Source organism: Curvibacter sp. GW821-FHT09D12 (assembly GCF_059416245.1).
The window spans coordinates 1-42,851 of sequence record NZ_JBWKOU010000034.1 but is presented as its reverse complement, the minus strand read 5'-3'; the positions used below and the strand labels follow the sequence as shown (position 1 = coordinate 42,851).

Below are 42,851 nucleotides of genomic sequence, written 5' to 3'. Positions count from 1 at the left end.
GTGAGGCCCGATCACCTGGGGCTGACGGCGGGGGTGGTGAATGCGCAGGGGCAGCTGGTGCTGCTGTCCAAGCAGGGGCTGGTGAAAGAGGTGGCCAAGCCCTGAGCCCGGTGCACCGCGAGTGCGGCGCCCGCGTGGCGCCCGTGCCCGTTTCCTGTTCCTGTTCCTGTTCCTGTTCCTGTTCTTGAGCGCATTGGCTTCAGTGGCCAGGGGCTCTGTGGCCCATATGGGACATGCGCCGCAAGCGCCGATTTTTTACGCTGGGGGCTCACCCAATCAACCGTGAGTCACCCACATGATGAAGCTTCAGACCTCTCAACTGCCTGCCTGTGCCAACCGCTGCCTGATGGGCTTTGCTCTGGCCACGCTGGGCCTGCAGGCGGCCCACGCCGTTGAAAACGGCTCACCGATCACGCCCCCGGGCGTGTTCGATTTCGGGGCCGGCCTGCTGCCCCCGCCGACCGAGTTCGGCACCGTGGGCGTGCGCGCCGCGGCCACACGGGCCAGCGATCTGCGCGACAACGCAGGCCAGCGCGCCGCGGCCACACCTGACCTGAAGGTGAACAGCTATTCGATGGCCTACATCCGCATGACCGAGCACAGGGTGGGTGGCGCCCGCTATGGCTGGGGTGGCGTGTTGCCGGTGCTGGACATGTCGATGAACCTCAGTGTGCCCACCCCGGCCGGCCCCGTGGGCCTGTCGGGCAAGAACCAGGCTGTGGGCGATGTGCAGCTGATTCCGGTGATTTTGCAGTGGGTGCACAACCCCGGCCTGTTCAGCAACTTCCAGCTGGCCGCCCAGTTGCCCACCGGCTCCTACGACAAGAACCGCCTGATCAATGCGGGCACCAACCACGCCACCTTGTCACCCTCGTGGGCCTTCACCTGGATCCAGCCCGGGGGCTTCGAGGTGTCGTCGTGGTTTCAGCTCAACTTCAACCAGCGCAACAAAGACACCAACTACCGCTCGGGCACCGAGTACGAGCACGACTTTGCCGTGGGCCAGCACTTTGGCCCCTGGACAGCGGGCCTGGGGGGTTATCTGTACCAGCAGATCAGTGACGATGTGGCACCAGGCCTGAGCAACGGCAACCGCTCGCGAGCGCTGGCCCTGGGCCCGGCGCTGACCTACTTCCAGCCCGGTTCGGGCCTGCCTCTGGTGTCGATGCACCTTTACCGCGAAACCCAGGTGCGCAACCGCACCCAGGGCACCAGTGCCGCCATCCGCCTGGGCTGGAGCTTCTGATCAGCCCAGCACCTGGGCCGCGGCCGAGCTGAGCGCCACGCGCACCAGGTCGGCCTGGCGTGAGGTGCCTGTCTTGGCCAGCGCCATCTTCAGCTGGTTGCGTGCCGTGCCCAGGGCGATGCCGCGCTGGGTTGCGTGCAGCTCCACGGTATCGCCCTGTGCCAGGGCGGCCACCAGTCGGGCCTCGGCCAGGGTCAGCCCCAGCAGCTTGGCCCAGATGTCGGGCGGTACATCCACTAGGTCTTGCGCGCTGGTGATGGCCAGCATCACCGAGCGCGCGCCCTGGGGGGTGCCCTGTGCCTCGACCGAGCTGGCACGCAGGGCGATGTGCAGTGTGCTGTGCCCGTGGTCGATCACGGTGTAGTGCACCGAGCGGCCTTCGTCGCCTGCGGCGGCGGCGATGCCCTCATGCAGGCGGGCCGACAGGCCGGGGCCGGTGGCCCGCAGCAGGCCGCCACGGTTTGACAGGCCACGCTCGGCGCTGGTCAGCAACAGGGCGCTGTGGTTCATCCATTGCACCCTGCCTTGCTCATCGCAGGCGATCAAGGCACAGCGCAGCATGTCGGCGTGCTGCTGCTGGCGATGCATCTCGGTGCGAGCCGACAGCAGCTGCTGCCCCAGCTCGCAGGCCTGGCTCAGGTGAGGGGCCAAGGCGGCCAGCCGGTGTTCGCTGTGCCGGTCAAAGGTCTCGGGGTCGCCCCAGGGGCGGTGCAGGGCGATGCCGAGCAGACGGCCATCAGGCAGGGCCTGCAAGGCCCCCATGAACTCACCCAGGCCGATGCGGGCCAGATCGGCCTGCAAGGTGGCCCACCCGGGGTCGTGCCGGTCAAACAGTTCGTCGTCGCGCACCACCCGGTTCAGCCCGCGGTTGATGCGGTGCGTCTGCAGGCGCGGGTTGTGGTCACCGGTGACCTGGGGGCAGTCGACGGGGCTGTTGCGCTGGGTGCGCGAGTCGCTGACCTGCCAGCCCAGCCGCACGCCCTCGGTGCCCAGTTCGAAGGTTTGCACCACAGCCGAGCAGGCACCGGTCTCTGTGCACAACTGGTCCAGAGCCAGCGACCACTGAGCTGGTTGGGCCGCACAGGCGTAGAGCTGAAGCAGGAGTTCGTCTTTGTTGTTCATGGCCTTCGGGGCTTCAAAGTGGTGCGGGGCGTTGCTGGGTGGCGCGTGATCCCGTTCGGGGGGACTCCGCATTTCTCACAAGCACCGACTGTGCCGACCCGGCTCGCCATCGGCCATAGAGAGATTCACCAATGCTGCGGCCCCGGCGCGGTGCGGGGTGGATGAGACCGGGGTTGCTTTGCCGGGCGGCTTGTACCAATTGGTACATGACCGGGGCCGATGGGGCCGGTAGCCTGGGCTCTGTCAGTTCGTGGGCCAGGTTGCTGGCTTGCGGGCGGCATCAACCTTTTGCACGACACAGCCATGAACCGATCCCACATCAACTCCTTCCGCCGCCGCTGGCCTGCCTTGTGCGCCTGGCTGGCCGGTGCCACCACGCTGCTGGCCCATGCCGCGACCCCTACGCCACCGGCCGATCTGGTGGTGCGCCACGCGGCGGTCTACACCGTTGACGCCCGCATGCCCTGGACCGATGCCTTCGCGGTGCGCGATGGCCGCTATGTGGCCCTGGGCGAGCACGAGGTGCGCCGCCACATCGGGCCGCAGACCCGCGTGCTGGACCTGGCCGGTGCCATGGTGATGCCGGGCATCAACGACGTGCACATCCACCCTCTGGACGGTGGCTGGGAAGATCGCTTTGGCTGCAACTTCTCGCCCGCGGCCACGCTGGAGCAGGTGCTGGCTCGGGTGCGTGACTGCGCCGGCAAGGCCGGGCCCGGCGACTGGATCGTGGGTGCCGCCTTCAACGGCGGCCTGCTGGCCCAGATGTCCAGCACCCAGGCGTTGGCTCTGCTGGACCAGGCCAGCGGTGATCACCCGGTCATCCTGCGTGACGACAGCTTTCACAACCGCTGGGTGAACAGCGAGGTGCTGCGCCGTGCCCAGCTGGACGCCAGCAGTACGCCGCCGCCTGGTGGCTTTTTTGTGAAAGATGCGGGTGATGGCCGCTTGACGGGGCTGATGAAGGAGTTTCCGGCCTTCCACGCCATCGAGCAACTGATCCCACCGCGCACGCCCGAACGCCAGATGGAGGCCGCACGGGGCGCAGTGCACACGCTCAACACCCTGGGCATCACCGGCATCCAGGACGCCTTTGCCTACGAGAGCAGCCTGCGCCTGTGGGGGCAGCTCGACGCCCAGCGGGGGCTGAGCCTGCACTACGTGGGTTCGCTGCCGTTTCTGCCATCGCCCCAGGCCGGTGACCGCAGTGGCCTGGCGCTGGTGCAGGCCCGTGAATCCTTGCGCAGCCCGCACGTGGCCCCCGATTTCGCCAAACTGTTTCTCGACGGCGTGCCCCCGGCACGCACCTCGAACATGATCGAGCCCTACCTGCCCGATGCCGAGCATGGTGCTCACTACCACGGCCCCAGCACCTACACCACCGAGCAACTGGTGGACATGCTGGCCGAGCTGGATCGGCAGGGTGTGCCGGTCAAGATGCACGCGGTGGGCGATGGCGCGGTGCGCCAGGCGCTGGACGCCGTGGCCGAGGTGCGCCGGCGCAACGGCCCAAAGGGGCCGCGGCACCAGGTGGCCCATGCCTCGCTGGTGGCCGATGCCGACGTGGCACGCTTCAAGGCGCTGAACGTGGTGGTCGATGTGTCGCCGATGCTGTGGTTTCCCACCGGGCTCAACCTGGCCTCGGCAGCGGCCATCGGCCCTGAGCGTGCAGACCGCATCAACCCGATCCGCAAGCTCGTGCGTGCCGGGGCTTTGGTGGCGGGCGGTTCGGACTGGCCCGCCGGCCAGCCCACGCCCAACCCCTGGATCGGCATCGAAGGCATGGTGACCCGGCGCAATCCGCTGGGTGAGCTGCCAGGCCAACTGGGTGCCGACCAGGCCGTCGATTTGCCCACTGCACTTCGTGTCTACACCCTCAACAGCGCGCAGGCCATGGGCCTCGGCGCGGTAACCGGTTCAATCGCAGCGGGCAAGTCGGCCGACTTCATTGTGCTCGACCGCCACCTGTTCAAGGTACCGATCACGCAGGTGCACCAGACCCAGGTGAAGCAGGTCTTCTTCGAGGGGCGCGAGCTGTCGCTGCAGCCCTGAGAGGGGGGGCACTGGAGGGCGGGGGCTTGCCCATCCGGTGCAACCCTGCCAAGGGGCAGGCGATTCGCGCTCGGATGCAGTGGGGTGCTGCGTGCTCTGAGCGTCGACAGTACCAACTTTCGTTACCAACGCGCTGACTGCTTCAAAAGCCCCTCTCCCCTTGGCCGGGCCTTGCCGGTGGTTCTGTGGCTTGCTGGCACCTAGGCCAGTGGTGACTCGCATCACATACTGAATGTGCGCAGGTCGATCTGTTTCGGTCGGCCTGTCTGCGAGAACCTGACGTCGGAGGGACCGCCAGCATGAACGTTGCCAAACCACCAGACAGCCTGCACGCGATGCATCGGCGACCTGCTGCGAACCACAGCAAGGCGGGGCAGCGGCGTTGCTCCGGTGAAGGGGATCCTCGACCGCGCTCTGGCGCTTGGGCAGCATGGTGACTGGCGACGGCAACCAAGCAGGGCGCCAGGCCTTGGGCCTGCCGTTTTCTCGCCTCATGGCCATCATCTTGTTTGCGGCGCTCGCGCCCAGCGTGCTCCTGATGGCCCCTGCCATTGCGGGGCAATTGATGCACCAATGGTCTTTCAGCACCGGGCAGGTCGGGCAACTTTTTTCGGCGGAGCTGGCGGCCATGAGCCTGGCAAGTTTGCCGGCGTTCTGGTGGCAATCACGTCTTGATTGGCGTCGGGTGGGCATCGCAGCCGTCCTGGTGTTTGTCGTTGCCAACCTGGCCTCGGTCTGGGCCGATGGGTATGCCTGGCTGCTGGCCTGCCGGGCAATCAGTGCATTGGGCGGCGGCACCTTGATGGTGCTGTGCATGGCCTGCGCGGCAGACAGTCCGCAGCGCGACAGGGTTTATGGCCTTTGGGTGGCCGGTCAATTGGTGCTGGGTGCCCTGGGCCTGTGGGTTCTGCCCGTCTTGTTCGCACGCTTTGGACTGAGCGCCCTGTACATCGGCCAAGGTCTGCTGATGGTGCTGTTTCTTCCCTTGGCGCGGGCCTTTCCACAACGACTGATGTCTTCATCGCAGCGACGCTCTGCGGTGTGGTCTCCTGCGGCGCGTTGGGCGGCAGGCCTGGGCATCGTTGCGGTCTTGCTTTTCTACGTAGGCCTCAGTGGTGTCTGGACCTTCATGGGCACTGTTGCCGAGAGAGCGGGCATGGCGGCACACAACGCAGCAGCGGTGTTGGCGCTGGCATCTTTGATGGGCATCGCAGGCTCGGTCATGGCCACTTTGATCGGCTCACGCTGGCCGCGTCGGCTGCTGCTGATCACGGGCTACTTGGCGATGGCGACATCGGTGCTGTTGTTGCTTGATCACCCTGGCACCGCGCGTTATGCGACTGCAGCGTTGTTGTTCAAGTTCACCTGGACTTTCGTGCTGCCGTACTTGCTTGCCGCCCTGTCGGATCGGGATCGTGGGGGTCAGTTGATGAGCATGGTGAACTTGACCATTGGTGGTGGCCTGGCTCTGGGGCCCGCCATCGCTGGGCCTTTGATGGAGAGCCGAAGCGGCTTGACCGCGATGCTGACCCTGAGCACGGGGTGCCTCGTTGTCTCGCTGGTCTTGGTGTTGCTCACCTTGCCAAAAGGCCGTGTTGCGCCTGGCTTTGGCCACGACAAGCCCTGACTCACGCGGTTAACCAGGCTGCTGGCATCAGATTGCCGACTGTTTTATTTCAGCCAACCCGGAGATGGAGATGACTCGCAAGACTGGATTTTTTTCTGATGAACTCTGCTTTTGGCACAGTGGTGGCGTTCACGCGTTGACGTTGCCGGTGGGGGGCTGGGTTCAGCCACCGTCAGGTGCGGGCTTTGCGGAGTCACCAGACAGCAAGCGCCGATTCAAGAGCCTGCTGGAGGTCAGCGGCCTGAGTCGCCATCTGCTGTAGCGCAGTGCCGATCCCGCCGGCGAGGAAGACCTTTTGCGTGTGCATACACCGCGTTATCTGAAGCGCTTCAAGGCGCTCAGCGATGTCGGCGGGGGTGAGTTGGGCGATCACGCGCCGATTGGTCCCGGTAGTTATGAGATCGCCTGCTTGTCCGCAGGCTTGGCCATGGCGGCCATTGAGGCTGTGTTGGCGGGGGAGGTCGACAACGCCTACGCTCTTTCACGTCCGCCAGGTCACCATTGCCTGGCCGACGCCCCCATGGGCTTCTGTTTTCTGGCCAATATCGCCATCGCCATTGAGGCCGCCAAGGCGCGAAGGCCATTGGGCAAGGTGGCGGTCATCGACTGGGACGTGCATCACGGCAACGGCACCCAATCCATTTTTGAGTCGCGATCCGATGTGTTGACTCTTTCGCTTCATCAGGACGGCTGCTTTCCGCCCGGCTATGGAGGCGTGGCCGATCGAGGTATCGGACCAGGACGTGGGGCCAATTTCAACTTACCGCTTCCGGCGGGCAGCGGGCATGATGTCTATATCCAGGCGATGGATGAGATCGTGGTGCCGGCCATCACGGCCTTTGAGCCCGAGTTGATCGTTGTGGCCTGCGGTTTCGATGCCAATGCGGTTGACCCTTTGGCTCGCATGCAGTTGCACAGCGACTCGTTTCGGGCCATGGCCGCCCGCGTGCGCCATCTTGCCGAGCGGGTGTGTGGAGGTCGTTTGGTTCTGGTCCATGAAGGGGGCTACGCCGAGTCTTACGTGCCTTTCTGCGGTCTGGCAGTGATCGAGGAGCTGACTGGCCGGCGCACAGTGGTCATTGACCCACTGCTTGAATTCGTCAAAGCGCAGCAGCCCAGTGGCGCATTTGCCGCGTTTTTGCACAGCCATGTCATGCAACTCAAGAGTCAGTTGCTGGCCTGATACAGATGGCCGAATGGGATTTTCCATCCGGTGCAACCCTGATTCGTTTTTGCGCAAATTGGATAACGGTCTCGGGCGGGCGTCCCTAGCATGGGGTGATCTTGCTGCCGGCTGGCGGGCCTGTCCAGGGCCGGTCGCGGCTGGCAGCGCTGGCCTCTTTGCTGAACGGACCCCTCCCGATGACCCGCCCCCTGGAATCCGCTGCGCCCGCGAGCGTGGCTTTGCCTGACATCCTGGCCACCGACGCCCTCACGCTGTCGCGCCGCATCCGTTCGCGTGAGGTATCGTGCCACGAGCTGATGCAGACCACCCTGGCGCATCTGGACGCACTGAACCCCCGCTTCAATGCGGTGGTCTCTCGCATCGAGCCTGAGCTGGCCTTGCGCCAGGCGCGCGACAAGGATCACCTGCTTGATCAGGGGCAATGGCAGGGTTGGATGCACGGCTTTCCGCAGGCCCCCAAAGATTTGACCGCCACCGCCGGGCTGCCCACCACTTTCGGCAGCCCGGCCCTCGCGGGCAACATGACCACGCACGACAGCGTGGTGGTGGAGCGCCTGCGGCGCGACGGCGCCATTCTGATCGGCAAGACCAACACGCCCGAGTTCGGGCTGGGGTCGCACACCTACAACCCGCTGCATGGCGTGACCGGCAATGCCTACGACCCCACGCGCAGCGCCGGCGGCAGCAGCGGTGGCACGGCGGTGGCGCTGGCCTTGCACCTGCTGCCCGTGGCCGACGGCAGCGACATGATGGGTTCGCTGCGCAATCCCGCGGCCTGGAACAACGTCTATGGCCTGCGCCCCGGCTTTGGCCGGGTGCCCATGGCGCCTGCGGCCGATGTGTTTTACCAACAGCTGGGCACCGAAGGGCCGATGGCCCGCAACCCGCAAGACCTGGCCTGGCTGTTGTCCACCCTGGCTGGGCCCGACAAGCGAGCGCCCCTGTCGCTGGCGGACGATCCGCTGCAGTTCCGGCAAGCGCTGCAGGCCGATCTGCGCGGGCGCCGTATCGGCTGGTTGGGGGATTTCGGGGGCTACCTGCCCATTGAGCCCGCGTTGCTGGCGGCCAACCGGGCCGCGTTGGCGCACTTCGACACGCTGGGCTGCCCGGTGGAGGAGGTGGCGCCGTTCTTCCCGATGGAGCGCCTGTGGCGCAGCTGGTGCGTGTTGCGGCAGCTGATCCTGGCGGGCCACCTGGGCGGTCTGTATGGCAACCCCACCACGCGTGATCTGCTCAAGCCCGAGGCGCGCTGGGAGTTTGAGCAATCCCAGGGCCTGGATGCCGCCACCATCGCCCAGGCCATGGCCACGCGCACCGAGTGGTACGCCGCCGTGATGAAGCTGTTCGAGCGCTACGACCATCTTGTACTGCCCGCTGCCCAGTTGCCCCCATTCGAAGCCCAGTGGCATTGGCCCGACCGGGTGGCCGGGCGTGCCATGGACACCTACCACCGCTGGATGGAGGTGGTGATCGGCCCCACTCTGGCGGGCGTGCCCACCGCGGGTGTGCCGGCTGGCTTTGGCCCGGACGGCCTGCCGCAAGGCCTGCAGATCATGGCCCGGCCCCAGGCCGAGCTGGCCTTGCTGCAGCTGTGCGATGGCTGGTACCAGGCCACGCCCTGGCGTCATCACTTGCCACCGGTGCTGCGCCGCGTCGCCTGATCAGCCGCACCTCATTGGATAGATAGACCCCTCACCTCACCCTAGCTGCTCATCTGAAAGGACCCCTCTCCATGAACCCCGCCTCTGCTTTCCTGCCCCGCCGTCAATGGCTGCTGGGCTGTGCTGCCACCCTGGCCAGTGGCGCCACCTGGGCCGACGGCCGGGTGGTCAGCCTGATCGTTCCCTACCCGGCCGGCGGCGGCTCCGACATCGTGGCCCGTCAGTTGCAACCCGAGCTGGGCAGACGCCTGGGCGAGACGGTGATCGTCGAGAACCTGGCCGGCGCCGCGGGTGCCATCGGCACCCAGCGCGTGGTCAGTGCGGCAGGTGATGGCCACACCTTGCTGGCGGGCTCGCCGATGGAAATCATGCTCACCCCGCTGGGCATGGCGGCTGCCCGCTACAAGCCCGAAGACCTGCAGCCGGTGGGCCAGTTTGCGGTCACCAACATGGTGCTGCTGGTGCGCAGCAACCTGGGCGTGAACAACGTGGACGAGTTGCTGCAGATGGCCCGCAAGCCGGGCGCCAAAGAGCTGAGCTACGGCAGCATCGGGCCTGGATCGCTGTACCACCTGTTGGGTGAACGCTTCACGCAGTTGGCCCGCCTCAAAACACTGCATGTGCCCTATAAGGGCATGGCGCCCTTGGTGCAGGATTTGATCTCGGGCCAATTCGACATTGCCTTTGTGCCGCTGGCGGGCAACATCCCCGATGTGATTGAGTCGGGCCGTGTCAAGGCACTGGCCCTGGCCGCTGCCCAGCGGCACACCAAGCTGGCCAGCGTGCCGCTGATGAAAGACGTGAAAGGCTTTGAAGACTTTGTCTATGGCCTGTGGAGCGGCGTACAGGTGCCGCGCAGCACGCCCGAGCCCCTGCAGCAGAAGCTGCACCAGATCTGCAACGAGATCCTGGCCGTGCCTGAGGTGCGCCGCACCATCGAGGCCGGTGGCAGCAGCGTGGCCCCGCCGATGGAGCTGGCAGCGCTGCGTGCCAGCTATGCCGCCGACATCGAAAAATACCGGGCCATCGCCAAGGCCATCAACTTGCAGCCGCAGTAGGGGCATGGCCTGTGTGCGGGCCCCGATCTTGCATGTGTCCAGTCTTGACACGTTCTTAATCGGGTGAGGTGCACCTTTGCACCTGATCGGTGTTGCAACCGATGGCGTCCCGGCCCCGAAGTTCTGATACTGCATCGATGGTCACCCGCAACTTGCCCCAGGCCCACGTGCCGCCCGAGCTCTGTTACCAGCGCGCTCACACCCACGATGCGCAAGCTCAGGCGGCCAGCCTGAGCTCGTGGCAGCAGCATTACGAGCAACTCAGCGCGGGCCCCTTCGAAGGCTTGCTGGAGGATTTGCGCTTTGACCAGTTGCAGGTGTTTCGCGAAACCATCAACCAGTCGGTGCTGCAAGACGGTAGCGCGCGCAGCGGTCATGTCACGGTGGGCTTGGCCGCCTTCGATGGGGGCCGCGCCAGTTTTTGTGGGCACCAGATCGATCCCGACACCCCCGTTGGCATCCAGTCGGATGTGCCCTTTCAGCTGGTCACCGCGCCGCGCATGGCGCTGGTTGGCATCAGCATTCCCTTGTCTGCATTGCAGACCCTGGCAGCCAGGGTAGATGGCCCTGACCACGTGGCTGCGGCCTGGCAGGGGCCACGCACCTGTGTGCTGCGTGCACTGGGCCCGCGTCGGCAAGAGCTGCAGCGGCTCACGGCCTCGGCCCTTGCCCTGGGCCAACAGGCCTCGGCCCTGCTGTCCCAGGCAGAGGCCCGTCGCACACTGGGCCTGGCCCTGGCCGATGCGGTGCTGCAGTGTTTTCGCCCCGAGCATGTGGTGACCGATCTGCCCACCTGTGCCAGTTCGCGCCAGCGCATCGTGCGCCTGGCCCGCGAGTACATGCAGGCCCATGCCGAGTCGGTGATCACCGTGCCCGATCTGTGCGAGGCCGCCCACACGTCGCGGCGGGCGCTGCAATATGCTTTTGAAGACCTGCTGCAGGTCAGCCCCATCACCTACCTGCGGTGCATGCGGCTCAATCGAGTCCGGCGTGACCTGTTGCGCCAGGCGGCTCGGTGCCAACGGGCTGGCGAAGGCATGGGCGTGGGTGACGCGGCGGCCCGCTGGGGCTTTTGGCACCTGTCGCGCTTTGCCGCCGAGTACCGGCAGCTTTTTGGCGAATTGCCTTCGGCCACGCTGGGGCAGGGCCACACCAAAAGTTGAGGGGCTCGATGTCTGTGTATCCGACGCATGAATCATTGGGTGCAATTTTGGGTGCAGCTGTTCGCCGGATCGGGGCCGAGAATGTTGTCGTCCCAATCCCGTCATCGCTGCGGGCTTGACTCTGCCGCCTGAGGCTGGCGCTGGCTCAGCGTGATTCCGATCACGGCCAGCACCGCACCCAGCAACTGCAAGCCGCTGGGGTAGCGGTGGTTCAAGGCGCCGTCCACCAGTGCTGCCACCACGGGGAGCAGCAGCATGAAAGGCGTGGTGTGCTGGGGCCCGATCCAGCTCAAGGCCTGAAACCAGAGTGCAAACGGCAAGGCCGTCAGCAACAAGCCAACACCCAGCAGCGCCAGCACTTGCTGCCCCTCCAGTCGATTGGGCCATTGCCCCGAGATGACGCACAAGCCCAACAGCAGCGCGCCCGCAAACAGCAATTCTTGCGAGGTGGTGCGGATCCCTTCCTGCAAGGAGCGGGTGTTGGCGGCTCGAACCACGCCGGCGCTGCTCAGGCACAGGCTGCTGATCAGGGCCGCGCACACGCCGAGCGCGTTCACCTGTTGTGCCTGAAACATCACCATCAAGGCGAGGCCGGCAGCACCGAGAAAAGCGCTGGCGGCCAACCAGGGGCGAGGGCGGATGCCGGCGATACACCACAGGAGGGCAATCGTCCATCGAGGACCCAGCGTCTGCAGCGCCGCAGCCAGGCCGCCCGGCAGCGTGAACAAGGATGTGAAATGGAAGGCAAAGAAGCCGGCGATCAAGCTGCCAGTCAAGACTTGATGCAGGCCAAAACGCGCGCTCTGGACATCGCCCGGGCGCGCGCGTGCCAGGAGCAGCAAGGCCACGCCAGCCAGGAGCGCCCGCACGCCGCCATCGAACAAGGGCAGGGCAGGCAGATAGGCGGACGATACCGAATACGTGAAGCCCCAGAGGCAGGCGGCCAGCGCAGCAAACACCTGAGCCAGAAGCCGCTGCCTTGAACGGAGGTGCATGCAGGCGAATGGGATCAGTGCGGCTTGGCCGCCATGGCAGCAAGCAAGCGGGTGAAATTGTCGGCCGTCTGCTGGCGCAGGGCGTGACCGGCGATGCCTGCCAGGTTGGCATTGAGCAGTTGCACTTTGAGGCGGTAGCGGATGTTCAGGCCCTTGGGGGCATCGATCAACTCGGTCTCGCTGTCACTGCTGCGCACGTCGGGTGACTCGCTATGCGACAAGATGCGTCGTTCTGGCTCAAGCGTCACCTGCTTGCGCGTGTCGAATGCCTTGCTCAGCAGGCCGAAACTGGCCTTTCCCCTTTGGTGGACCTGCAACACCAGGCCGTCACGTGACACCACCTCGCTGAGCGACAAGCTGGGCAGGATCTCGGCCATGTGCTCGAAGTCGGTCAACACCTTCCAGGCCTGCTCGTGCGCGGCCAGGGTGTGCACCTCCAGGCTGATTTCAATAAGTTCATCACGCACCTGGATGGCGATCGCCTCGGGCAGCAGTGGGGGCGGCGCCTCGGCCTTGCACGGGCCGATGATGAGCATGAGCAGTCCGAGTGCGCCCGACAGGTGGCCAGGCAGTCGGGCGGTCAACCTTGCCACGGCGTTCAAACCTTCGGAGACACGCGCGCCGCCAGTGCCTGCAAGGCTTTGAGCAGATCGGAGATGAAGCCTGCCGTGACAGCATCGGTCAGTTCGCCGTCTGCATTGAACTTGTTGCCGCAGTGACCAATCAGCACTTCGGGTTTGTTGACCGTGAAGCTGTTCAGGAACACCAGCACCTGGCGCAGGTGGTATTGCATCCGGCCCGTGCCCACGGGGCCCGGTGCTGCGCCCATGATGGCCACCGGCTTTCCGTCAAAGGGTTGCATGGGGGGGCGTGAGACCCAGTCGAGGGCGTTCTTCAACACACCGGGGATCGAGAAGTTGTACTCGGGGCTGGCAATCAGCACCGCGTCGGCGGCCTGGATCTGTTGCTTGAGGTGGGTCACGGCGGCGGGCTCACCCTGCTCGCGCAGGTCGTCGTTGTACATGGGGATCTGAGACAGGTCGGCAAACTCGAAGACCATGTCGGCCGGGGCCAGCGCCTGGGCTGCCCGCAAGGCCAGGGTGTTGACGGATGCCTTGCGAAGGCTGCCCGAGATGGCCAAAACTTTGAAGCTCATGTGGATTCCTGTGAGGGTTGGATAAGTGAGGTGGAGGCGGGCTGACAGCCCTGGATGAACAGCGAAACCGCTTGATCCAGATGTTCGGTGAGCTGCCTGGTGCTGAGTGGGCGGCCCAGGGTCGCCAACAAAACCGGGCTGGAGACCAGCAGATCGTGAAAGTGCCGGGCGGCCGTGTTCAGCCCCGCGTCATTCAGTGACAGGCGGGGGCCTAGAAAGCGCGCGATGGCGGCTTGGGTGGTTTTCGGGCCGGCATCGAACCAGCTTTGGGCCAGGCGAGGAAAGCGGCCCGATTCGGCCAGCACCAGGCGCTGGAAGGCAATGTGTCTGGGCTGCACCAGTTGCCGCAGCAGGGCCCGACCCAGCTTGTGCAGGCCGTCCGCCAAATTTGCCTGGGCCAGATCGAGGGCATTGAACTCGCGCAGGAACTCTTTGCAAAGGGCTTCGATGGCGGCCACGAACAACCCTTCCTTGTCGCCGAACTGCCGGTACACATTGGTCTTGGAGCCACCACACTGCTTGACGATTTCATCAACGCTCACGCCCGCGTACCCATGTTCCAGAAACAGCGTCGTTGCCGTGCTCAGCAATTGTTCCCCCCGTTGTACCCCCCGGTAGGTGGTCCTGCGGACGGCTGTAGTTTTGACGGTTGCGGGGCTGGGGGCTGATTCGGCGTTCATGGCAATGCGAGGGGGGATTTGCATATTTTTGTGTCGATACGATACCATGTCGTATCAAAACAGAAAAGGCAGAGACCTAAAAATGAGTGCTGGACACACGATGTCGTCCAGCACTCAGAAGGGCTTGCTGCAGGAGACCCGGTGTGGATCAGTTGTTGTCAATGAAGATGTTTTGCCGCATTGCCGAGCTGGGCTCGTTCAAGGCGGCGGCGCTGGACCTCGGCTTGTCGGTGGTCAAGGCCAGCCGCCTGATCGGTGATTTGGAGTCGCAACTCAATCAGCGCCTGCTTCAGCGCACCACGCGCGCGGTCAGCCTGACGGCCTTGGGTGGCCAGTATTACGAGCGCTGCAAACCCGCGCTGGACCAGTTGGATGAAGCCGCGGAGCTGATCACGTCGCAAGAAGGGCCGGTGCAAGGTCGGGTCAAGGTGGTGCTGGGCTTTGCCGAGGCCGTGCCCTTGCTGAGTCAGCGCCTGTTTGAATTGCAGCAGCTGCATCCTGCGCTGGAGATCGAGTTGCGATTTGAGGAGCGCGTGATCAACCTGGGCGCCGAGGGCATCGATTTGGCGGTGCTCCCAGAGCCCTTCATCCAGTCAGAGAATGTCGTGGCCCGTTACCTGATGCGATCGCAGATGGTGTTGTGCGCGGCCCCGAACTACCTGGCCCGCGCAGACCGCCTGGGTGGGCCGCAAGATCTGGCGTCCCACGCCTGCATCGGCTTCAACCATGGGCCCATGACCCGACGCTGGGCCTTGTTTCACCACGGCAAACGGGTTGAGGTGCCGGTGCGATGTGTTTTTGCGTCCAATCACCTGCAATTGATCACCGATGCCTGCCGCCGTGGTCAGGGGGTGGCGCTGCTGCTGGAGACCCAGGTGCGTGAGGCCCTGGACAGTGGCCAGCTGATACAGGTGTTGCCAGAGTGGACCGGGCACGAGATCGAGTACTTTGTGGTCTACCAAAGCCGCAAGCTGATGCCGCGTGCCGTCCGCCTCGTGCTCGATGAGGTCTTGGCCTTGTACCCTGCAGCCCCGCATGCATCGCCATCGCTGAACCTCGAGACCATATAAGTTCATCGGTGCCTGCAGCGCAGGGTCGGCCGTCGTTGGCCGCTGCTCAGCGGCGAGGACGTGGATGCCCCGTGAGGTCCGCAGTCGAGGACTCCCTCATCAACTGGTTGGCGTGCCGTGAGGTGACCTCGCGCAAAAAATCCCACAAGGCCCGGACCCGGGCCAACTCACGGCGCTCTCTGGGCGCGACCATCCAGAAGGTTCGGGTGATGTCGATCTTTCTGGGCAGGATGGGCACCAGTTCGGGGGCCGTGTCGCCGAGAAAGCAAGGCAGCACGGCCATGCCCAGGCCGGATCGCACGGCCTGGAATTGCGCGATCACACTGGTGCTTCTCAAGAACGGGCGCACCTCTGGCAGCCATTTCTGCAGACTGAATTGTTGCTCGGTGAAGATGAGGTCATCGACGTAATCAATCCAGCGCTGGTCTGCCAGATCTTCGACAGACTTGATCGGGGCTCGCCGCCGCAAATAATCTGGTGTGGCGTAGGGCAGCAATCGATAGTCAGTCAGTCGACTGGTCACAAAGCTGTCGGCTGTGGGGCGCTCGATCGTGACCGAGGCGTCTGCCTCGCGTTTGGACAGATTGATGTTGCGCGGCATGGGCAGCAGGTCCACCGTGATGCCGGGGTGCTGCGTGCAGAACTGCGCCAGGTGCGGGGCCAGAAAAAAGCTGCCAAAGGCTTCGGTGGCGCCAAGTCGTATCTCGCCCGTCAACACCTGGCTGTCGCCAAAGACATCCGACTGCATGGCACTGAACGTGCCCTCCAACGCTTGGACATGTTCCAGCAGGCGTTGCCCGGCCGTGGTCAGCCGGTGCCCTTGCGGACTTCGGTCAAAGAGCTTGGCCCCCATGTCTTTTTCGAGCCGGTACAGGCGCCTTGAGACCGTGGACTGATCCAGTTCCAAGGCCTGGGAGGCCTCCAGCGCGGACTCAGCCCGCGCCACACCAAGAAAAACCCTGAAATCGTCCCAGTTGTATGGCTTGCTGGTCATCGCTCGCTTTCGTTATGCATTGGTGCATAACTAGATTGATTTTGGCGCATATCGTAATGCAAAAACATAAATCAGAATCGCCAGCCATTCACTTCTCCATTCACTTCTCCATTCATCTGCTCAGCAAGGATCGTCATGACCCAGCACATTGGCCACTTCATCAACGGGACCGTCGAGGCCGGCATCAGCCATCGGTCTGGCCCGGTGTTCAACCCCTCGACCGGTGAGGAAATTGCCCGCTGTGCCTTTGCCGACAGCGCCACCCTGGACCGGGCCGTCGCCCATGCGCAGGACGCGGGCCGGCGATGGGCACAGGCCTCGCAAAGCGCTCGGCTGGCGGTGATTTTCAAATTGCGTGAACTGGTGCTGGCCCATGCCGATGAGTTCGCCCAGGTGATTGGGCTGGAGCATGGCAAGACCCTGGCCGATGCGGCTGGCGAGGTCAGCCGGGCGATCGAGGCCATCGAGTTCGCCACCAACGCGCCGCAGGTGTCCAAGGGCGAGTTCTCGCGCAATGTGGGCGGGGACATCGACGTGTTCTCTCTGCGGGTGCCGATCGGCGTGGTGGCCTGCATCACGCCGTTCAACTTTCCGATCATGGTGCCGGCCATGATGATGACGATGGCCATCGCGCTGGGCAACGGCGTGGTCTGGAAGCCTTCTGAGAAAGTGCCCAGTGCTTCGCTGGTATTTGCCCGCCTGTGGAAAGAGGCCGGCTTGCCCGATGGGGTGCTGAATATCGCGCAGGGCGACAAAGAGGTGGTCGACGGCCTGCTGGCCCATCCAGGGATTGCCGGGGTCAGCTTTGTCGGCTCGACGGGCGTTGGAGAGTACGTCTATCAAAAAGGCACCTCGCACAACAAACGGGTTGCCGCCTTCACCGGTGGCAAGAACCACATGGTGGTGATGCCGGACGCCGATCTGGAGGCCGCGGCCAGTGCCTTTGTCTCAGCGGGTTTTGGTTCGGCCAGCCAGCGCTGCATGGCCGTGTCTCTGCTCTTGCCCGTGGGCGAGGAAACGGCCCAGCGCTTGCGCGAACGGGTGGTGGCACGGATCAAGGCGCTCAAAGTGGGGCCCTACAACGATCCGAGGGCCGACTTTGGTGCGGTGGTCTCAGCGGAGTCCCGATCAGCGGTCGAGCGTGCCGTGGCGGAATGTGTTGCTGCGGGCGGTGAGCTGGTGCTGGATGGGCGCGGCATTCAGATCCCAGGCCATGAAGGCGGCTTTTATGTGGGCCCCACCCTGATCGATGGTGTCACCACCGACATGCGCTTTTACCAGGAGGAGGTGTTCGGCCCGGCGCGCGGCATCATGCGCACGGCCACCCTGGACGAAGCCATCGCCATCACCAATGCCCACGAGTATGGCAATGGCTCGGTCATCTTCACCCGCGACGGCAAGTCGGCGCACCGTTTCATGACCGAAGTCGAGTCCGGAATGATCGGGGTCAACGTGCCCGTGCCCCTGCCGACGGCGTACTTCAATTTCGGTGGCCTGCGGCGCTCCAAGTTTGGTGAATCGCACATGTATGGCCCCGATGCCGCGCGCTTCTACACCAAGATCAAGACCGTCTCCCAACGTTGGCCGGAACCCGCGCCGCGCCCGGCGGCGGTTTCGCTGGCCTTCGACGCCAGCGCCTGATTCCCCCCCCCCCACCCATCACTCCCGGAGACTTCCATGAAACTGATCGCTTATCGCCCCCTGTCTGCTGCCCTCGATGCACCCGCCTTGATCGGCGTGGTGGCAGGGGATTCGGTCATCCCCTTGACCAGCCTTGAGGCCTTCTACCAAAACACGGCTGAGTGGCGTCGCAAAGCCGCCAGCGCCACGGGCCAGGCGCTGGCCATGAGCGACATTCAAGTGGCCGTGCCCGTGCCACCCACCGCGAAGATCATCTGCGCTGCGATCAACTACGTGGCCCACGGGGCCGAATCCAAGTTGCCCACGCCGAAGTTCCCCAACCTCTTCGCGCGCTGGGCCTCGACCTTGGCGCCGACGGGGACCCCTGTGGTCGTGCCTGCCACCGAGCCCGATGGCCTGGATTGGGAGGTCGAGTTGGCCGCCATTGTGGGCACGACGCTGCATGAGGCCAATGCAGAGCAAGCCGCCAACGGGGTGCTGGGTTACACCTCTTTCAACGACATCAGCGGTCGCGCATCGCAGATCCAGAGCATGACCCTGAGCACCGGGCAGTGGGCGATTGGTAAAAATCTCGACAACAGTGGCGCCGTGGGTTCTGTGATCACCACCTGCGATGCCTACGACCCGCGGGGCAAGCGACTGACCACCAAGGTCAATGGCACGCTCATGCAGGACGGCACGACAGCCGACATGGTCTTCGATGTGCCCACCTTGATCCAGTTCATCACCCAGACCATCACCCTTCAGCCTGGCGACTTGATCGCGACAGGCACGCCTGCAGGCGTTGGCTTTGGACGCAATCCTCGAATCTACGCACCAGCGGGCTCGGTGATCGAAGTCGAAATCGAGGGGCTGGGTGCCGTGATCACCCCCATCGTTGAACGGACCGCCCGCTGAACCCCCACCCCCAGTTGTGCGGCGGTTCTCGGACACAAGAACAAGACGCCCCCACGGGTCAGATCGTTGCCCGCTCGATCGGCATCCGTCCGCACACCCTGACCGGAGACATCAAATGATCAAAGTACGCGACATCAAGTATGTGGTTTTCGGGGTGGCCAAGCCCCTGGCGACCCGGGATTTCATGCAGGAGTTTGGCCTGGTGCCGGTGGACTGGCCCGATGCGGATCAAGCGGTCTACCTGCGAGGCGCGCTGTCCAGCCCCTACATCTATGTCGGAGAGGTGTCTGACACCCCGGCCATGAAGGCCATCGGGATCGAGGTTGAAAGCCTGCAGGATCTGGTCCAGGCATCACTCATTGACGGCGCCTCTGAGGTCCATGCGCTTCAGCGCCCCGGCGGCGGGCACTGCGTCGATGTAACGCTGCCCGGCGGCATCCGCCTGGAGCTGGTGCATGGCATCGCCCCTGTCGATGAGCTGCCGGTTCGGCCGCCGATGACCTTGAACGAGGGTTTGCGCAAATCGCGCTACAACCAGCCTCAAAGGCCGCTCCGACAGGCCCCTCAGGTGTTGCGCCTGGGGCACGTCGCGCTGTGTGTGCCCGATCCTGTCGTGGCAAAGGATTGGGCGGTTCGCCACCTGGGCATGATCGTGTCAGACGAGATGCTGGTGCCGGGCAGCCAGGATCAGTACATCGGCTTCTTCATGCGATGGAATCATGGTGCGCAACCCACGGATCACCACTCCTTGCTGATTGCAGCAGCGGACCGGCCCCTGGTTCACCACATCTCCTTCGAGCTGCAAGACATGGACGCCGTCTTCATGGGGCACGAGTGGTTGAAACAGCAAGGGCACAGCCCGCATTGGGGTGTGGGCCGCCATGTCCTGGGCAGCCAGGTGTTTGACTACTGGTGGGATCCCGATGGCTTTCGCGTGGAGCACTACTCGGACGGCGACCTCTACGATGCCACCGTGCCTGCTTCTACCGTTGAAGGCACCCACGAGCAACTCTGGACTTGGGGCCCTCACGTGCCGGATACCTTCTTCAGTCAGACACGTCACGGGTAGGCTGTGCCGGCGACCTCGTCGGCAGCGTTGAGAGGTGTTGTCGAGGCTTCTGGCCTGGGCCACGTGCATGAACACTACCTCGCGGCACTGTCTGAGGAGTCCATCCCATACCCCATCCTCCGCAACGCCTCCACCACACCAGCCCTTTCACGCGCCACGTCGCTGGGCCGGTGGCTGCGCAGTTGGCGCACCTCGGCTTCGGAGTAGGGTGGGGTGTCGGGGGGCAGGCTGTCGCCGGCCCATTGGCCCAGCATCCAGTTCATCAGCTCGGCCACCTGGCGGTCGTTGAGAGGGGTGTTCATCACGCCCGGCACTTGCACGATCAGGGCGCGGCCCTCGGGCAGGCGCAGAAAATGCCCCAGCACCCCTTTCATGTTGGGGATGCCGCGATGCGGCATGCCGCTGCCGTCGTCCAGGTGGCAGCCCATGCAGTGCAGTCGGTAGTTGAGCGCCGGGCTGCCTGCTGATAAAGGCTGTGCGGCCGGGGCGGGCACGGTGGTCAGCAAGGTTGCGGCACCCAGCAGCAGGGCCCCCAGCCCACGGACGCTGCGTTGGGCTGGGCTTGTGGGCCGCTCAGGGGGCCAGAGCCGCATCACGTTGCGCTCTCAAGGCCTTGGGGGTCACTGTGCTGGCACGGGCCTGGGCCAGGTCAGCAGCCGTGAAGGCCGGTACGGTTGTGTGGCCTGCCAGGTCGCGCATCACATGGGTCAGCGCTGCGGCCATTTCTTCGTCAGACAACTGGGTCTGGGCTGGCATCACGCTGTTGTAGGTCTGCCCTTCCGACACGATGCGACCTTGCAGGCCATGGGTGAGCACCAGCGCCAGGTATTGGCGCATGGCGGGCTGCCCGGCCCGGGCCGCCACCGCGCCGACCAGTGACGGGGCCAGGCCCGGCGCGCCCACGGCCCCGGCCTGATGGCAGGCCACGCAGACCTGCTGAAAGACCGCCTGCCCGTCGGCGGCCTGGGCCCCCGTCATCAGGGTGCCGGCCAGCAGGGCCGCAGCGAGTGGCCCATGAAGCCCATGGAACCTATCAAACCCACGAAGGTGGGGCAAGCAGCGCATTCAGTCCTCCTTCTCGGCCACGCCGACGATGATCGAGGTGGTGCAGTGAAAGGCCGAGCTGTCGTTGGCCATGCACCAGTTGATGTCGTTGTGCAGGCCCATGCGGTAGCCTGGGCGTTCACCGATGTTGGTGTTGCACATGCAGCGCCCGCAAGCCCCCCGGCCACAGCAATCGTTGTAGCTGATCAGGTAGTCTTTGCCGTCGGCCGGGTTGTGACAGGTGCCTACCCAGGCCACCTTGCTGGGCGTGGTGCCCGGCGGGCAACTGGTGGCGCTGCCACCGCAGCATGAGCACAGAAAGCCGTCTACCCCGCAGTAGCGCCAGTAGTCGCAGTCGGTTTCGGTGGGGGGGCCTTTGCGCTTGCTGGCGGCGTTGTGTTCGGCCGCCAGGGCCTGGCTGCTGCGATCAAAGGGCAGTACGGGCAGGGTGAATGCGCTGGCCACCAGCACTTTGCTGACGCGCACCAAGGCACTGCGCCTGGAGGTGTGGCTGGCCAGTTGGCGGCTGCGCCGCTCTGCCAGGCGATCAAACCAGTCGAGCAGGTTCATGTGGCCTCCTTGTGCACCAGTTTCTGGTCAATGAAATTCTGCACCGACGCCACCTTGAGGTCGCTGGCGGTGAACAGGCTGTCGAGTTGTTCGCGGCTGTTGACCAGGCCTTTGGCGCGCAACACGCCCTGGCCGTCGATCAACACCGCGTAGGGCAGCTTGGCGATGCGCAGGGTCATGCCGAGTTCGTGCGACAGCACGTAGGGGAAGTGACCCAGGCCCGCCTTCTGGCGGAACACCTCGTGTTCGGGTTGCTCGCCATCCGAAGCCAGCACCACGCGCAGCCAGGGCGCCTCGTCGCGGCGGATGCGCTCGACGATGGGCAGCAGCTTTTTGCACACCGGGCAGGTGGGCGACAGGAAGAACAGCAGGGTGCTGTGCGTTGCGGGGGCCCCCAGCTCAAGGGTGCCGCCGCCCAGTTGGGGCAGGCTGAGCCGAGGCGCGGGCGAACCCACGGCCGGGCCCGAGTCCATCATCAGGGCGCCCATGGGCGCGATGCGTTCGTACAGAATGCCCACCTGCCGCGACAGGGCCAGCACCACCACCACCAGGGCGATCACGGCGCACCAGGCGAGCACGTTGGAGATGATCAGGGTTTCAATCATGGTTGTTCCTCAATTCGGAAAGACGGGGTTGGTTGCTCAGCAGTTGGTTGGTGACGGCATACAGGCCGGTGGCGAACAGGGCAGCCGCACAGGCAGCCAGGCCGTCGGGCCAGCCCACTGCGCGGGGGGCCAGTGGCGCCAGCGCGGCCAGGCCCAGCCCCAGCAGGGCGGCGTTGCGCCAAAGCAGCGCGGCCGACAGCCGCAGGCCGTTGTGGGCGTCCTGGCCTGCTCCGCCGCAGCCACAGTCGATGTCGCGCCCGCTGCGCAAGGCCAGGGCCACCGCGCTGCTGGCCAGGGCCAACACGCCCAAGGCCAGTGCTGCCCCCAGGGGCCGGGTAGAGACTGGCAGCAACAGCAGGCCGGCGGCCGCTTCGCTCAGGGCCAACGCATGCGCCACCGGGCTGACCAGGGCCGGGGGCAGCAGGCCATAGGCCTCGGTGGCCATCGCGAAGGCGGACAGATCACGCAGCTTGCCCAAGGCGCCAAACAGCAACACCAGGGCCAGGCTGGCCGCGGCGGCGTGCGACAGCACCGGATCGAGCCAGGGCAGGGTAGCGTTGAGGGGGGCGAACATCACTGCACCTCCAGGTAGACCGGGGTTTCGCCCAGCGCATCGAGGCGCCCCAGCGTGGTGCTGCGCTGGGTGCTGGTGCTGCGCGGGTCAAGTGCCAGCAGGTGGTTGCCCGCACCATCGAGCACAAACAGCCGGGGTGTGGCCGCTGGGCTGAAGACCATGGACACCGCGTTGTGCCCGGGCCAGCGCGCCACGCGCGCCTGCCGTTCCAGATCGAACACCCAGATCTGCTGCGCCGGGTTCTTGTGCGAGCCATCTGACGCCTTGGCATGCATGCCCACGAACAGGCGCTGACGTTCGGGGTCGATGGCAAAAAGTTGCATGCCGCCAGGGCGCCAGCGGGCTTTTTGCTCGGCCGGACTCAGCAGCGACCATGCCGGCAGCGCCTGCACACCCTCGGGCTGCAGCTGCAGGCGGTGCACTTGCCCACCATAGGTCACGAAGTACAAGGTGTTGCCTACGCGCTCGTAATGGATGAACACCGGGTCGGCGTCGGCATCAAAAAAGGCCACCGGGGCGCTGCGCGGGCGAGCCTGGCCGGCTTCGTCGAGCTCGATGGTGGCCAAGGTGCCATCGCCGCACACGGTGGAGAAGCGGTTGGGCTGCGCAGGCCAGGGGATCACGCCCCAGCAGCCTGGTGTGGGCACCTCGGAGGCCAGCTTGCGCCCCTGCAGATCGACCACACTCACGCTGCTGGCCGGGGTGGCGTTCTGCACCAGCAGCCAACGGCCATCGGCGCTGGGGGCCAGGGTGGCGCGGATGTTCATGGCCTGGGCATGCTTGGGCGGGATCTCAATCTCGTGCCGGAAGGTCAGATCGTCGGTGCCGTAGACCTCCACCACATCGCTGCGCTGGCCTCGGTACAGGCGCGGGTAGTAGGTACTGGCCACATACAGCTCGCGGCGGTCGGGTGACAGAGCCACCTGGCCGGCAAAGCCGGTACTCATGACGCTGAGGTAGCGCATGCGCTGGCCATCGATCACGTGCAGCCGGCCGTCGGCAATATGGCTCAGGGCCAGGTCAGCCAGGTAGACGCGGTGGGTGGCGTCGGGGTCAAGCTTGGCGAGGGTCTGCCGTTCGTTCGGCAGATCCGTCGCCAGGGCGCCTGCTGCCAGGCAGGCGAGCAGGCAGCCCGCACCCAGGCGGGCCAGACGGGAAGGTTTCATGTGCAGACCGGTCCTTTCTTCAGGGCCTCAGACCAAAGGGCTGGGGCAGGCTCAGAAGATAGGTCGGGAGGGCTGCGGGGGGTTATCCGGTTTTGGCAAGACTGGGGTGGTGACGTGCCGTTGGCGGTATGGGGCGCGCCACGTGCTCAGAGCCCTCAGTTATCGCGACTCTTTTTTTCGCTCAGCTTCCAGGCGCAACTCGGCACCTTGGCGCAGGGTGGCCAGTTGATTGGTGAAACCAACGGGATCCACCAAAGGATGCGGATCCCCAGGGCGCCGGGTCTTGAGTTTCTCCTTGGCCTCGGTGAGCCCGGTGCTGAAGGGGTGGGTGGTGAGGTGCACGGTGATCGGGGTGGTTTTGTCATGGACCAGCCCGTCGATCCGGTCGACACTGGCGATGTACGACTCGACCTGCCTGGCGCTGTCGATGGCATTGAGGCCCAGGCCACCGATCACGAAAGCGTGGTAGGTCTGGCTGCCGTCCTTCACGTCGAGGCTGTACGAGGCGGTGCCATGGGTGTGGCCCGGGGTTTCGTAGACCTTGATCCGGGTGTCGCCCAAGGTCACCGTGTCGCCATCCTTGACCACCAGATCGGGCGCCGGCAGCATCTGCCAGGGCCGGGGCGTCTTCTGGGAGGCCTGTGAATCGGCGATCGCCTCGTCCCAGCCGGTCTGGGTCATGACGAACCGGGCCTGGGTCAGGGGCTTGAGCTTGTAGGCCCCCCCGACGTGATCAAAGTGGCCATGGGTCATCAGCACATAGCGGAGGTCGCTGGGTTTGACGCCCACCTTGGCCATGTTCTCGATCAGCTGATCCACGAAGGGCTCGTGCAAGGTGTCGATCAGGATGTAGCCCTCGCTGGTCTTGACCAGCCAGGCCGAGACCCAGCAGACCCCCACGTAGTAGACGTTGTCGAAGGCCTGGTAGGGCTCGATATATTGAGCCTGGCGATCGTTGAGCCAGCGGCCCAGATCCGGCGGCATCTTGCCGGTGCGGCCGAACTCTTCGAAGCGCGACAGGATCTGGGGCGAGGGGCAACCTTGCAGGGGCGCGGTCTGAGCTTGCGCGGCCTGAAGGAGGCCGGCGCCCATGGCCAGGCTCAGCAGGGTGCGGCTGCCCCAGTGCTGGATCAGGGTGCGGATGGAATGGGTGGGTGAGTTCATGCGAGGGGCCTGGTCACCGCGTGGCGGCAAAGTTCATGAAGAAGCTGAAGCGTTGGATTTTGCAGAGTTGCGAGGGTTCGACTCTCAATGAAATCTGGATGATTGATCAGAAAAACTTCCGAATTGAAGCGGGCCCGCGGAGGGCTACAACAGGTCTTCGGACACCAGCATCCACATGAGCCGGAGTTTCAGCCGCTGCCACCATCCGTTGCCAGGTTCGGCAATGCTGCGGTCCTCCCGGCTGCCACTGCGCGAGACCCAGACCAAGCCTTCACCATCGGCGCTCAGCTCGACTTCGTAGTCGACATTGCGATCGGTGTCGAAGACGGACAGCATGCGCTGTGCGATCTGCGGGCTGTGCACGACCACGCCGATCTCGGTGTTGATGTGTTCTGAGCGCGGGTCCAGGTTCATTGAGCCCACCAGCACCGTGTCTGTGTCGATGTAGGCCATCTTGGCGTGCAGGCGCCCGGCAGTGGCACCCAACAGGCGGCCGATCCGGCTGTCGCTTTTCAACCTTTCCGAGGCCACCTCGAACAGCCGCACACCAGCCTTCAACAGTTCGACGCGGTACTGGCTGTAGCCCACGTTCACCAGCGGCTCGTCGCTGGCCGCCAGCGAGTTGGTCACCACCTTGACCTCTACCCCCCGTGCGCGGGCCGCCTTCAAGCTGGCCACACCGCGCTCGCCCGGGATGAAGTAGGGCGAGAACAGCGTCAGTTGGCGGCGGGCGTCGCCCATCTCCTGCATGAAGCGCTGCTTCACTGTCGGGCCCGCTTCATCGGCGGTCTGTGCCTTGGCCGGCGGGTCGGCCCAGGCCTGTGCCTCACCTTCGACGAGCGCAAATCGACGCGTGCTGAGTTCAAGCGCCAGGGGTGGGTCGCCGTACATGTCGGAACGCGTCAGAAGCTGGGGCTGTGCGTCCCCCGAGGTCAGGCGATCGAAGGCGGCCTGGCGTTCAGCGGTTGTCAGTGGATCCCGCATGATCTGACGCAGCGGGTAGACCGTGCTGCTGTTCCAGTACACATCGAACCAGGTGCTGAGTTGGGGCACCACGCTGCCCACCAGCAGCATGTCGAAGTCGATGAAGTTGGCTTCGGCATGGCGGAAGAAGTATTCGTCGGCCAGGTTGCGGCCGCCCACCACGGCCACAGCGCCGTCAGCCACCAGCAGCTTGTTGTGCATGCGGTGGTTCAGCCGATCGAAGTCGCTCAGAAGCCCGACGGTCCGCAGCAAGGAGGACGAGCGTCCGGTGGTGAAGGGATTGAACAGCTGGACTTCAACCTGTGGCGTGGCCGCCAGGCCGAGGAGCAGCTCATCGACGTCGCGCGTGTAGAAGTCGTCGACCAGCAGCCGCACCCGAACGCCGCGTCGTGCGGCATCGCGCAGCGCCCGCAAGAGGCTGCGGCCAACGCTGTCGTTGCCGATCTGATAAGACTGGACATCGATCGAGACCGTCGCGTTCCGGATCAGCGCAAACCGCGCGTCCAGGGCCACGTCGGCTTCGGGCATGGCGCGCAAACCCGAACGACCCGGCGCAATGCCCGCATCCCGAGCCACGGCCGCCAAGGGCGAATCGGCTGCAGCGACCAGGGTCTGTGCCGGCGCCCGGCTTGTCCGATGGGGCAGGCTGGTGCAGGCGGTGATCAGCAGCAGGCTGCACAGCAGGGCCAGACGGGCCCATGAGCTCATGGGCGTGCTGCGGAGGGGGTGAGGCTGCTGCATGGGGTTCAGTTCACAGGCTGGTGGCAGATGAGTATCTCGCGTTTCCTTTCAAAGCGGGGCTGGCGTTTTCTCCAGCCTGCGGCTTCGTACCTCCGTTCAGACGCCGTGCTGCCGGCTGGCAAATCGGGCCTGCCACTGCTTGACCGGCATGAAGGTGGGATCAGCCCGCACGATGCGCTCGGTCTCTGCCCAGATGCTCTCATCACTGGCATCCAGGTCCAGGGGGTCGCCGTGGGGCTGGGCCACATACCAAGGCGTGTCGAGGTAGACCTCCACCGTGTTGTCCTCCACATCCCCGAAGTAGATGGACAAGGCATTGCCGTGGTTCAGGTTGCGCAGCCGGGTCGCGCCATGGCCCAGCGCGCGTCGGCGCGCCTCGCGCAGCTCGTCCAGCGTCTGTACCTTGAAAGACAGCTGCATCACCGTGCTGGGCGATCCAGCCGGGCGGTTCTGGGCCAGCGCAAGCTGGTGGTGCTGCTCGGGCCGGCTGCTCAGAAAGGCCAGCAGAAAGGGGAAGGTATGGCCCGGCCCCCTGTCGGTCACTTGCAGACTGAACACGGCGGTGTAGAAGTCCACCATGCGGTCGAGGTCGAAGCACGACACGCCAAAGTGGGACAGGTTGGGGGCATAGGTGGCGCTCATGGTGGCGGTCTCCGGGGGGCAGGCAATGGGGGCAGGCAAGAGGGGGCTCAGCGCTGGCCGTCGTGCACCGAGACCTGCTCCTTGGTCAGGCCGCCCAGTCGGGCGTGCACCCGGCCGCCAGTGCCCATGACCAGGGCGAACAGGATCTCGTCGGGGCGCGGGGCGTCCTGGATGCCCACCTCCATGCTGTTGAAGTGGCTGCGCACGTAGGCCGCATGGATGTAATGCAAGGGAACCATCAGCCGGTAGCCCGTGGCGGCCACGGCCTTGGCGGCCGGTACGATGGCCTTGGGTTCGCCCAGCACGGCGCGCATCGCCCAGCCGCCGGCTTCATGCCAGACGGCGCCGTGCTCCATTTCGCCGTTCACGCCCACGATGGCGGCCTTGCTGTAGACCTCGATCTTGTCCTTGCCACCCAGCGTGTCCACCAGCTCCTGGGCCAGCAGCGTGCCGAGCTGGCGCAGCTCGGCCATGAACGGCAGCAGATCAGGCTCGTAGCGCCCGGCGTAGGGGTTGCGGATCACGGCGCAGGCGGCTGCCAGCTTCAAGGGCGTGTCGGCCACCGGCCCCCCTTCGTGGTACGTGGTTTCGAGGGTCAGGCTGCGTTTGCGGATTTGGATCAGGGACATGGTGTGACTTTCATTGTTTGGGGATGTTGGCTTCGGCCACCAGCTGCGTCCAGCGCTGGAGTTCGCCGACCAACAGGGTTTTCATTTCCTCGGGGCTGCTGGCGCGGGCCTCGCCGCCCATGTCGGCCAGCCGTGCCCTCAGGGGAGCTTGTTGCAGGGCCTGGCGCACCTCGGTGTTCAGGCGCTCGATCAGTGGGCGCGGGGTGCCGGCAGGGGCCATCAGGCCGGCCCATGAGCTGACCTCGTAGGCCGCGACGCCCTGTTCGGCCACGGTCGGCAGCTCGGGCATCAGGGTCCAGCGCTGGGCGCTTGTGACGGCCAGCGCGCGCAGCTTGCCGGCTTTCAGGTGAGACATCACCGCGGTGGGCGGCGCGATCGCCAGCGGGATCTCACCGGCCAGCACCGCGGTGATGGAGGCTGCATCGCCCCGGTAGGGCACGTGCTGCATCTCCACCTTCGCGGTGCGGGCCAGCAACTCGCCCGCCAGGTGGTGGGTCGAGCCCACGCCCGCCGTGCCGTAAGACACGCTGCCAGGCCGGGCCTGCGCATCGGTCAGCAGGTTGCTCAAACTGCGGTATTTGGAATCCGCCGGCACCACCAACAGGAAGGGAAAGAAGGTGATCGTGGAGATCATCTCGAAATCCGCCACCGACCGGTAGGCCAGCTTCTGGTAGAGCGCGCCCGCGACGGCGTGCCCGCCGGTGGCCAGCAGCAAGGTGTAGCCGTCTGGCTTGGCACGCGCCACCGTGGCCGCGGCGATGTTGCCGCCCGCGCCAGCCTGGGCCTCTACCACCAGGGGCTGGTTCAGGCCTTTGCCCATCTCGGCCCCCATCAGGCGGGCGATGGTGTCGGCATTGCCGCCCGGGGCGAAGCCCTGGTAGATCTTGACGGGGCGCTCGGGGTAGCCCTGCGCCCAGACCGAAGGCAGGGCCGTGGCCAGGGCCGCCCAACTCATGAAGCGTCTGCGTTGCATGCGAGCTGTCTCCTTGTTTTCTTTTTTTGAGCGGGGCCACCGGGTGCTTCTGGGGCGGCCCGCTTCCGGCTTGCCGCGGGGATCAGGCCTGGGCCACGATGGGGTTGCGCAGAATGCCGATGCCTTCGATCTCGACCTCGCACACATCCCCAGCCTTCATGAAGCGCTGCGGCTTGCGGCTCCAGCCCACACCGGCGGGGGTGCCGGTGGCGATCACATCGCCCGGGCTCAACGTGAAGATGGTCGAGGCGTAGTGGATGAGCTTGGGGATGTTGAAGATCATGTGCCCGGTGTGGCTGGACTGCAGTACCTCGCCGTTCAGACGCACCTCCAGCTTCAGCGGCCGGTTGGGTTCGATCTCGTCGGCCGTCACCATCCAAGGGCCGAAGCCGCCAGTCGATTCGAAGTTCTTGCCCGAGGCGATCTGCTTGGCATGGAACTGCCACTCGCGGATGCTGCCGTCGTTGTAGCAGGCGTAACCGGCCACATGCTCGAAGGCCTGGCTCTCGGGGATGTCGCGGCCACCCTGGCCGATGATCACGGCCAGTTCACCTTCCCAGTCCAGCGTCTCGGAGACGCGGGGCAGCACGATGGGGCCGTTGTGCGGGGTTTGCGAGCGCCACACGCGCAAGAAGATCGGCGGCTCTTCCGAGAGCTCGCGCTGCATGCCGGCGGCCAGCACCTCCTGGTGGTGGTCCATGTAGTTGCGCACGGCGCAGATGATTTTTTCAGGCTTGGGGATCACGGGCAGCAGTTGCACCGCGTCGTAGGCGGCCACGGGCGCACCTGCGCTGGCCAAAAGGGCATCGCGTTCGGCAAAGCGCGGGCTACCCACGAATTCGGCCAGGGTGGCCACGCCGCTGGGGCCAGCCAGGTCGATGACCTGGCCATCGACCACAGCGCCCCAGGATTCGCGACCGGCGTGTTGGTAAGAGATCAACTTCATTCAAGGCTCCTTGGTGGTGAGTCCGGCACCCCGATGGGTTCCGGCTGTTTGTGCATGGTGATTATTTTTATGCATAAAAACTAAAAATAAGCATGGTAGAAACCATTACGCATGAAACGTGAAAATATGGCTAACGTATGATCTGGTCCAGACATCCGGCCCTTCACCATGGACAGCACCGACACCATCACCGACCTGCCTTTGGCAGAACGCGCTTACCGCAGCCTGCGTCAGGCCATCGTGCGTTGTGAATTCGAGCCCGGCCAGCGCCTGCGCGTCGATGAACTGAGCCGGCGCTACGACGTCAGCAGCAGCCCGGTGCGCGAAGCCCTCAGTCGGCTGTCGGAGCAGGGCCTGGTGCGTGCATTCGACAATCGCGGTTTTCGTGTGGCGCCGCTCAGCGCTGAGGGGATTGCCGACCTGACGCGTGTTCGCCTGTTGGTCGAATGCGAGGCCCTGCGCGAGTCCATGGACCGGGGTGACGATGCCTGGGAGGCCGACATCGTGGCTGCGGCGCACTCGCTGGGCAGGGTTGAACAGCGCATGGGCGCGGGTCCGCTGGCGTTGGACAACGATTGGTCGGACCGGCACCGTGCTTTTCATCTGGCGCTGTATGCGGGCTGTCGTTCGCCGCTGCTTGGCCAAATGGTGATCGAGTTGTTCGATGCCGCCGAGCGCTACCGTCGCTTTTCAGCCCTGCATCGTGTGGTGGACCGCCACAAGCACGCCGAACACCAGCAGCTCATGGCGTCGGTCCTGGCGCGCGACATCGACACCGCGCTGGACCTGTTCCGCAAGCACATCCTGGGGACCGAGCGCCTGGTCACGCAGGCGCTTGGGGCCATGGAACTCGCCTCCGCGGGCGCTTAGGCCCCGGGCACCGTCTCACGCGCTCGCTCGGGCGCGTTCATCCCTATGCGGGATCTGCTCGCCTGGCTTTGATGCAGGCCAATCTTTTGCGCTTGATTTGTCAGCGAATTCTGAGCAATCGCCCAGTTTTGATCGCTTGTTGAGACCGGCCCTGCGCGCCCAAACTGCGCAGGCAACAACGCATCCACAACGCATCAACCACCAGGAGATTGAACATGAGCCAGCTTGTCTACGCCGCCAAGGTCACCCACATTCCCCGGATGATCCTGTCCGAGCAACCGGGGCCGCTGCATGGCTGCCGCAGCGACGCCACCGAGGGGCTGCTGTCGGTGGGCCAGCAGATCATGGAGGCCGGGGCCGACACGGTGGTGATCCTCGACACCCATTGGTTGAGCAATGCGGCCTACCACGTCAACGGTGCCGCCCGCTTTGAGGGGGTGTTCACCAGCAGCGAGTTCCCGACCCAGCTCAGCGAGCTGCCCTATGCCTACGAGGGCCAACCGGAGCTGGCCTTTGCCATGGCGCAGGCGGCCAGCGCGGCCGGCGTGAAGACAATCGCGCATCAAAAATCCCACCTGGGCCTGGAGTACGGCACGCTGGTGCCGCTGCACTTCATGCAACTGGACCCGAAAATTCGCGTGATCTCGGTCTCTGGCTGGTGCGCGTTCTCCACCATCGATGAAAGCCGCCGTGTGGGCGCGGCATTCCGCGATGCCATAGAGCGTTCGGGCAATCGGGTGGCCTTGATTGCCAGCGGGTCCCTGTCGCACCGCATCCATGACAACCACGAGGTGCTGGATCGCCCCTATGAGATCAGTGACGAGTTCAATCGCCAGTGCGACCTGCGGGCCTTGGAGTTGTGGCAAACCGGTCGGTGGGCCGAGTTCACCGCCATGTTGCCCAGCTATGCCAAGGCCTGTACTGGTGAAGGCTGGATGCACGACACCGCCATGCTGTTGGGTGCACTGGGCTGGGACCATTACCGGTCGCCGATGAGTTTGGTGACCCCTTATTTCGTGGCCTCGGGCACGGGGCAGGTCATCGCACGCTTGCCTGTGGAGCCCTGGCGCCCCGCTTCTGCAATTGAGCCTGCCACTGCTGAAGCCACGGTGTGAGAAATTCGTGGAAGGCCTCGGCTGCAGGAGGGGCCGCGCGGACGGTGGAGCGGTAGAGGCAGACCTGCCGGATCACCTCCGGCTCCTTGACGCGTCGCATCACCAGGCCCAGTGGCCGGGCCACGACGGCAATGTAGGCGGGCGCCAAGGTGGCGGCCAGGCCCTGGGCCGCGATCCCCAGGGCGGTCGAGATGTTGTCCACCACATCCACGGGCAGGATTCTTGAGCCCTCGGGTGCATTGAGGTGCATCTGGGCAACGCTGCGCTCGTGGTCGCGTCCTGCGGCCACGATGTGGGCGTTTCGCAGGTCCACCCAACTGAGCGATCTTTGCTCGGCCAGCGGGTGTTTCGGCGCGCACCACAGCACCCAGGGGCTGTCGAAGACCGGCACCGATTCCACGTGCTCGATGCCGCTGCGGTCCGGCCCCACGGCCAGGTCAAGGTCACCGCTGACCACCTTGTCGACCAACTCATCCACCGGCGTGTCGCGAATGCGGATCACCACCTTGGGTCGGGTTTCACAGAAGGCCTTGATGGCCGCGGGTAGCACGGCGCTGGCCAGCACCATGGGCGCGCCGATGCGCACCACGCCCGAAGCCCGGTTGCGCACGTCCGAAGCCGTCGACTCGGCCATCTGAAGGTGCCTGAGCACGGTGCGCGCTGGGCCCAGGAAATCGCGGCCCGCACTGGACAGATCGACCCGGCGTGTGCTGCGGTCAAACACGCGGAACCCGAGCGTGGACTCCAGTTCGGCAATCAATTGGCTGACGGCAGATGAGGACAGGCCCATCAGCTCACTGGCACCGGCAAAGCTGCGGGCATCGGCCACGCTCACAAAGGCTTCGAACTGTCTGATCGTGAAACGGGTCAAGGGCATGGGGCATTTTGTATCCGTTTTGTCGCTGGCGGATTGACCATTTTTACTTACGAATCGCTCAGTATTTGTCGTTTGTTCGCGGCAGATCCGAACGGGATACTCGCGCCCTGCTTTCATCTCTTGATCAGGTCAGCCAACGTGAACCTCAGCCCCGAACTCCATGCAACGCTAGCTGCGCAGCTGCACGATGCCCAGCGCACGCGCATCCAGCTAGAACAGTTTTCACGCCTCCATCCGACCCTGGACATCGAGGACAGCTACGCCATCCAGAGTGCCTGGATGAAGCTGTGCCTGGCCCAGGGTCGGCAGGTGATCGGGCACAAGATCGGCCTGACCTCACGGGCGATGCAGATCTCCTCGCAGATCACCGAGCCGGACTACGGCACCTTGCTCGACGACATGCTGATCCCCGACGGATCGGAGATCCGCACCGAGCGCTTTATCTTGCCCCGGCTGGAGGTCGAGTTCGCCTTCATTCTCGCCAAACCCCTGCAGGGCCCCGGCGTGACGATCTTCGACGTGCTCAATGCCACTGACTACGTGGTGCCCGCCCTGGAGCTGATCGATGCCCGCATCGAGCAGTTCGACCGCCATACCAAGGCACCCCGCAAGGTGCTGGACACGATCGCCGACAACGCGGCCAACGGCGGCATCATCCTGGGCGGACGCCCCATGCGCCCCCATGAGGTCGATTGGCGCTGGGCCGGTGCCCTGCTGTTCAAGAACGGGGTCATCGAAGAATCCGGCCTGGGCGCGGCCGTCCTCAACCACCCGGCCAACGGGGTGGCCTGGCTGGCCAACAAGCTGGCGCCCCATGGCCAATCCCTGGCTGCGGGCGAGATCGTGCTGGGCGGCTCGTTCACCCGCCCCGTGGCCTGCGCCGCAGGCGATGTGTTCCATGCCGACTACGGCACCCTGGGTTCCATTTCGGTGAGGTTCGCATGAGTCAGACCCCTCGCAACACCTTCAAGGATGCCCTGCAGGCAGGGCGTCAACTGGCCGGGCTCTGGCTCGGTCTGGCAGATCCCTACGCCACCGAGCTGTGTGCCGGCCTGGGTTACGACTGGATGCTGATCGATGGCGAGCATGGCCCCAACGATCTGCGCTCCATGCTGGGGGCCTTGCAGGCTGCCGCTCCGTACGAAACCGAAGCCGTGGTGCGCATTCCGCACGGGGACCCGGCCTTGATCAAGCAGGTGCTGGAGATCGGTGCCCGCACGCTGTTGATCCCCATGGTCGAGTCGGCGCAAGCCGCTCGCGGACTGGTCCAGGCCATGCGCTACCCGCCGCAGGGGATCCGGGGCGTGGGCAGCGGCCTGGCGCGCTCTTCGCGCTGGAGCCGCTACCCGAACTATCTGCACGAAGCCAATGAGCGGGTGTGCCTGCTGGTTCAGGTCGAAACCGCCGAGGCCCTGGGTGAACTCGATGCCATCGCCCAGGTCGAGGGCGTTGACGGGGTGTTCATCGGTCCGGCCGATCTGTCGGCCTCGATGGGCCTGCTGGGCCAGCCGGCGCATCCCACCGTCAAGGCCGCGATCGAGCAGGCCATCCGAACCATCCGTTCGCATGGCAAGGCGGCGGGCATCCTGTGCACCGACGAGGCCCTGGCCCGGCACTACGCCCAGGTCGGCGCCCAGTTCGTCGCCATCGGTGTGGACACGACGCTGCTGTCCCAGGCCGCACGCGCCTTGTTGCAACGTTACCGCGACGAAGCCAGCCCCACGGAGACGCGTCATGGCTACTGAGATGCACCAGAGTTTGCGCGCGGTGTTTGCGGGCCGTCTGCTCACAGCGCCGGCAGAGATGGCCCCCTTTCTGACCGACTGGCGTGGCAAGTGGACCGGGGCGGCGTGGGCCGTGGTGCAACCCGACACCCCTGAGGATGTGGCGAGCGTGATGCGCTGGTGTTGCGAAAGACGCGTTCCCGTGGTGCCCCAGGGCGGCAATACCGGCCTCTCGGGTGGATCGACGCCCGATGTGTCGGGTCGCTCTGTCGTGCTCTCGCTGGCCCGCTTGCAGCGGATCCGTGACATTGACGTCAGCAACAACACCATCACGGTGGATGCCGGGCTGACCCTGCTCGCCTTGCAGGAAGCCGCCAAGGCGGCAGGGCGGCTGTTTCCCCTCAGCCTGGCGGCCGAAGGCAGCTGCACCATCGGAGGCAACCTGGCCAGCAATGCCGGCGGTGTTCAGGTGCTGCGCTACGGCAATGCCCGCGAGCTTTGCCTGGGCCTGGAAGTGGTGACCGCGGAAGGTGAGCTCTGGAACGGCCTGCGTGGCCTGCGCAAAGACAACACCGGCTACGACCTGCGGGATCTGTACATCGGCAGCGAAGGCACCTTGGGCATCATCACCGGGGCCACTTTGAAGCTGTTCCCCCAGCCTGCCAGTCAGGTGGTCACCTGCGTGGCGGTCGCCACACCGGCGCAAGCCGTCGATCTGCTGGCGCTGGCCCAGTCCCGCCTGGGGGCCGGCCTGACCGCCTTCGAGCTGATGAGTGATGCCTGCCTGCAGCTGGTCGAGAAGCATGTGCCTGGCACCCGCTTCCCCTTGGGCGAACGCAGTCCCTGGTATGTGCTGCTGGAGCTGTCGAGTGAGCAGGGCGGTGCCGAGGCCACGGCCCATCTTGAGGCCCTGCTCGAATCGGCTTTTGAACAAGACCTGATCGCCGATGCCGCGCTGTCGTCCAACCTCTCGCAGTTCGAGGCCCTGTGGGCCCTGCGCGAGAACATCTCGGAGGCCCAGGGCGCCGAGGGCAAGACGATCAAGCACGACATTTCTCTGCCGGCTTCCCGGATCGCCGAATTCATCGAGACCACCAGTGCGGCCATCCTGGCCAGCAGCCCCCTGGTTCGGATGGTGGTGTTTGGTCATCTCGGTGATGGCAACCTGCACTACAACCTCTCGCCTGTGGCGGGGGCCTCCGCCCCCGATTTCGGGGCGCTGGAGTCTTCCATGAACCAACGGGTTCATGACGCTGTGGCAGCCCGAGGCGGATCGATCTCTGCCGAACACGGCCTGGGCGTGCTGCGCCGGGATGAATCCGCCCGCTACAAGTCCGCCGTCGAGCTTCAGTTGATGCGCCGCGTCAAGGCGGCACTGGACCCCCTGGGTTTGATGAATCCCGGCAAGTTGCTGGCCTGAAATCCACGCGCACCCAAGCGCTTCGCGAAAACACCCTCTTGGAGAACATCATGAGCCATCCTTCACTGGACGTTGCAGGCATTCGGGTGTCACCCGACCATTACATCAATGGCCTGCGTGTGGCTTCCAGCCAAACCTTTGAACTGCACAGCCCCATTGACCAGCGCTTGCTGGGACACGTGTCCGAGGGCTTGCCTGAGCATGTGGAGCAAGCCATCGTGGCCGCGCAGAACGCGTTTCCGGCCTGGGCGGCCCTGGGTGCGGCGGGGCGCAAGCCTTATCTCGACCGCTTTGCCGAAGAGATCGGCAAGCGCGCCGACGAGCTGTGCCAGCTGGAAAGCAACGATGCCGGCGTCTTGCTCTCGCGCATGCGCCATGGCGTGGTGCCACGCGCCATGCTCAACATCCGGTGGTTCGCCGAGCATGCGCTCGAACTGCAGAACCGCACTCTGGAGACGGAGCAGGCCAGCCATCGGGTGCGCCACGATCCGGCGGGCGTGGTGGCCATCATCACGCCCTGGAACGCACCCCTGATGCTGTCGACCTGGAAGCTCGGGCCGGCCCTGGCGTCGGGCAACACCTGTGTGCTCAAGCCGCCAGAGTGGGCGCCTCTGACTTGCTCGCTGCTGGCCGATGCGGCCCACGCGGCCGGCCTGCCGCCTGGCGTGTTCAACCTGGTGCAAGGCAGTGGCGCCAACACCGGTGCCCGCCTGGTCAGCGACCCGCGGCTGGCGCGCATTTCCTTCACGGGCTCGGTGCCCACGGCCAAGTGGATCGCCCAGGCCGCCGGGGCCAACCTGGTGCCCTGCAGCCTGGAGCTGGGCGGCAAAAGCCCCTTCATCGTGCTGGAAGATGCCGACATCGACAGCGCCGCCGCCACGGGCGCGCTCATGTACCGCAATGCCGGGCAGGTCTGTCTGGCCGGCACGCGCTTCCTGGTGCATCAGCGTGTCGCGGACCGCTACGTCGAGGCCCTGCGCGGCTATGTCGAAAAGCTCAACATCGGCGACCCGCGTGAAGAGGCCACCGAGGTGGGCCCCTTGATCCATCCGCGTCAACTGGACCGGGTGTCGACCTTTGTGGACCGCGCCGTAGCCCAAGGCGCACGCCTGTTGTGGGGCGGTGCGCGGCACGACTTCGGTGCCCAGTACTACCAGCCCACCATGCTGACCGACCTGCGCCAAAGCGATGAGATCGTGCAGAACGAGGTGTTTGGCCCGGTGCTGACCCTGCAGACCTTCGAGACCGACGAGCAGGCCATAGCGATGGCCAACGGAACCGACTATGGCCTGGGCGGCGTCTGCTATGGCGAACAGGCCCACGCGATCGATGTGGCCGAGCAGGTGCGCACCGGCTTCATCTGGGTCAACAGCTTCGGCATCCGTGATCTGGCAGCGCCGTTCGGGGGCATCAAGCGCTCGGGCGTGGGGCGCGAAGGGGGCGACTGGAGCTTCGAGTTCTTCTGCGATGTCAAGGACGTGGTCGTCCCCAAAAAACCCTTCAAGGCCAGCTTCAGCCATCGCTGATCGGCGCCGCACTTCGACCTGAATTCCACCCCGACTTCCACCCGACAACCTCAAAGGTATTTTCCATGGGCCAAATTCTGGGCGCAGCCCTTGTTTCCCACCACCCCGGCTTGATGCAGTGTGAAGAGTTTCGCGTGCTGCAAGGTGCCGGCGCCGATTCGGACCTGATCCCCGGCTACGCTCGCCTGCGCGAGCGCATCCGCAGCGTCAAGCCCGATGCGGTCTTGATCTTCGATTCGCATTGGTTCACCACCGGCTATCACTTGCTGGATGGGGGTGACCATTTCAAGGGCACCTACATCTCCGACGAAATGCCCTGGTACCTGCACGGCGTTCCTTACGACTACCGTGGCTGTCCAGAGCTGGCCGTGCAGATCGAGGCCGTCTCGCGTGAGCGCAAGGGCTATGTGCGCAACGTGCAGCATCCGGAACTCGGCAAGCAATATGCCACGCTGAACCTCGTCAAGCACCTGCAACTGGAGCTGACCCAGACCCCGGTGCTGACGGTCAGCTCGTGCCAGAACTGCGAATGGCCGCAGTTCCTGCAATCGGGTGAAGACATTGGCGAGGCGATCCGCCGCAGCGACCTGCGCGTGGTGCTGCTGGCCTCGGGCGCGCTGAGCCACAAGTTCAATGGCATCGACTGGCGACCCAACCACCCCCGGATCTTCCACGAAAGCAATGTCTCGCGCCCCGAGAACATTGAAAGCGACAAGGCCGCCATCGAACTGATGCGCGAGGGTCGCCATGACGAAATCGTGGCCCGCTGGGATGAGGATTACCGCCGCAGGCCCTGGGAGGCCTTCGGCGCGCATTACCTGCAGATGCTGGGGGCCATGGGCGGTGCTTCCTGCCAGGCCAAGGGCGAGCCCTTGTCCGCGTACGAGAACGCACGCGGCACCGGAAACATCCACATCTGGTTCAACACCCAGCCGCAACCTGGGTCCGCTGCCCTCAATGAGTTTGCACCTGCCGGTGCCGCCAGCGTGGCCTGAGCCTCAAGCCCATCACCTAGAGACGGAGACATTCCATGGATTTCGAATTTCCAATTGACCAATTGCCCGCCGTGATGCAAGGCCCCAGGGTTGAGCGTCGGCGTGTATTGCTGGGCGGCAGCGCCTTCTGGGGCACCGTGGTCGAGGAGGGCGCTGACGCAGGCCGCCTGCGCCTGGACGACGGGCGCTTGCTGGACACCGAGGGCTTGAACTACCTCCCCCCGGTGCAGCCGAGCAAGATCATTGCGGTGCACATCTCCTACAGCTCGCGCAGCTACGAGACGCGCCAGAAGCCCAAGCCCACCGAATCGCCGACCTACTTCACCAAGCCTCCGACCTCGCTCAACGGGCATGGGGGCCAGATTCTCAAGCCGGCGGATTGCCAGTACCTGAATTACGAAGGCGAGTACGCCGTGGTGATCGGCAAGACCTGCCGCAACGTCACGCCCGATGAGGCCTGGGACTACATCGAAGGTTTCTGCCCGGCCCTCGACATGGGCTTGCAGAACTTCCGCGATACCGACCAGGGCTCGATGTTGCGCGTCAAGGGCGCTGACACGCTCTTGCCTATCGGCCCGGGGATTGTCCGCGGTGTGGACCTGTTCCAGCAGACCCTGCGCACCTACGTCAACGGCCTGGTTGTGCAAGAGGCGCACATCGGTGACGAGACCATCTGGGGCCCTCACTATGTGATTGCCGACCTGGCCCGCCACATCACCTTGGTGGCGGGGGACGTGATCCTGATGGGCACGCCCTGCCATTCGCGTTCGGTGGACCCGGGCGACTTCGTCGAGTGTGAGATCACCGGTCTGGGCCGGGTCAGCGGCACGGTGGTGGAGATCGCCGCTCCCCGCGCGAGTGCCCTGGGTGTGGGCCATCAGCCCACCGACACCCCCGAAGTCCGGCGCGTGGCGCTGGGCTTTGACGAGCGTGTTCCCGAACGCTTCAAGCAGAACCTCAGTGACGCCAGAAAGGCCAAACAGTCCTGATCACGCCCGGCTCAAGCCCCTCACCCAACTCAAATGGAGACTCCAACAATGCAAAACCGTCGTCAAATCCTCTCTCAGATCGCCTGCGGCATGGCGGCCGCGGCGCTGCCTTTCGGCGCCAGGGCTGATGCCCTGGACAGTGCCAAGATCCTTGCGGGCTTTGCCCCGGGCGGCACCATCGACACCGAGGCCCGCCGCGTGGCCAACCGCTTGACCGGTGCTTACGCCAAGGCCGTCTTTGTCGACAACCGCCCCGGTGCGGGCGGGCAGATCGCCATCTCGGCCTTGAAGGCGGCGGCCCCGGATGGCAGCACCCTGCTGGCCACACCGATGTCCATGCTGGGCATCTACCCGCATACCTACAAAAAGCTGCCGTACGACCCGATCGCCGATCTGACGCCCGTGTCCATGGGGGTCTATGTCGACATGGGCCTGGCCGTAGGCCCGCTGGTGCCTGCGTCGGTCACCAACATCCCTGAGTTTCTGGCCTGGTGCAAGGCCAATCCGGACCTGGCCAACTTCGGCTCGCCGGCACCGGGCTCGGTGCCCCACTTCGTGGGCGTGCTGATCGGCCGGGCGGGCAACGTCGACCTGCGGCACGTGGGCTTCAGGGGCACCCAGCCCGCCATCATGGACCTCGTGGGCGGTCAGATCGCGGCGGTGTCGGCGCCGGTGGGCGAGTTCCTGCCGCACCTGCCTGGCGGCAAGCTCCGCATCCTGGCCACCAGTGGTGCGGCCAGAAGCAAGTTCGTCCCTCAGGTGCCGACGCTGGCCGAGCAGGGCTTCAAGTCGCTGGTCTATGGCGAGTGGCATGGCTTCTTCCTGCCGGGCAAGGCCAGCGCTGCGGTGGTCAAGAACGCCAATGCGGCCATCCGCCAGGCCTTGGCCGCCAAAGACGTGATCGACGGCTTTGCGGCCATGGGCCTGGAGACACGTTCCTCCACGCCGGAAGAGTTGGCCGCCGCTTTGAAGGCCGACCTGGAACGCTGGGGACCGATTGTGAAATCGATCGGGTTCAGTGCCGATGCCTGAGTTGTCCGCGTTGACGGGGGGCCGCCTTGAAGCTCCCCAGGAGCACAAGGTGTGCATCGTGGGCGCCGGTGCCATCGGCAGCCTGATCGGGGCGCGCCTGGCGGCGACCGGCCGCGTGTCGGTGTCGGCCCTGGCGCGCGGCGCCACGCTGCAGGCCTTGCGCGAGCACGGCTGGCGCCTTCAGGGCGAAGACGGCACGGTGATCCGCGCCCCGGTCCAGGCCAGCGATCGGGCCCAGGACCTGGGCCCGCAGGATGTGGTGATCATCGCGGTCAAGGGCCCCGCACTGAAAGACATCGCTGCCACGCTGCAGCCGCTGTTGGGGCCCGACACCCTGATCCTGCCGGCCATGAACGGCGTGCCCTGGTGGTTCTGCCAGGGTTGGCCTGGCTTTGAAGCCGGGCTGCCCAGTGTCGACCCGGGGGGTGTCATCGCCCACAACCTGCCCTTCTCAACAGTTTTGGGCTGCGTGGTCCATGCGAGCAGTGCGGTGTTGGAACCTGGCCTGGTCAAGCACATCAAGGGTCAGGAGCTGATCATTGGCGAACCTGGTGGCGGGGCCTCGATACGAGCTGCCGCCCTGGCCCAGTTGCTGCAACTCGCCGGCTTTGAGGCCCGCGTGAGTGACAACGTGCGCCGGGACATCTGGTTCAAGCTCTGGGGCAACCTGACCATGAACCCGCTCTCAGCCATCACCGGCGCCACGGTGGACCGGATCCTGGCAGACCCGCTGCTGCGCAGCTTCTGCTCGGCGGCCATGGATGAGGTGGCCGGTGTGGGGGCCCGGATCGGTTGCGAGATTGATCAAAGCCCAGAGGACCGGCATGCGCTGACGGCCCGCCTCGGGGCTTTCAAGACCTCCATGCTGCAAGACGTCGAATCCGGCAAGCCCTTGGAGCTGGATGCCATCGTCGCGGCCGTGCGTGACATGGCCCAAGTGCTGGGGGTTCAGACCCCCCATGTCGATGCCCTGTTTGGCATCGCCCGCCTTTTTGCCCGGACCAAGGGCCTGTATCCCCATGAGTGACCCCATCAAACCCAATTACATCGCCGGCGAGTGGCTGACCGGCCAGCATGCTGCGCCCAATGTGAATCCTTCGGATACCCGGGATGTCATCGGCCTGTATGCCCGTGCCAGCCAGGACCAGGCCCGTACGGCGATTGCCGCCGCCCACGCGGCCCAGCCTTTGTGGGCCGCGCAGACCCCCATGCAGCGCTCAGAGGCGCTCGACCGCATCGGCAGTGAGTTGCTGGCGCGCCGGGCTGAGCTGGCCGACCTGCTGGCGCGTGAAGAAGGCAAGGCCTTGCCGGACGCCTCGGGCGAGGTGCTGCGCGCAGCCCATATCTTCAAGTTCTTCGCGGGCGAAGCCTTGCGGATAGGGGGTGAGCTGATCGGTTCTACACGCCCCAACATGAGCGTGGAGATCTGCCGCGAACCTGTGGGCGTGGTGACCGTCATCACGCCCTGGAACTTTCCGTTGGCCATTCCGGCCTGGAAGATCGCGCCGGCCCTGGCCTATGGCAACGCCGTGGTGTTCAAGCCCGCTGAATTGGTGCCGGGCTGCGCCTGGGCACTGACCGAGATCATTACCCGCGCGGGCCTGCCACCGGGCACCTTCAACCTGGTCATGGGTAAAGGCCGTGAGTTGGGCGAGGTCTTGCTGGAGGATCCGAGGGTGCAGGCCATCACCTTCACCGGCTCGGAGGCCACTGGCCGCAAGGTGGCGCTCAGCGCGGTGGGGCGCCCCGGCCCCATGGCCAAATTCCAGCTTGAAATGGGCGGCAAGAACCCCTTGGTGGTGCTGGACGATGCCGACCTCGATCAGGCCATCGCCTGTGCCATCAACGGTGCCTTTTATTCAACCGGCCAGCGGTGCACGGCCTCTTCGCGCCTGATCGTCACCGACGCGGTGCATGACCAGTTCGTGGCCGGCCTGACCCAGGCCATGCAAGGCCTGGTGGTGGGGGATGCCCGGGCGCCAGACACCGTCATCGGGCCCGTGGTCGATGCCTCGCAGCTGGAACAGGATCTGCGCTACATCGATCTGGGCCTGCGCGAAGGCGCCACGCTGGCCTTTGGTGGCCAGGCACGTCAGGACTGGAACGGTCAGCCCGGCTTCTACCTGCAACCAGCCCTGTTCACCAACACCACGCCTTCAATGACCCTCAACCGCGAGGAGATTTTTGGCCCGGTCGCGAGCGTCATTCGTGTCAAGGATGCTGATGAAGCCTTGCGGGTGGCCAACGACACGCCCTTTGGCCTGTCGGCCGGTGTGGTGACCCAGTCCTTGAAACAGGCTGCACGCTTCAAGCGCGAGCTGCAGGCCGGCATGGTGATGGTCAATGCGCCCACCGCCGGTGTCGATCCGCACGTGCCTTTCGGAGGCCGCAAGGGGTCCAGCCATGGGCCGCGTGAGCAAGGGCGTTATGCCGCCGAGTTCTTCACCACAGTGAAGACCACCTACGTCAATCCCTGACCCACTGGTGCCGTGCCCTGGGACCTGATCCAGGCCCAGGGCATTTCCATTTCTGGGCTGCAGCCTCTGCAGCCCCCATCTGATCCATGAGCGACAACATGAAGATTCTCGTCCCCGTCAAACGCGTGGTGGACTACAACGTGAAGGTCCGGGTGAAGTCGGACAACACGG

40 protein-coding genes and 1 pseudogene are annotated in these 42,851 nt (G+C 65.2%); 22 read left to right on the top strand and 19 right to left on the bottom strand.

The window, feature by feature from the left end; translation table 11 throughout:
- The first annotated feature begins 295 nt into the window (after positions 1-295).
- Positions 296-1,246: a SphA family protein gene (locus tag AC07PT_RS28645; protein ID WP_492350605.1), complete on the top strand. Its 951-nt coding sequence runs from the start codon at positions 296-298 to the stop codon at positions 1,244-1,246.
- Here the strand turns inward: AC07PT_RS28645 and AC07PT_RS28640 are convergent, their stop codons facing one another.
- Positions 1,247-2,368, bottom strand: coding sequence for a helix-turn-helix transcriptional regulator (locus AC07PT_RS28640; protein WP_492362962.1), 1,122 nt, complete (start codon positions 2,366-2,368; stop codon positions 1,247-1,249). It lies immediately after the preceding gene.
- A 303-nt stretch (positions 2,369-2,671) separates the two neighbouring features.
- Between AC07PT_RS28640 and AC07PT_RS28635 the strand changes: the two genes are divergently transcribed.
- The 6 genes and pseudogenes from AC07PT_RS28635 to AC07PT_RS28610 all read left to right on the top strand — a co-directional run bounded on the left by AC07PT_RS28635 (position 2,672) and on the right by AC07PT_RS28610 (position 11,115).
- A complete protein-coding gene (locus AC07PT_RS28635; RefSeq protein ID WP_494658933.1) occupies positions 2,672-4,420 on the top strand; it encodes an amidohydrolase in 1,749 nt (582 codons plus the stop codon).
- A 430-nt stretch (positions 4,421-4,850) separates the two neighbouring features.
- Positions 4,851-6,047, top strand: coding sequence for an MFS transporter (locus tag AC07PT_RS28630; RefSeq protein WP_494658932.1), 1,197 nt, complete (start codon positions 4,851-4,853; stop codon positions 6,045-6,047).
- Positions 6,048-6,117: 70 nt separating this feature from the next.
- A pseudogene (locus AC07PT_RS28625) lies at positions 6,118-7,230 on the top strand (class II histone deacetylase).
- A gap of 179 nt (positions 7,231-7,409) precedes the next feature.
- Positions 7,410-8,894, top strand: a complete 1,485-nt coding sequence (locus AC07PT_RS28620; protein ID WP_494658931.1) for an amidase — start codon at positions 7,410-7,412, stop codon at positions 8,892-8,894.
- A gap of 71 nt (positions 8,895-8,965) precedes the next feature.
- The gene (locus AC07PT_RS28615) at positions 8,966-9,952 is read left to right on the top strand and encodes a Bug family tripartite tricarboxylate transporter substrate binding protein (protein WP_494658930.1); all 987 of its coding nucleotides are present in this window, start codon (positions 8,966-8,968) and stop codon (positions 9,950-9,952) included.
- 137 nt (positions 9,953-10,089) lie between these two features.
- A complete protein-coding gene (locus AC07PT_RS28610; RefSeq protein ID WP_494658929.1) occupies positions 10,090-11,115 on the top strand; it encodes a helix-turn-helix domain-containing protein in 1,026 nt (341 codons plus the stop codon).
- A gap of 101 nt (positions 11,116-11,216) precedes the next feature.
- On the opposite strand, the gene AC07PT_RS28605 is transcribed toward AC07PT_RS28610, so the two are convergent.
- Genes AC07PT_RS28605 through AC07PT_RS28590 form a run of 4 tightly spaced genes read right to left on the bottom strand, consistent with a single transcriptional unit; the run spans position 11,217 to position 13,970 of the window.
- Positions 11,217-12,110, bottom strand: coding sequence for a DMT family transporter (locus tag AC07PT_RS28605; RefSeq protein ID WP_494658928.1), 894 nt, complete (start codon positions 12,108-12,110; stop codon positions 11,217-11,219).
- A gap of 14 nt (positions 12,111-12,124) precedes the next feature.
- Positions 12,125-12,703 carry an SRPBCC family protein gene (locus AC07PT_RS28600; protein WP_494658927.1) on the bottom strand — a complete coding sequence of 193 codons (579 nt, stop codon included), beginning with the start codon at positions 12,701-12,703 and terminating at the stop codon, positions 12,125-12,127.
- Between the two features lie 5 nt (positions 12,704-12,708).
- Complete coding sequence (locus AC07PT_RS28595) at positions 12,709-13,266, bottom strand: NADPH-dependent FMN reductase (protein WP_492350613.1); 558 nt, start codon at positions 13,264-13,266, stop codon at positions 12,709-12,711.
- Positions 13,263-13,970 carry a TetR/AcrR family transcriptional regulator gene (locus AC07PT_RS28590; RefSeq protein WP_494658926.1) on the bottom strand — a complete coding sequence of 236 codons (708 nt, stop codon included), beginning with the start codon at positions 13,968-13,970 and terminating at the stop codon, positions 13,263-13,265. Before AC07PT_RS28590 ends, AC07PT_RS28595 begins: the two co-directional genes overlap by 4 nt.
- 137 nt (positions 13,971-14,107) lie before the next feature.
- On the opposite strand from AC07PT_RS28590, the gene AC07PT_RS28585 reads away from it, so the two are divergent.
- Positions 14,108-15,016, top strand: a complete 909-nt coding sequence (locus AC07PT_RS28585; RefSeq protein WP_494658925.1) for a LysR family transcriptional regulator — start codon at positions 14,108-14,110, stop codon at positions 15,014-15,016.
- A gap of 46 nt (positions 15,017-15,062) precedes the next feature.
- On the opposite strand, the gene AC07PT_RS28580 is transcribed toward AC07PT_RS28585, so the two are convergent.
- On the bottom strand, positions 15,063-16,010 hold the full coding sequence (locus AC07PT_RS28580) for a LysR family transcriptional regulator (RefSeq protein WP_494658924.1): 948 nt from the start codon (positions 16,008-16,010) through the stop codon (positions 15,063-15,065).
- 135 nt (positions 16,011-16,145) lie between these two features.
- On the opposite strand from AC07PT_RS28580, the gene AC07PT_RS28575 reads away from it, so the two are divergent.
- The 3 genes from AC07PT_RS28575 to AC07PT_RS28565 all read left to right on the top strand — a co-directional run bounded on the left by AC07PT_RS28575 (position 16,146) and on the right by AC07PT_RS28565 (position 19,617).
- The gene (locus AC07PT_RS28575; RefSeq protein ID WP_494658923.1) at positions 16,146-17,651 is read left to right on the top strand and encodes a CoA-acylating methylmalonate-semialdehyde dehydrogenase; all 1,506 of its coding nucleotides are present in this window, start codon (positions 16,146-16,148) and stop codon (positions 17,649-17,651) included.
- Positions 17,652-17,687: 36 nt separating this feature from the next.
- Complete coding sequence (locus tag AC07PT_RS28570) at positions 17,688-18,548, top strand: fumarylacetoacetate hydrolase family protein (protein ID WP_494658922.1); 861 nt, start codon at positions 17,688-17,690, stop codon at positions 18,546-18,548.
- Between the two features lie 115 nt (positions 18,549-18,663).
- Complete coding sequence (locus tag AC07PT_RS28565) at positions 18,664-19,617, top strand: VOC family protein (protein WP_494658921.1); 954 nt, start codon at positions 18,664-18,666, stop codon at positions 19,615-19,617.
- Between the two features lie 74 nt (positions 19,618-19,691).
- Here the strand turns inward: AC07PT_RS28565 and AC07PT_RS28560 are convergent, their stop codons facing one another.
- The 12 genes from AC07PT_RS28560 to AC07PT_RS28505 form a co-directional block, all read right to left on the bottom strand.
- Positions 19,692-20,210, bottom strand: coding sequence for a c-type cytochrome (locus AC07PT_RS28560; protein WP_494658920.1), 519 nt, complete (start codon positions 20,208-20,210; stop codon positions 19,692-19,694).
- Positions 20,191-20,682: a c-type cytochrome gene (locus tag AC07PT_RS28555; protein ID WP_492350621.1), complete on the bottom strand. Its 492-nt coding sequence runs from the start codon at positions 20,680-20,682 to the stop codon at positions 20,191-20,193. The genes AC07PT_RS28560 and AC07PT_RS28555 overlap by 20 nt, the downstream gene beginning before the upstream one ends.
- Entirely contained in the window at positions 20,683-21,231 is a 549-nt protein-coding gene (locus AC07PT_RS28550) for a methylamine dehydrogenase light chain (RefSeq protein WP_492350622.1), read from the bottom strand.
- The gene (gene mauD, locus AC07PT_RS28545) at positions 21,228-21,833 is read right to left on the bottom strand and encodes a methylamine dehydrogenase accessory protein MauD (protein ID WP_494658934.1); all 606 of its coding nucleotides are present in this window, start codon (positions 21,831-21,833) and stop codon (positions 21,228-21,230) included. Before mauD ends, AC07PT_RS28550 begins: the two co-directional genes overlap by 4 nt.
- Positions 21,829-22,410: a MauE/DoxX family redox-associated membrane protein gene (locus tag AC07PT_RS28540; RefSeq protein ID WP_494658919.1), complete on the bottom strand. Its 582-nt coding sequence runs from the start codon at positions 22,408-22,410 to the stop codon at positions 21,829-21,831. Before AC07PT_RS28540 ends, mauD begins: the two co-directional genes overlap by 5 nt.
- The gene (locus AC07PT_RS28535) at positions 22,410-23,576 is read right to left on the bottom strand and encodes an amine dehydrogenase large subunit (RefSeq protein WP_492350624.1); all 1,167 of its coding nucleotides are present in this window, start codon (positions 23,574-23,576) and stop codon (positions 22,410-22,412) included. Before AC07PT_RS28535 ends, AC07PT_RS28540 begins: the two co-directional genes overlap by 1 nt.
- Before the next feature lie 159 nt (positions 23,577-23,735).
- On the bottom strand, positions 23,736-24,668 hold the full coding sequence (blaCAR, locus tag AC07PT_RS28530; RefSeq protein ID WP_492362965.1) for a CAR family subclass B3 metallo-beta-lactamase: 933 nt from the start codon (positions 24,666-24,668) through the stop codon (positions 23,736-23,738).
- Positions 24,669-24,884: 216 nt separating this feature from the next.
- Positions 24,885-26,432 carry a phospholipase D-like domain-containing protein gene (locus tag AC07PT_RS28525; protein ID WP_494658918.1) on the bottom strand — a complete coding sequence of 516 codons (1,548 nt, stop codon included), beginning with the start codon at positions 26,430-26,432 and terminating at the stop codon, positions 24,885-24,887.
- Positions 26,433-26,561: 129 nt separating this feature from the next.
- Positions 26,562-27,107: a VOC family protein gene (locus tag AC07PT_RS28520; protein WP_494658917.1), complete on the bottom strand. Its 546-nt coding sequence runs from the start codon at positions 27,105-27,107 to the stop codon at positions 26,562-26,564.
- A 47-nt stretch (positions 27,108-27,154) separates the two neighbouring features.
- On the bottom strand, positions 27,155-27,736 hold the full coding sequence (locus AC07PT_RS28515) for an amino acid synthesis family protein (protein WP_492350628.1): 582 nt from the start codon (positions 27,734-27,736) through the stop codon (positions 27,155-27,157).
- A 10-nt stretch (positions 27,737-27,746) separates the two neighbouring features.
- A complete protein-coding gene (locus tag AC07PT_RS28510) occupies positions 27,747-28,709 on the bottom strand; it encodes a tripartite tricarboxylate transporter substrate binding protein (RefSeq protein ID WP_492350629.1) in 963 nt (320 codons plus the stop codon).
- An 82-nt stretch (positions 28,710-28,791) separates the two neighbouring features.
- Positions 28,792-29,655: a fumarylacetoacetate hydrolase family protein gene (locus tag AC07PT_RS28505; RefSeq protein WP_492350630.1), complete on the bottom strand. Its 864-nt coding sequence runs from the start codon at positions 29,653-29,655 to the stop codon at positions 28,792-28,794.
- Between the two features lie 168 nt (positions 29,656-29,823).
- On the opposite strand from AC07PT_RS28505, the gene AC07PT_RS28500 reads away from it, so the two are divergent.
- Both AC07PT_RS28500 and hpaD read left to right on the top strand, forming a co-directional pair.
- Positions 29,824-30,525 (top strand): GntR family transcriptional regulator, encoded by a 702-nt coding sequence (locus AC07PT_RS28500; protein WP_492350631.1) that lies wholly within the window; start codon positions 29,824-29,826, stop codon positions 30,523-30,525.
- A 215-nt stretch (positions 30,526-30,740) separates the two neighbouring features.
- On the top strand, positions 30,741-31,640 hold the full coding sequence (hpaD, locus tag AC07PT_RS28495) for a 3,4-dihydroxyphenylacetate 2,3-dioxygenase (protein ID WP_494658916.1): 900 nt from the start codon (positions 30,741-30,743) through the stop codon (positions 31,638-31,640).
- Here hpaD and AC07PT_RS28490 read toward each other — a convergent pair.
- Positions 31,564-32,517, bottom strand: coding sequence for a LysR family transcriptional regulator (locus AC07PT_RS28490; protein WP_492350633.1), 954 nt, complete (start codon positions 32,515-32,517; stop codon positions 31,564-31,566). The genes hpaD and AC07PT_RS28490 overlap by 77 nt on opposite strands.
- Positions 32,518-32,655: 138 nt before the next feature.
- Here AC07PT_RS28490 and hpaH point away from each other — a divergent pair, with 138 nt between their 5' ends.
- From hpaH to AC07PT_RS28445, 9 genes are all read left to right on the top strand, one after another.
- Positions 32,656-33,462, top strand: coding sequence for a 2-oxo-hept-4-ene-1,7-dioate hydratase (hpaH, locus tag AC07PT_RS28485; RefSeq protein ID WP_494658915.1), 807 nt, complete (start codon positions 32,656-32,658; stop codon positions 33,460-33,462).
- Positions 33,459-34,262: a 4-hydroxy-2-oxoheptanedioate aldolase gene (gene hpaI / locus AC07PT_RS28480; RefSeq protein WP_492350635.1), complete on the top strand. Its 804-nt coding sequence runs from the start codon at positions 33,459-33,461 to the stop codon at positions 34,260-34,262. Before hpaH ends, hpaI begins: the two co-directional genes overlap by 4 nt.
- Positions 34,252-35,661: an FAD-binding oxidoreductase gene (locus tag AC07PT_RS28475; protein ID WP_492350636.1), complete on the top strand. Its 1,410-nt coding sequence runs from the start codon at positions 34,252-34,254 to the stop codon at positions 35,659-35,661. The genes hpaI and AC07PT_RS28475 overlap by 11 nt, the downstream gene beginning before the upstream one ends.
- 50 nt (positions 35,662-35,711) lie before the next feature.
- Entirely contained in the window at positions 35,712-37,187 is a 1,476-nt protein-coding gene (locus tag AC07PT_RS28470) for an aldehyde dehydrogenase (RefSeq protein ID WP_492350637.1), read from the top strand.
- 65 nt (positions 37,188-37,252) lie between these two features.
- Positions 37,253-38,182, top strand: a complete 930-nt coding sequence (locus AC07PT_RS28465; protein WP_494658914.1) for a DODA-type extradiol aromatic ring-opening family dioxygenase — start codon at positions 37,253-37,255, stop codon at positions 38,180-38,182.
- Between the two features lie 35 nt (positions 38,183-38,217).
- Positions 38,218-39,171 (top strand): fumarylacetoacetate hydrolase family protein, encoded by a 954-nt coding sequence (locus AC07PT_RS28460; protein ID WP_492350639.1) that lies wholly within the window; start codon positions 38,218-38,220, stop codon positions 39,169-39,171.
- 48 nt (positions 39,172-39,219) lie between these two features.
- A complete protein-coding gene (locus AC07PT_RS28455; protein WP_492350640.1) occupies positions 39,220-40,203 on the top strand; it encodes a Bug family tripartite tricarboxylate transporter substrate binding protein in 984 nt (327 codons plus the stop codon).
- Complete coding sequence (locus AC07PT_RS28450; RefSeq protein WP_494658913.1) at positions 40,196-41,230, top strand: 2-dehydropantoate 2-reductase; 1,035 nt, start codon at positions 40,196-40,198, stop codon at positions 41,228-41,230. The genes AC07PT_RS28455 and AC07PT_RS28450 overlap by 8 nt, the downstream gene beginning before the upstream one ends.
- Positions 41,223-42,680, top strand: coding sequence for an aldehyde dehydrogenase family protein (locus tag AC07PT_RS28445; RefSeq protein ID WP_494658912.1), 1,458 nt, complete (start codon positions 41,223-41,225; stop codon positions 42,678-42,680). The genes AC07PT_RS28450 and AC07PT_RS28445 overlap by 8 nt, the downstream gene beginning before the upstream one ends.
- Positions 42,681-42,851 lie beyond the last annotated feature (171 nt).

What these genes read in the sequence shown, in the direction of transcription:
- AC07PT_RS28525 (WP_494658918.1), bottom strand. Translation starts at nt 26,432, where the DNA reads ATGAGCTCATGGGCCCGTCTGGCCCTGCTGTGCAGCCTGCTGCTGATC.
- AC07PT_RS28555 (WP_492350621.1), bottom strand. Translation starts at nt 20,682, where the DNA reads ATGCGCTGCTTGCCCCACCTTCGTGGGTTTGATAGGTTCCATGGGCTT.
- AC07PT_RS28575 (WP_494658923.1), top strand. Translation starts at nt 16,146, where the DNA reads ATGACCCAGCACATTGGCCACTTCATCAACGGGACCGTCGAGGCCGGC.
- AC07PT_RS28640 (WP_492362962.1), bottom strand. Translation starts at nt 2,368, where the DNA reads ATGAACAACAAAGACGAACTCCTGCTTCAGCTCTACGCCTGTGCGGCC.
- AC07PT_RS28510 (WP_492350629.1), bottom strand. Translation starts at nt 28,709, where the DNA reads ATGCAACGCAGACGCTTCATGAGTTGGGCGGCCCTGGCCACGGCCCTG.
- AC07PT_RS28455 (WP_492350640.1), top strand. Translation starts at nt 39,220, where the DNA reads ATGCAAAACCGTCGTCAAATCCTCTCTCAGATCGCCTGCGGCATGGCG.
- AC07PT_RS28635 (WP_494658933.1), top strand. Translation starts at nt 2,672, where the DNA reads ATGAACCGATCCCACATCAACTCCTTCCGCCGCCGCTGGCCTGCCTTG.
- AC07PT_RS28445 (WP_494658912.1), top strand. Translation starts at nt 41,223, where the DNA reads ATGAGTGACCCCATCAAACCCAATTACATCGCCGGCGAGTGGCTGACC.
- AC07PT_RS28585 (WP_494658925.1), top strand. Translation starts at nt 14,108, where the DNA reads ATGAAGATGTTTTGCCGCATTGCCGAGCTGGGCTCGTTCAAGGCGGCG.
- AC07PT_RS28560 (WP_494658920.1), bottom strand. Translation starts at nt 20,210, where the DNA reads ATGCGGCTCTGGCCCCCTGAGCGGCCCACAAGCCCAGCCCAACGCAGC.
- AC07PT_RS28465 (WP_494658914.1), top strand. Translation starts at nt 37,253, where the DNA reads ATGGGCCAAATTCTGGGCGCAGCCCTTGTTTCCCACCACCCCGGCTTG.
- AC07PT_RS28460 (WP_492350639.1), top strand. Translation starts at nt 38,218, where the DNA reads ATGGATTTCGAATTTCCAATTGACCAATTGCCCGCCGTGATGCAAGGC.
- AC07PT_RS28535 (WP_492350624.1), bottom strand. Translation starts at nt 23,576, where the DNA reads ATGAAACCTTCCCGTCTGGCCCGCCTGGGTGCGGGCTGCCTGCTCGCC.
- AC07PT_RS28470 (WP_492350637.1), top strand. Translation starts at nt 35,712, where the DNA reads ATGAGCCATCCTTCACTGGACGTTGCAGGCATTCGGGTGTCACCCGAC.
- AC07PT_RS28590 (WP_494658926.1), bottom strand. Translation starts at nt 13,970, where the DNA reads ATGCAAATCCCCCCTCGCATTGCCATGAACGCCGAATCAGCCCCCAGC.
- AC07PT_RS28515 (WP_492350628.1), bottom strand. Translation starts at nt 27,736, where the DNA reads ATGTCCCTGATCCAAATCCGCAAACGCAGCCTGACCCTCGAAACCACG.
- AC07PT_RS28475 (WP_492350636.1), top strand. Translation starts at nt 34,252, where the DNA reads ATGGCTACTGAGATGCACCAGAGTTTGCGCGCGGTGTTTGCGGGCCGT.
- AC07PT_RS28490 (WP_492350633.1), bottom strand. Translation starts at nt 32,517, where the DNA reads ATGCCCTTGACCCGTTTCACGATCAGACAGTTCGAAGCCTTTGTGAGC.
- AC07PT_RS28565 (WP_494658921.1), top strand. Translation starts at nt 18,664, where the DNA reads ATGATCAAAGTACGCGACATCAAGTATGTGGTTTTCGGGGTGGCCAAG.
- AC07PT_RS28500 (WP_492350631.1), top strand. Translation starts at nt 29,824, where the DNA reads ATGGACAGCACCGACACCATCACCGACCTGCCTTTGGCAGAACGCGCT.
- AC07PT_RS28610 (WP_494658929.1), top strand. Translation starts at nt 10,090, where the DNA reads ATGGTCACCCGCAACTTGCCCCAGGCCCACGTGCCGCCCGAGCTCTGT.
- AC07PT_RS28605 (WP_494658928.1), bottom strand. Translation starts at nt 12,110, where the DNA reads ATGCACCTCCGTTCAAGGCAGCGGCTTCTGGCTCAGGTGTTTGCTGCG.
- hpaD (WP_494658916.1), top strand. Translation starts at nt 30,741, where the DNA reads ATGAGCCAGCTTGTCTACGCCGCCAAGGTCACCCACATTCCCCGGATG.
- AC07PT_RS28540 (WP_494658919.1), bottom strand. Translation starts at nt 22,410, where the DNA reads ATGTTCGCCCCCCTCAACGCTACCCTGCCCTGGCTCGATCCGGTGCTG.
- AC07PT_RS28645 (WP_492350605.1), top strand. Translation starts at nt 296, where the DNA reads ATGATGAAGCTTCAGACCTCTCAACTGCCTGCCTGTGCCAACCGCTGC.
- AC07PT_RS28630 (WP_494658932.1), top strand. Translation starts at nt 4,851, where the DNA reads ATGGTGACTGGCGACGGCAACCAAGCAGGGCGCCAGGCCTTGGGCCTG.
- AC07PT_RS28580 (WP_494658924.1), bottom strand. Translation starts at nt 16,010, where the DNA reads ATGACCAGCAAGCCATACAACTGGGACGATTTCAGGGTTTTTCTTGGT.
- AC07PT_RS28550 (WP_492350622.1), bottom strand. Translation starts at nt 21,231, where the DNA reads ATGAACCTGCTCGACTGGTTTGATCGCCTGGCAGAGCGGCGCAGCCGC.
- AC07PT_RS28595 (WP_492350613.1), bottom strand. Translation starts at nt 13,266, where the DNA reads ATGAGCTTCAAAGTTTTGGCCATCTCGGGCAGCCTTCGCAAGGCATCC.
- blaCAR (WP_492362965.1), bottom strand. Translation starts at nt 24,668, where the DNA reads ATGGGCGCCGGCCTCCTTCAGGCCGCGCAAGCTCAGACCGCGCCCCTG.
- AC07PT_RS28620 (WP_494658931.1), top strand. Translation starts at nt 7,410, where the DNA reads ATGACCCGCCCCCTGGAATCCGCTGCGCCCGCGAGCGTGGCTTTGCCT.
- AC07PT_RS28505 (WP_492350630.1), bottom strand. Translation starts at nt 29,655, where the DNA reads ATGAAGTTGATCTCTTACCAACACGCCGGTCGCGAATCCTGGGGCGCT.
- AC07PT_RS28520 (WP_494658917.1), bottom strand. Translation starts at nt 27,107, where the DNA reads ATGAGCGCCACCTATGCCCCCAACCTGTCCCACTTTGGCGTGTCGTGC.
- AC07PT_RS28570 (WP_494658922.1), top strand. Translation starts at nt 17,688, where the DNA reads ATGAAACTGATCGCTTATCGCCCCCTGTCTGCTGCCCTCGATGCACCC.
- hpaI (WP_492350635.1), top strand. Translation starts at nt 33,459, where the DNA reads ATGAGTCAGACCCCTCGCAACACCTTCAAGGATGCCCTGCAGGCAGGG.
- AC07PT_RS28615 (WP_494658930.1), top strand. Translation starts at nt 8,966, where the DNA reads ATGAACCCCGCCTCTGCTTTCCTGCCCCGCCGTCAATGGCTGCTGGGC.
- AC07PT_RS28450 (WP_494658913.1), top strand. Translation starts at nt 40,196, where the DNA reads ATGCCTGAGTTGTCCGCGTTGACGGGGGGCCGCCTTGAAGCTCCCCAG.